Below are 57671 nucleotides of genomic sequence, written 5' to 3' on the forward strand. Positions count from 1 at the left end.
GGACAAATGCCCGAAAGCTGCAATTTGTCCGTTTCAAAAAGCCTGGCCGACCGACTTCACCACCGTGTCCGCCGACTGTCACAGGCGCGTCACAGGGCCCCGCCACCGAAGACCGTGGCGGATTGGTGCTCCGGGGCTCTCGGGATCATCCTGGTTAGGAGGGCCCGGCCGTGCAGGTTCCCCGGAGGATGAGCGGCGATGGAGCGAGTTCCCACCCCTCCCGGCAAGCAGGCGCAGACACACACCGTGCCCGACGACGCCTATACGGCCGCCGCCATCGTCGATGAGCAGGGCATCGTGACGGCGTGGAGCGAGGGTGCCCGTCGACTGCTGGGCTACATGGCCTCGACGGTCGTGGGACAGCACGCCGCCCGGCTGCTCGCCGAGGACGCCGGGCAGCGGGCGTGGCGGGATGCGGCAGCGCACCGGCGGTGGAGCGGCACGGTGGCGCTGCGGCACCGGGACGGTCAGCGGCTGGAGCGGAACCTGCTGGCCCACCGGCGCACCACGGACGGCCCGGGCGCGCAGTGGCTGGTGGTGTCCGCGGTGGCGGGGGCGGCGCGCATGCCCGGCGGTGAGGAGCTCGGCGAATGGGCCTTCAGCCAGTCGCCCCACGTCCTGGCCGTCTTCGACGCGGGTCTGCGGCTGGTGCGGGCCAGTGCCGGTATGGAGCGGCTGCTGTCGCTGAGCGAGGAAACGGTACGGGGGTTGCGTCTGCCGGAGATCGCGCCGGGCACGGCGAGCCGTGCGGCCGAGACGAGGATGCGCCTGGTTCTCGACCGGGGTGAGCCGCAGACCGCGGAGGTCGGCCTTCTCCCGGTCGACGTCTCCGGTGCCGGTGCCGAACGCGGCTGGCAGAGCTCTCTCACTCCGCTGGAAGACCCCTCCGGGCAGGTGTGCGGCGTGTGCCTGGCCGTCGATCTGCCCGAGCACGTCATGCGGCAGCGGATGCGGCTGCTCAACGACGCCGCAACGCAGATCGGTTCCACCTCCGACGTCCGGCGCACCGCGCAGGAACTGGCCGAGGTCGCCGTCCCCCGGTTCGCGGACGTGGTCGTCGTCGATCTGATCGAGGGCACCCGGCACGGCAGGCCGCCCGCCGCAGGGCAGGCCGGGCCGGTGACGATGGGCCGGGCCGCGGTGCGAGCCGTGTCCGGCGAGGGTTCCCGCTCCTTGGGGGCGGTGGGGGACCAGGCCCGGTATCCGCAGTGGTCGCCGGTGGCGCAGTGCCTGGCCGAGGAGCGCGGCGCCCGGTACGCGGGGGGTGAGGACGTCATCGCCCGCTGGGCGGACGGTGACGACCAGGCCGCCTGGATCCGTGAGACGGGCACCCACTCACTGCTCGTGCTGCCGATCCGGGCGGCCGGCACCACGCTCGGTGTGGCCCTCTTCGCCCGCCACCGGCGCACCGAGCCCTTCGACCCGGACGACCTGTGGCTGGCCGAGCAACTGGTAACCAGGACGGCCACCAGCATCCACGGCACGCACCGCCCCCGGCAGCACACCAGCACCATGACCCTGCAGCGCAGCCTGCTCCCCCAGACACTGCCCGAGCAGGGGGCCGTGGACATCGCCACCCGCTATCTGCCCGCCGTGAGCCGGGCCGGCGTCGGCGGCGACTGGTTCGACGTCATCCCCCTGTCCGGCACCCGCGTCGCCCTCGTGGTCGGCGACGTCGTCGGCCACGGCATCCGCGCCTCCGCCACCATGGGCCGGGTCCGTACCGCCGTACGCACCCTCGCCGACGTCGACCTGCCCCCCGACGAACTCCTCACCCACCTCGACGACCTGGTCATCCATCTCGCCGCCGACGAAGCCGGCCCGGACACCGACTCCGCCACCGCGGAAACCGCCGGCGGCGTCGGCACCACCTGCCTCTACGCGGTCTACGACCCCGTCACCCGCCGCATCAACCTGGCTCGCGCGGGCCATCCCCCGCCCGCCGTCGTCACCCCCACCGGCGCCGTCCGCTTCCTCGACGCACCCCCCGGCCCGCCCCTCGGCCTGGGCGGTCTGCCCTTCGAGGCGTTCGAGACCGAACTGCCCGAGGGCAGCATCATCGCCCTCTACACCAACGGCCTCCTCGAAGCCCGCGACCACGACATCGACGAATCCCTCGACAAGATGTTCGCCGCCCTCGCCCGCCCCGCCGGCAGTCTCGACACCGTCTGCGACCGCATCCTCACCTCCATGCTCACGCACCGCCCGGACGACGACATCGCCCTGCTCGTCGCCCGCACCCGTGCCCTGCACGCCGACCGCGTCGCCACCTGGAACGTGCCCTTCGACCCCGCCACCGTCGCCCACGCCCGCCAACAAGCCACCGACCAGCTCACCACCTGGCACCTCGACGACGCCGCCTTCATCACCGAACTCGTCGTGAGCGAACTCGTCACCAACGCCATCCGCTACGGCCGGCCCCCCATCCGCCTCCGCCTCATCCACAGCAACCACACCCTCACCTGCGAGGTCTTCGACTCCAGCAACACCGCCCCCCACATGCGGCGCGCCCACACCTACGACGAGGGAGGACGCGGCCTCCTCCTCATCGGCCAGCTCGCCCAGCGCTGGGGAACCCGCCACCACCCCACCGGCAAGACCGTGTGGACCGAACAGTTCCTCACCGGCGACTGAGCGCCCGGCCATGGGAAAGCGCCCGTCAACGGGTCACGGCCCGGGCGGGGAGAACCCGCCCGGGCCGTGAGGGGTGACAGGCCGAAGCCGTCAGAGGGCTTCGCCGCCCGCCCCGCCGTTGCCGCCCTGCACACCACCGGCACCGCCGTTGCCACCCGCGCCGCCGGTCTGGCCACCGGCACCGCCGTTGCCACCCGCGCCGCCGGTCTGGCCACCGGCACCGCCGTTGCCACCCGCACCGCCGGTCTGGCCACCGGCACCGCCGTTGCCACCGTTGCCGCCCTGCACACCACCGGTACCGCCGGCACCACCCGCACCGCCGGTGTCGGCGCCCTTGCCGCCCGCACCGCCGTCGCCACCCTTGACACCGCCGGCGCCGCCGTCGCCGCCCTTACCGCCGGTCTTCTTCGGCTCGTCCTTCTTCGGCTCGTTCTTCGGCTCTTCCTTCTTGGGGTCGTGCTTGGGGTCGTGCTTCTTGTGGTCCTTCTTCCAGTCGTTCTTGTGGTCCTTCTTCCAGTCGTGCTTGTTCTTCTTCTTCCAGTCGTCGTGGTGCTTGTCGTGCTTGTCGTGCTTGTCGTGCTGCACCTGGGCGGTCAGGCTCACCGCCGGCGAAGCGGGCATCGGCGCCGCCATCGCGGAGGTGGCCGGAATGATCGCGGCACCGGCCACGAAGGCACCCGAGGCGAAGAACGTCGCCAGACGCAGACGCCGACGCTTGGAACCGGCCTCGTTGTTGTTACGGCTGTCAAAGTTGCGGATCATGGTTTTCTCCTGCTTGTTAGGAAGTGTCTTGATCGGTGGCCCCGGTCGTTCCTTCCGGCGTGGCCGCTCTTCAAGTACGCCCCAGCAGGACGAACCGGTCATGTTCCTACAAGTCGTGTCTTGACACCGTCATGCGCCCCAGGTAAAAGCCCGGCGATCCGGCCTCCCGCCGTCCGTCACCCGTGGGCCGACGCCTTCTTGATGGCCTCGCGGATCCGGGAGTACGTACCGCAGCGGCACACGTTCTCGATCCGGTCGATGTCGGCGTCGGTCGGCCGGGCCGTCTTCTTCAGCAGGGCCGCCGCGGCCATGATCTGGCCCGGCTGGCAGAAGCCGCACTGCGCGACGTCGCAGTCGAGCCAGGCCTGCTGCACGGGGTGCAGCCTGTCGCCGTCGGCCAGGCCTTCGATCGTGGTGACCTCGCGGTCGGCGCAGTCCGCGACCGGGACGACACAGGGCTGGATCTCCCCGCCGTCCAGGTGGCTCGTACAGGCACGGCAGACGCCCACACCGCAGCCGTACTTCGGGCCGGTGACGTTCAGCAGGTCCCGGAGCACCCACAGCAGCGGCATGTCGGCCGGTGCCTCGACGGTGACCGGCTTCCCGTTGAGGACGAAGGAGTAGGACGGCATCGGCACCTTCTCAGAAGTCGAGGGGGAAGCGGCGGGGCCGGGACCCGGTTGCCCGGGCATAGGCGTTGGCGACGGCGCCGGCCGCGGCCGGAACGCCGAGTTCGCCGGCCCCGCCCGGTTCCCGCCGGGAGGGCATGATGTGCGCCTCGAAGCGCAGCGGGGCATGCCGCTGGCGGGCGTAGCGGAAGTCGGCGTAGCTGCTCTCGCGGACGGCGCCCCGGTCGATGTGCAGGCCGGCCTGGAGGACGGTGGAGATGCCGTCGATCGCGGTGCCCATGAGCTGGGCCTGGAGTCCGCGCGGGTTGACGGCCGTGCCGACGTCGGCCGCCATCACGACCCGCGTCACCCGGGGGTGTTTCGGGTCGCCGGCGTCGATCTCGACCAGGCAGGCGACACACGAGCCGTACTCCTCGTGGACGGCGACGCCCTGCGCCTGGCCGGCCGGCATGGCCCGGCCCCAGTCCCCGGCGGTCGCGACCTTGTCCAGCACGGCTTTGACGGTCTTGTTCCGCAGCGTGGTGCGCCGGAAGGCGACCGGGTCCTTGCCCAGACTCCTGGCGACCTCGTCGACGATGACCTCCTCCGCGGTGCGCATGGTCCCGGAGTCCACCGACCGCCAGGCACCGAGCGGGATCGCCAGTTCGACGGAGCCCGAATCCCCGGAGATCCGGCCGAAGTTGTACAGGCCGCTGTCACTGGGCAGCGGCCCGGCCGCCCGTGCGACGGCCGGGGTCACTCCGCCCTGGGAGGACAGGCCCTTCCCGTCGTACGACTCGCTCACCGAGGCCATCACGTGGGTGAACGCCACCACCCTGCCCCGTGCGTGGCTGGCCCGGATCCGGTGGTGGCTGGCCGGGCGCATCCTGCCGTGCCGGATGTCGTCGGCGCGGCTCCACATCAGCTTGACCGGTCGGCGCGCCGCCTTGGAGATGAGGGCCGCCTCGATCGCCGCGTCGTAGTTCAGGCGCCGGCCGAACGAGCCGCCGCCCCGGATGACATGGACCCGTACCTTGGACTTGGGCAGTCCGACCGCCGAGGCGATGCTCTCCCGCGCGTCCATGGGAGTCTGCGAGGAGAACCAGATCTCGGCACGGCCGGCGCGCACGTCCGCGACCGCGGTCAGCACCTCCATCGGCGCGTGGCTGACGAAGGCGAACTCGAACTCGCCCTCCGTCTGCGCCGATCCGCGCGGCGGGTTGCCCAGGCGGGGGACGGCGGCCTTCAGCCGCGAGCGGATCGCGGCGTCGGACAGCGAGGCGAGCGGCCCCGGTGCCCAGGTGATCCGCAGGGCGTCCCTGGCCTTGAAGGCGTGGTGGAAGGAGTCCGCCACGACGGCCACTCCTCCGGCGATCCGGACGACGGCGTGGACGCCGGGCATGGCGCGCGCGACCCGGTCGTCGACCGAGACGGGCTTTCCGCCGAGGGTCGGCGGCCGGGCCACCACGGTCGGCTTCGCTCCGGCCACCGCCAGGTCCCCGGTGTACCGGGCCTTGCCGGTGACGATGTCCCGGGCGTCGATCCGGGTCGTCGGCCGTCCGATCACCCGGTGCTCGGACGCGGGCTTGGGCTTGCTCGACACGGCCGGCCGCTGGATCCGGGCGGCGCTCGCGGTCAGGGAGCCGAAGGTGGCCGAACGGCCGTCCGGCGCGACCACCTTCGTGTCCCGGGTGCGCAGGGACCGGGCGGGGAGGTGCCAGCGCCTGGCCGCCGCGGTCACCAGCTTGGCGCGCGCCAGGGCCGCGAGCTCGCGGGCGGGACCGTACAGCGAACTCACCGAGCTCGAACCGCCGGTGTACTGGTTGCCCTTGGCGCGGGCCTCGGCGAGCGGGATGTCGACGTCGACGAGCCGGGCGTCCAGCTCCTCGGCGATCATCATGGCGACCGCGGTGGTGACCCCCTGGCCGACCTCGACGCGCGGCAGTCGTACGACGACCTTGTTGGCTTCGGTGACTTCGAGGACCAGCATCTCCTCGTCGGTGCCGGTCACCAGGACGCCGGAGGGTCCCCGGGCCGGCTCGGCGCCTTCGGCGGGCGACGCGTCGCAGCCGAGGGGGGCCGCGACGGTCAGGGTGGACGCCGCAAGCGAGTAGACCACGAACCTGCGGCGGGACAACTGACGGGCCAACAGACGCTCCTCTCCGGGTTCCCGGACCGGTTCGACTGGTATGAGGGGTCAGCGTCCTTCGGGGTTGCTTGTGTCGTTCCGCGATCGTGCGCGCTTCTGCCGTTCCTGGCTGTGCTCAATAATAGACCGAGCACTCGGTCTATTATTGAGCGAACAGCAGGAGCGAGGGGGAACTCGAACATGGACATGCGCAAGGCATCCGAACGACGCCCACGGGGCGACCGGCTCACCGTGGTCGGCGAGCCGCTCTGGAGCACCGTCTGCGTCTACGTCGTTCTCGTACTGGCGGGGGCCGGGGCCGGCCGGGTGGTCACCCTGCTGGCCGAGTGGCTGGTGGCCCTGCCCATGGCGTTGCTGCGGGGACCGGCCCGGCTCGTCGCGTCGCTCCCCTCCGTGGCGCTGCCCGTCGCGGGCTCGCTGGCCGGACTGGCCCTGGGACTCGTCGCCCAGCACGAGCAGTCGGTGATCCGCCTGTCGGACGGACGTGTCACGCTCACCCGCAAGGGGCACGCGCAGGAGTTCCCGCGGGAGGCCATCGCCATGGCGTTCCGCGACGGCGGGCAACTCGTCCTGCTCGGCCACGACGGAGGCGAACTCACCCGGCAGGAGTGCGGCCTGGACTTCGGCCGTGTCGCCGACGCCTTCACCGGGCACGGCTACCGGTGGGCGGACACCGATCCGCACAAGGACGAGTTCCGCCGCTGGGTCCCGGACACTCCCGGGCTCCCGGAAGGTGCGAACGCCATCCTCAAGGCCCGCCAGGAGTCTCTGGAGAAGAAGGACCCCTCCGACGACGACGTTCGCGAACTCCGCGAGGAACTGGCCCGGCTCGGCGTCGTGGTGCGGGACGAGAAGCGACGTCAGTACTGGAGGACCTTCCGGGAGCCGGGCCCGGCCGTGGAATGAACGGCGCGGAATGAACCCGCTACTCGTCGCTTTCCCGGCGGTGAGGAGCACCAGGGTGGCGACCGGGCCGAGGCCCACCCCCGTCGGCGCCGTCACGGGAGCCGGGGCGGGCGGCGGCTCACGCGGAGGCCGACTGCCGCGACGAGCAGGACCGCGCACCCCGTGAACACCAGACCGGCGTCGCGCACGCCCAGCGCCACCGTCAGGGCGCCCACCCCGACGACCGGCAACGAGATGCCCACGTACGCGACGACGAAGAACGCCGAGATGGTGGCGCCCCGGTGCGTCCGGGGCGCCGCGGAGCTCACCGCGGTCAGGCCCGCGCGGAAGGTCATGCCCTGTCCGACGCCGCCCGTCACCGCTCCTGCCAGCAGCACCGGAAGCGACGTCAGGAGCAGTGAGGCCGCGACGAGGAGGAGGCCGGCGACGAGGACCAGGCAGCCCCACGGCAGGGCTCTGCGCGCGCCGATGCGGCCCATGAGCAGCTGTCCGCAGGTCGAGGCGCAGAACACGCAGAAGACGACCGCGCCGATCGCCGCCAGGTTGCGCTCGCCCAGTGTCTGGGAGAGGAAGGCGGGGGCGACGGCCGTGAACAGGCCGAGCAGGGAGAAGCCCGCGAAGGCGGCGAGGGCGCAGGGCGCGAACACGCCGCGCACCTCGGGCGGCACCGTCATGCCCAGCGGACGCAGCGAGGGCCGGGGCCCGGTGCGGCGCACGGTCTCGGGCAGCAGGCAGGTGACCGCCACGGCGACCGCCAGGAGCGCCAGATGGACGAGGAAGGGCAGTTTGAGCGGCCAGGGCGCGTACTGGGCCAGGATCCCGGAGACGAGGGGGCCGAGCCCGAGGCCGCCCATGTTGGCCGCGGTCGCCGCCAGGCCGGCTCGTTCGCGTCGTCCCGGGGGTGCCAGGTCGAGGACGGCCGCGGTGCCGGTGCCGCTCAGCAGCCCCGCCGAGAAGCCGGACAGGATCCGGCCCGCGTACAGCAGCGGCAGACCGCCCTCGCACAGGAAGCAGACGGCGCTGAGCGCGGCCAGCCCGAGCGCGGACAGCAGCACCGGACGCCGTCCCAGCACGTCGGAGAAGTCGCCGGCCACCAGCAGCGCGGTGATGACGCCCACCGCGTAGACGGCGAACACCACCGTCACGATCAGTTCGGAGAACCCGATCTGCTGCCGGTACAGCCCGTACAGCGGTGTGGGCAGGGTGGTGCCGAGCATGCCGACGGCGAAGACGCCCGCCGCGGCCTTGTACCCCGGCCGGCGGGTCTGCCGGTGACGCTCGGCGTCACTGCTCATCACACACCGGCGCCGGCGTCATTTCCGGTAGCCGAGGACGGTCATCATGCCGGACTCGGAGTGGTACAGGTTGTGGCAGTGCAGCATCCACAGGCCCGGGTTGTCGGCGTTGAAGTCGACGACGAGTTTGCGGTGCGGCAGTACGACCGCGGTGTCCTTGCGGGCCCCGAGCGCGCTGTCGCCCCTGACGGCGAACGTGTGGCCGTGCAGGTGGACGGGATGCCACATGTCGGTGGCGTTGATGACGGTCAGCCGGACCCGTTCCCCCTCGCGCACCGGGTGGCGTTGCCCGGTGGAGTAGGGCCGGTGGTCGATGCCCCAGTCGAACATCCGCATGCCGCCGGTCAGCCTGATACGCATCTCGCGGTCCGGCTCGCGGTCGCACAGGGCGACGGATTCGTGCGGCACCAGCCGCCTGGCCGGCACGACCCGGCCGTCGAGTTCCCGCGGATGCGCGGAGGACCGGGGCAGCGCCCCGCTACTGGTACGCAGCACCGCCAGGGCCCGTGCCTGCTTGCCTTCGGCGAGCGCGACCAGCGGGAACACGCCGTCCTTGGCGGTGATCAGTACGTCGTAGCGCTCGGCCATGCCCAGCAGCAGCGCGTCCGTCCGGGTGTGCTCGACCGGGTAGCCGTCCGTGTGCGTCACCGTCATCTCATGGCCCGCCAGGGCCACCCGGAAGGCCGTGTCACCCCCGGCGTTGATGATCCGCAGCCGGACGCGGTCCCCGGGACGGGCCCGGAAGACCGAAGGTGCGTGTGCGAGGCGGCCGTTGACCAGGTAGTACGGGTAGGCGACATGGCCGCCCGCGCCGTGCAGCATGCGACTGTGGGAGTCGTGCAGGACACGGGAGGGGCCACCGGACGTGCCGGCGGCCCACGTGTGGCGACCGGCCCACACGCCATGGCCGACGGCGTCACGCCTCGTGCGCCCTCCCCTGTCCGAGGCCGGGTCCATGTCCATGCCCATCGGCGCGTTCCTGCCGTGGTGCAACTGCGTGAACACTCTGTCCGGAGTGGAGTGGTCCACGCCGTCCACCCAGTCGTCCAGGACGACGACCCACTCCTTGTCGTACGACAGCCGCTCCCTGGGATCCTCGACGATCAGCGGCGCGTACAGGCCGCGGTCGAGCTGGACTCCCGAGTGGGAGTGCAGCCAGTACGTGCCCGGGTGCGTCACGGCGAAGCGGTAGGTGTAGTCCGCGCCGGGCCTGATGGCGTGCTGGGTCAGCCCCGGCACGCCGTCCATGTCGCAGCGCATCCGCACCCCGTGCGAGTGCAGTGTCGTCGCCGCGGGCAGGTGGTTGGCCAGGGTGAGATGAAGGACGTCACCGGCGGTGATCCGCACCTCCCTGCCGGGCAGCGTGTCGCCGTACGCCCATGACCTGACCGTCCGTCCGCCCAGGTCGAGGAACGTCTCGGCGGCGGTGAGCCGGACCCTGCGCAGCGGCCCGGAACCGCGTCCCCGTTCGACGGCGAGGACCTCGGGATCGGACGGGTTCACATATCCCTCGGGCCCCTCGGGGACGAATGCGCCGCCGTGGCCGTCGCCGGCGGTCCCGGGCCCTGGGCGGGAGCCGGGCGCCGCGTGGGGTGCGGGGCGGGCGTGCGGGCCGGCCCCCGGGCGGGAGGCGGACCGCGCGTCGGGGCCGGACCCGGAACATGCGGCCAGGAATCCCGACCCAGCGGCCACGATCGAGGCACCGAGCAAAGTGCGCCGCGTATGTGTCTCCATGACTGAATAACACACGTTTTATGATGAAATATGCGAGAACTGGTGCGGCGCGTCTCATGAATGAGGCACACCAAGGTTTCGTAACGCCCTCGACTCGCCGCTCGGGTGAGGGATGCCCCGCATCGCGGCGGGGGCCAGTGTCGGAGCATGACTGACACCCCCCACCAAAACCCCTCGGCCAGCCGCAGATCCGTGATCACCGGTCTGGGCGGCGTCACCCTCGGACTGGCCACCCTGGGCCTCACCGGTACCGCCGACGCGCGGCCGAGGGCCCAGGCCCCCACCCCGCAGGCCGCCGCCTGCGTCCTGACTCCCGAACAGACGGAGGGCCCCTACTACCTGGACCTGGAGACCGTCCGCAAGGACATCACCGAGGGCAAACCCGGCGTCCCGCTGACCCTCCGCGTGACGGTGGTCGACGCCACGACCTGCGCTCCGCTGCCCGACACGGCGGTCGACATCTGGCAGTGCGACGCCCTCGGGATCTACTCCGGCTATGTGGCCGGCGGCTCCACGCCGGACACGACGTTCCTGCGCGGGGTGCAGCTGACCGACTCCACGGGCGCCGCCACGTTCACCACCGTCTACCCGGGCTGGTACGTGGGCCGCGCCCTGCACATCCACGTCAAGACGCACACCGGCGGCACCGTCTCCAACGGGCACTACCACGGTGGCCACGTCTCCCACACCGGCCAGCTGTACTTCCCGGAGACGTACAACACCCGGGTCGCCGCCCTGGCCCCCTACCGGACGAACACGACCACGCGCACGCTCAACGCCCGCGACGGCATCTACCAGCGGGGCGGATCCTCCACCCTCCTGACCCTCACCCAGGTGGGCGGGGACCTCGGCAAGGGAGTGACCGGGACGGTCGTCCTCGGCATACGCCCCACCGCCACACCCTGACAGCACGCGGACCGGTGCAGACGGCGGTTTCCGCGCTCAGCCTCGTGGCCAGGAAACGGGGATGAACCCGAGTCGAACCTGCGAGTCCTGCGGCACGGCCCTGGCCGGCGGAGCGGGCGGCCGACCGGCCCGCTACTGCTCCGGCGCGTGCCGGCAACGGGCGTTCCGGCGGCGAGCGGCCCGCCGGGACGCCCGCGCGGCGGAGCCTGTCACCTCGTCCGGGCCGGCCCCGGCAGCCGCGACCCGAGGTCCCGGCCTGCCCCCGGCCCTCGACTCCTTCGTGGGCCGCCGGCCGGAACTGGCCCGACTGCGCACCCTGCTGAGGTCGTCACGGCTGGTCACCCTGACGGGCACTGCCGGGGTCGGCAAGACGCGGCTGGCGCTGGAGTTCGCCCGGAGGCCACCGGGCGGCGTCGGCCGGGTCGACCTGGTCGAGCTCGACTCGCTGCACGAGGGTGCCGCGGTGGCGCGGTCCGTGGCCGCCGCGCTGACCGTGGGCGAGCGGGCGGGGCGGACCGGCACCGACGCCCTGGCCCACGCCATCGGCGACGCCACCCGGCTGCTGGTCCTGGACAACTGCGACCATCTGGCCGACCCGTGCGCCCATCTTGCGGCGGCCCTGCTCGGCCGCTGCCCCGGGCTGCGGATCCTGGCCACGAGCCGGGAGGCGCTGCGGGTGCCCGGGGAGGTCGTGTTCCGGGTGCCGGAGCTGTCGCTGGCTCCGCCGGGCGCCGAGGAGGATCCGGCGGCACTGTTACGGGCCGACGCCGTCAGGCTCTTCGTCGACCGGGCCTCGGCCCGCGCCCCCGGCTTCCGGCTCCACCGCGGCAACGGCCCGGCCGTCGCCGGGATCTGCCGCCGACTCGACGGGCTGACCCTCGCGGTCGAACTGGCGGCCCGCCGGGTCGGTACGCTTCCGCTGAGCGGCATCCTGGCGGGACTGGACGACCAGCTGACCCTCCTGGCCGACGGCAGCAGGACCGGACCCCACCGGCACCGTGAGCTGGCCGCCGCGATCGACTGGAGCCACCGGATGCTCGATCCGGTGGAACAGGCGGTGTTCCGGCGTCTGTCGGTCCTCGTCGGCGGGTTCGACACGGCCGCGGCCGAGGCCGTGTGCACCGGCGGCGACGTGGCGGCGCGGCAGGTCCTCCGCGTGCTGTGCGCCCTCGAGGCGAAGTCACTGATCGTACGGGTGCCGGGGGACGCCCCGTCCGTACGGTTCCGGCAGCTCACCGCCGTCCGCGTCTACGCCCTGGAGCGCCTGACGGAGTCCGGCGAGCTGCACGCCACCCGGCAGCGGGTCCTGCGGTGGCTGAACGCGCTGGCGGAGCGCGCCGGTGACGGGGTGTTCGCCGACCAGGCCGGCGGCGCGCTCGCCGGGGAACGGGACAACCTCGTCGCGGCCCTGGCCCACGGCACGAAGGACGACGGTGCCCTGCGGGCCGGGCCGGCGCTCGAACTCGCCCGGGTGCGCTATCAGCAGGAGCAGCCGTCGGCCGCCCGTGCGCTGCTGACGCGGCTTCTGGACGACCCCGCCGGCCGGGCGCTGGGCGGCGCGGTCCCGGCACTGGCCGCCCGCGTGGCCTGCCAGCAGGGGGACCAGGCTGAGGCCCTCCGGCTCGGTGAGCGGGCCGTGGCCGTCGAACGCACCCGCGACCGCCCCGCAGGACTGGCCAACGCCCTGGACGCGCGGGCGGCGGCACGGCTGTGCCGCGGCGAGTTCGCCGAAGCCGTGGCGGATCTGCGCGAGTGCCTGGACGTCGTCACCGGGCTCGGCGACGCGCACGACACCGCATGGTGCTCCCATCACCTGGCCTGGGCCCTGTACCAGGCCGGCGGCGAGCGGGAGGCCGACGCGCTGATGTCCCGCTGCCTGCCGGTGCTGCGGCGGCACGCTCCCTGGCGCCAGCTGGCGGCCGCGCTGCACACCGCGGGCGCCGTGCGGCTGGCACTCGGCGATCCGAGCGGCGCCGAGCGGCTGTTCGCCGAGGTGCTCGGCATCGTCCCCGCGACGGGCTTTCACGCGCTCTACCCCGTGGAGGGCCTGGCCATCGTGGCGGCCGAGCGCGGTGACCTGCGGCGGGCCCTGCGGCTGTGCGAGGCGAGCGCGCGGGCACGCCGTCGGCTGGACACCCGGTCCGAGCCCCCGTGGCGGCGCCGGGTGGAGCAGGCGGCGGCGCGGGCACGGACGCGGCTGCCGGTGTCCGCACGGGAAGCGGCCATCGGCGCAGGCCGTCGGCTGCACGGGGACCGGCTGGTCGCCTACGCCCTGCGGGAGACCGGCGTGCGGGGTGATCGCGCCGCCGGTCCGCTCACCGGCCGGGAGTCGACGGTGGCCGAGCTGGTCGCCGAAGGGCTGACCAACCGCCAGATCGGCGAGAAGCTGGACCTCTCACCCCACACGGTCGCCACCCACCTCGACAAGATCCGCGACAAGCTGGGCCTGCGCTCACGCACCCAGATCGCCCTGTGGGTGACCGGCCGACGGCCCGTCGGCTAGGCAGTGTCCGACCGGTCAGGTAACCGACGGGTGTTCAGATCGTTGCGACCTTCGTGGGGCGGGGTGATCTATCCGAGGCGGAGTGGACCCGGCTGAGGCCGCACCTGCCACGGAACATCGGGCGCGGCGGGCGGTGGAAGAGCCAGCCGGGCGCCCCAACACGCCGCCGGTGCCCGTCATCGCCTGCCAAGCGTTCCGGGTCGGCGTGGCCGGCCCGCTCGGCACCGCGACGATCCCCGAACGCAAGGATCAGGGGGCCAACCGCCAGTGCCGAGGCAGCGCAGGAGGCTGGCCCACCGGCTTCGCCCCGGCCATATACAAGCGCCGCGACGAAGTGGAACGAACGATCCGTGCCCTCAAGGGCTTCCGCGCCGTGGCCCGTCGATTCGACAAGCGGGCGTTTGCCGCCGTGCGCCTCTGGCTCCGTCCGTGGCTTGCCGGCAGTCCTCAGAGCTTGCCCGAGAGGCTGAAGGTCAGGAGAGCCCTCCGGCCTTGCGCAAGTGATCGGTGATCGCGTCCCGCGTCCTCATCAAACACCGGGCAGGCTCTACCAGAGCAGAGCCATCACCTGAGCGCGCTACCTCAGTGAGCAGCCGATAGACGGGGGCGACCTGATCCTCCAGCGACTTGACCAGGTCGAAGGCGCTGCGCGGGCCCACGAGGCGAACCACTGTGCCTTGCCGCCGCACGTGGCCGATGTGGCCATCAACCACCGCGGCAACCTCCTTCATATCGACCTGGCGACCCTCGTCAAGCTGTTCCGCCGTCTGCCGGAGTGTGCGGGCGACATCGGTGGCCGCTTGCAGAAGATCGGCGTACGACTGGATCGACCGGACTTCTTGCTCGGCATGCCGGGCTCGTCGCCACTTGCTGTGCTCCAAGTACATGTTGCCTGCAAGTGTTAGGGCGACTCCCGCAAGCGCTGAGGCCACCGGCACTACTTGAGTTGCTATGTCAGCCACAGAGCAGCAGTGTGCCAGTCATGAGCCGCACTCTGCTGAGCGACCCATCGGACACGGCCTAGCCCGTACGAGTGAGCGACGGAGCGACAATCACCTCGTAGGGTCATATCGCTGACATAGTGCCGCCATGAGGATCGCGACCGCCGGCGCCCGGGCCCTGAGGGGCCGCACCCGCCGCACGGTCCTCGTCCTGGCACTCACCGGTGCCGCCGGGATCACCGGTGCCGCCGTCCTTCTCGGCGTCCTCCCGCACACGGACCACCGCTCCCCCGCCCCCGGCCCCACCGCCGCCTCGTCCGGACCGGCCCCCTCCCCCGGCGCCCCCGGCATCGGCGACCCGCTCCTGCCGCTCGACGGCAACGGCGGCTACACGGTCCGCCATTACACCCTCGCCCTCGACTGGCGGGCACCGCGCACGCCCTTCGAGGCGGGCGCCACCATCAGGGCCACCGCCACGCAGGCCCTGTCCCGCTTCGACCTCGACTTCGCGGGCAACACACTGCACACGGTCACCGTCGACGGCGCCCGCGCGAAGGCCGTACGCGACGGCGACGAACTCGTCGTCACTCCCCCCAGGCCCATCCCCCGCGGCGGCGCCTTCACCGTGCGGGTGGCCTACACCGCCGACCCGACCCAGCGGCGGCATCGCGCCGACGCGATCCAGGACTACGGCTGGGTGCCCACGCCCGACGGCACCGTGGTCTACGCGCAGCCCAACGGCGCCAGAATGATCTTCCCGGCGAACGACCACCCGAGCCTGCGGGCACCGGTCACCTTCCGCATCACCACCCCACCGGGCATCAGCGCGGTGGCGGGCGGACGGCTCGTCGAGCGCGTGCGGCGGCCCGACGGACGCATCCGGTGGACGTACGACTCCGAGGAGCCGGTGGCGGCGCAGCTGGTGCAGGTGGCGATCGGACGGTTCGCGTTCGTCGACAGCACCGGCCCGCGCGGGCTGCCCGTCCGGGACGTGGTCCCTCAGGACCTGGTCACGGACACCGCGGCGTACCGCGCGCTCACCCCCGCGCACCTGGCCTGGCTGGAGGCGCGGCTCGGCCCGTACCCCTTCCGCCGCTACGGGGTGCTGGTCGGGGACACCGACCAGCCGGTGGCGCTGGAGACGCAGTCGCTGGCCGTTCTGCCCAGCGCCGATCTGCTGGGCGACCGGGTCGGCGCCGAACGCGACCTCGTGCACGAGCTGACCCACCACTGGACGGGCGACAGCGTCGCCATCCGGCGCTGGTCCGACCTGTGGCTGAGCGAGGGGCACGCCCAGTTCTACGAGCGTCTCTACTCCGACACGCACGGCGGCGACAGCATCGAGGCCGCGATGCGGGCCGCCTACGAGCGGCACGACCAGTGGCGGCACGACGACGGTGCACCCGCCGAACCGACCGAGCCGACCCTCTTCCGGCAGATCCGCTACGACGGCTCGGCGCTGGTGCTCTACGCCCTGCGGGAGGAGGTCGGCGAGGAGACCTTCGGCAGGATCGAGCGGTCCTGGGTGACGAAGTACCGGGGCCGGGCCGCCGGCACCCGTGACTTCGTCGCGCTCGCGTCCGAGGTCGCCGGCAGGGACCTGGAACCGTTCCTGACGCCGTGGCTGTACGGGGAGCACACCCCGCCCATGCCGGGCCGTCCGGACTGGCGGACGGATCCGGTCCAGGACTGAGCCGCCACGGCCGTCGTGTTGCCGCCGACCGGGTGGCCTGTGCCGGGCGGCTGGTCCACGCGGTGGACCCTTGGCGCGACGTGGCGCGCGGGGCACGGAAACGTACGAGGGGTGGCGTGAAGGGCAACTCCCTTGTCCTGGTTGCGCTTGTCCTGGTTGCGACGAGCCCCTTGGAGACACCAGCAATGAGACGACGTGTTGCCCCCCGTGTCCTCGTCGCCGTACGCGAGCACCGCCGGACGGCCTGCGTGGCGGCGTCGGCGGCGCTCCTGATCCCGGTGCTGGCCCTGCCGCCGACCGACGGCGACGAGGCGGCCGACCAGCGCCTGCAGAACGACTTCACGGCCGCCGCGGACGAGTTCCATGTGCCCCGGAGCGTGGTCATGGGCGTGTCCTACCTGCAGTCGCGCTGGGACTCCCATCCGGGAACCCCGAGTGTCAGCGGCGGCTACGGACCGATGCACCTGGTGGACTCCGCCGCCGCCCCGCCGCCCGCGGGACCCGGCGCGGCACAGTCGAACCGCCGCGCCCAGCAGCCGGCCGAACTGCGTGAGGCCGCCCGTCTGATCGGCGTCCCGGCGAAGCGGCTGCGGACGGACGCCGAAGCCAACGTACGCGGCGGCGCGGCCCTCCTGGCGGCGACGCAACGGCGGCTCGGCAAGCCGCTCAGCGACAACCCGGCGGACTGGTGGGAGGCGGTGGCGCGCTTCGCGGGCACCACCGACACCGCGTCGGCGGCGACCTACGCCGACGACGTCTTCGACGTGATCCGCCGGGGCGCCGAGCGCACCACGGACGCGGCGCAGCACGTCACGCTGCCCGCCGACCCGAAGGTGCGCCCGCACACCGCCGGCCCCTCGGCCGCACCGCGGCCGAAGGAGGTGGAGTGCCCGCCGGAGCTGGCCTGCTCCTGGCTCAGCGCGCCCTACGTCGAGATCGACGACGGCCAGTACGGCAATCACGACCTGGCCGACCGGCCCAGGGACCAGAAGATCGAGTACATCGTCATCCACGACACCGAGGCCTCCCTGAAGTCCATGTTCCAGACCGTGCAGGATCCGACGGAGTCGTCGTGGCACTACTCGGTCCGCTCCAGCGACGGCCACATCACCCAGCACGTCAGGACCAAGGACATGGCCTGGCACTCCGGCAGCCAGTTCGTCAACGCCCGCTCGATCGGCATCGAGCACGAGGGGTTCCTCACGCAGCCCGACGCCTGGTACTCGGAGCAGATGTACCGGTCCTCGGCCCGTCTGGTGCGCTACCTGGCGAAGAAGTACGGTGTCCCGCTCGACCGGCAGCACATCTTCGGCCACGACAACGTGCCCTCCCCGACCGCCTCGTCCATCCCGGACATGCACGAGGACCCCGGCCCCTACTGGGACTGGCGGCACTACTTCGACCTCCTCGGCGCACCCCTGCGCGCCACGGCCGGACCGGACAGCGCCATGGTGACCGTGCTGCCGGACTACTCCGCCCACAAGCCGCGGTTCACCGGGTGCAAGGGGGACGGTGTGCCGTGTGCGCCGCACGGTTCCAGCGCCGTCCGCCTGCACACCGAGCCGGACGACGACGCCCCGCTGATCCAGGACCCGGGGCGGCGCCCGGACGGCGACGACTCCACGGAGGACGTCAGCGACCTGGGGTCGCGGGTCTCCGCCGGACAGACCTACGCCGTGGCCGGACGCAGCGGCGACTGGACGGCGATCTGGTACCTGGGGAAGAAGGCCTGGTTCAGGAATCCCGGCAAACACCCCACGGCCGTCGGCGCGTCCGGCCGGATGGTGACCCCGAAGGACGGTCTGAGCGACATCCCGGTGTTCGGGCGCGCCCTCCCGGAGGACGACGCCTATCCGGACGGGGTGGAGGAGCAGTCCGAGTCGCCGCTTCCGTACAGCATCCTCGCGGGCCAGCGGTACGTGACGCAGTCCCGCCTCGCCGGTTCCTACGTGGACAGATCCACCTTCAGCGACACACCGATGCCGGTGATCAAAGGTCAGGAGCAGTACTACGAGATCCAGTTCGGGCACCGGCTCGCCTACGTCCGGGCCGACGACGTGGACGTGGTGACAGCACCGGCCGCCGCCGGACCGCGGTCGGGACACACGGCGCGCCCGCCCCGGCCATGACCGGCACGGAGACCGGCACCAGGCCGTCGCCGCCGTCGGACGGGGCACTCAGCACCCCACGGGCCGCCGGGCTCGCGGGGATCCTCTTCGGCCTGCTGCTGGGCACCGCCATCGTGCTGGTCAGACTGGCGGTCCCGGAGCATCCGGCGTCCGCCGGGCCCTGGCTGACCGACTCCTCGCGGCGCGGCGCCGTCCAGGTCGCGCTGGATCTGGTGCCGTTCGCGGGGATCTTCTTCCTCTGGTTCCTCGCCGCGGTACGGGACCGGATCGGTGAGCGCGAGGACAGGTTCTTCGCCACCGTCTTCCTCGGCAGCGGCTTGCTGTTCGTGGCCGTCCTGTTGTGCGCTGCGGCGGCCGCCGGGGGGATGCTGGCCACGGCCGCCGACGCGGACCGGCAGTTGTGGGGCTTCGGCCACAGTTTCGCCTCCACCCTGCTGACCGAGTACTCGATGCGTATGGCGGCGGTGTTCGCGTTCTGCACCTCCACCATCGGCCGGCGCCTGCGTCTGCTGCCGCGCGCCCTGGTGTGGTTCGGCTGGCTGGTCGGGCTGGCCCTGATGGTGGGGGCCGGCAACGTGGCCTGGCTGGAGCTGGCCTTCCCGCTGTGGGCGCTGGTCATCGGCGCGTTCGTCCTCGGCTCCGGTTTCGGCCGCGGCCCACGCCGCACGGCACGTCGTACCGCACCGCGCTCCGGCTGAGGACCCGCGAGCCGGGCCGCGGTTGCAGCCGCCAGGGGCGGCGCGCATGCTCAACCTGAGGGGGTTGGCTCGACGACAGGCCCGGCCCGCCAGGCAGCCTGGGCTGCGGCGTCGCGGGGACGGGCCGGAGGGACCGACATGACCGCGCCCACTCCCGCCCCGGAGATCCCCGGACCGCGCCCGTTGCCGTTGGTGGGCAACGCGCCGGCGCTGGTCCGGGGCAACCTCACCGAGAACCTGCTGCGGATGGCCCGCGAGTACGGCCCGATCTACCGTCTGCAGGCGCCGGGCGGAGAGCGGCTGATCGTCTCCGGCGCCGACCTGGTCGAGGAGATCTGCGACGACCACAGGTTCGACAAGCTGGTCTCCGGCGGGCTGTCCAACCTGCGCGGCTCCGGCATCAGCAACGGGCTGTTCAGCGCCGACACCGCCGACCCGCTGTGGCACCGCGCGCACAACATCCTGATGCCGCCGTTCGGCATGCGGTCGATGCGGGAGTACCTGCCGATGATGCTGGACCTGGCCGGGCAGCTGATGGACAAGTGGGCCAGGCTCAATCCGGACGACGAGGCCGACGTGGCGGCCGACATGACCCGGCTGACGCTGGACACCATCGCGCTGTGCGGCTTCGGCTACCGGTTCAACTCCTTCTACCGGGAGACCCCGCACCCGTTCGTCGAGGCGATGGTGCGCACCCTCGTGGAGGCCCAGACCCGGGCCCGGCTGCCCGCCTTCACGGCACCGCTGCGCAGACGCGCGGAGCGCCGGGCCCAACAGGACCTGGACTACATGAACTCGGTGGTGGACCGCATCATCCGGGAACGCCGGGACTCCGGCGACACCAGCACCCGCGACCTGCTCGGCTGCATGCTCACCGGCGTGGACCGGAAGTCCGGCGAGCGGCTGCCGGACGACAACATCCGGGCGCAGTGCATCACCTTCCTGATCGCCGGTCACGAGACCACCAGCGGTCTGCTTTCCTTCGCCGTGTACTACCTGCTGAAGAACCCCGAGGTGCTGCGAAGGGCGCGGGCCGAGGCGGACGCGGTGCTCGGCACCGACCCGGCCGCGGCGCCCACCTTCGAACAGGTGCAGCGGCTGGCGTACGCCGGCCAGATCCTGGACGAGACCCTGCGGCTGTGGCCCACGGCGCCGGCCTTCACCAGGACCCCGCTGGAGGAGACCGTCATCGGCGGCCGCTACCGCGTCGGCCCGGGCACCCCGCTGACCGTGCTCAGCCCCGCGCTGCACCGCGACCCGGCGGTCTGGGGCGACGACCCGGAGCGCTTCGACCCCGACCGCTTCTCCCTGGAGCGGCGGGCGGGGGTGCCGCCGAACGCGTACAAGCCGTTCGGTACCGGGCAACGCGCCTGCATCGGGCGGCAGTTCGCGCTCCAGGAGGCCCGGCTGGTGCTGGGTATGCTGCTCCAGCGGTTCGACCTGGTCGACCACCTCGACTACCGGCTGCACATCAAGCAGACCCTCACCATCAAGCCCCACGGCCTGCGGATCAAGGTGCGGCCACGCCCCGGCCGGACCGCCGCCGCCCCCGCCACGTCGGCCCCGGCCAGCGCATCCGCGCCCGCCGGGCTCGCCGACGCCGTGCCGGCCGCCGAGCCGGAGGCGCCCGGTGCCACCGCCCACGGCACCCCGCTGACCGTGCTGTTCGGCTCCAACCTCGGCACCGCGGAGGGACTGGCCACCCAGATCGCCCGCGAGGGCACCGAACGCGGCTTCGCCGTCACCCTCGCCGCGCTCGACGACCGCACCGCCGACCTGCCCACCGAGGGCGCGGTGGTCGCGGTCAGCGCCTCCTACAACGGCACCCCGCCCGACAACGCGGACCGCTTCTGCTCCTGGCTGCGTGATCCGGCGACCGCCGAGGACAGCCTGGCCGGGGTGAAGTACACCGTCTTCGGCTGCGGCAACCGCGACTGGGCGGCCACCTACCAGGCCGTGCCCAAACTGCTCGACACCGAACTGGAGGCGCACGGCGCCACCCGCGTCCACCCGCGCGGCGAGGGCGACGCCCGGGCGGACTTCGACAGCGAGTACCGGGCCTGGCACAACGGCCTGTGGGCCGATCTGACGGACGCCCTCGGTCTCGAGGCCGAGCCGGCCGGGGCCGCGGCCGGACCGCGACGCCCCCGGCCGGCCGTCTCCATGTTCAACAAGCGGGAGACCAACCCGGTCGTCGTCTCCTACAGCGCCCGTCCGGCCGTGGTGCGGGCCAACCGGGAACTGCAGCACTTCGACGGGCAGCGACCGCAACGGTCCACCCGGCACCTGGAGATCGCCCTGCCGCCCGGCACCGAGTACGGCACCGGCGACCACCTCGGCGTGCTGCCCCGCAACCGGCCCGAGCTGATCTGGCGGGTGCTGCGGCACTTCAAGCTCGACCCCGGCACCTACGTGACCATCCAGCCCGGCCCCGGCGTGCCCACCCACCTGCCCACGGGGGAGTCCGTGCCGCTGATCGGTGTCCTGTCCAGCTCGGTGGAACTGCAGGACGTGGCCTCCCGCCCCGGTCTGGAGGCGATGGCCGCCCACACCGACGACCCCAAGCAGCGTGCGGAGTTGCTCGGCCTGGCCGGGGACAGCCCCGACAGCCGCGCCCACTACCAGGAACGGATCCTCGCACCGCGCCTGTCGCTGCTCGACCTGCTGGACGAGTTCCCCGAGTGCGACCTGCCCTTCGAGACGTATCTGGACCTGCTGCCGCCGCTGCGGCCGCGCTACTACTCGATCTCCTCCTCCCCCGCCGTCTCCCCCGAGGTGTGCAGCATCACCACCGGCGTACTGGAGAGCCCCGCACGCTCCGGACACGGCCTCTACCACGGTGTCTGTTCCGGCCATCTGGCCGCCGCCGGCCCGGACAGCCTGCTGTTCGCCTTCGTCCGCAAGCCCACGATCCCCTTCCGGCCGCCGGAGAACCCGCACACTCCGATGATCATGGTGGGCTGCGGCACCGGCCTCGCCCCCTTCCGCGGCTTCCTTCAGGACCGCGACGCGCTCAGACGACAGGACGTGCCGGTGGGCGAGTCCCTGCTCTTCTTCGGCTGCCGCCGCGCCGACCAGGACTTCCTCTACGAGGACGAACTGCGCGGCTACGAGGCCGCCGGCATCGTCCGGCTCCACCCCGCCTTCTCCCGCACGCCGGGCCGGGCCAAGACCTATGTCCAGCAGGTCATCGCCGAGCAGCAGGACGAGGTGTGGCGGCTGCTGCGGGACGGCGCGGTCGTGTTCGTCTGCGGCGACGCCACCCGGATGGCTCCGGACGTCCGCCGCGCCCTCACCGACGTCTTCCGCGCCAAGACCGGCACCGCGTCCGCCGACGGCGAGGCCTGGCTCGCCGGTCTGCGGTCCGGCCGGCGCTATCTGGAGGACATCTGGGGCGGCTGAGGTCCGGCGTCGAGGGCGACGGAGCGTTCGATGCGGGCCAACTGCCGGTCGATGCCGGTCAGCCACACCTCGAGATCGGTGACCGTGGGCAGCGCCCGACGGTGCTCCGGCGGCGGGGCGTGCGGATCGCGGCCGGGAGCGGGGTGCCGGGCCCGGTCCAGGAGCGCGGCGATCCGGTCCGCGTCCGCCGCGAGCTCCACCGCCGTCCCACGGGCCCAGGCACTCGCGTCCCTCGGCACGTCGCGCACGGGGGCCTCGAAGCGCGGCAGCCGCTGTGCCCCCAGCACGGTCTGGTGCGCCACCACGAGGACCGCGTGCCAGTCGGCCCGAACGCCCTCCCGGGCGGTGGGCGGCTCGCTGCAGAACTGGGCGTAGGCGGACTCCGCCAGGCGCAGGCGGTGCAGGGCCGGCAATGTCTCGGGCGGTGCGGGGCGGTGGGCGGGTGCGGGCAGCAGCGAGTCGGCCGTGGCGGGGATCAGCGCACCGCACGAGCGCAGCAGGCTCGCCATGGTCCGGCGGACCTCCCGGCGGGCTCCCGCCGGCCAGGCCAGCAGCCCGCACAGCAGGCCGATGGCGCTGCCGGTGACGACGTCGACGATGCGCGCCTCGGACAACCGCCAGGTGGTCGGGGCGATCTGGGCGAAGACGAGGGAGACCACGAGGGTGAACAGGCCCTGCGCGTAGGCGATGCCGAGCAGTGGTCCCAGCGTGAAGGCGATGAGCATGCCCGGCACGAGCAGGGCGGCGTAGGCGTCCAGGTGCCGGCCGAGCGCGGTGAGCAGCGCGCCTGCCACGACGGCCCCGACCAGGGTGCCGGCCATGGCCTGGCGTACGGCCTGCCAGGTGGCGCCGGCCGTGGTGCGTCCCAGGGTGAGGACCGCCAGCAGGACCCAGAATCCGTGGGCGAGGTCGAGGGTTCCCGCGACCAGCCGTGCCGCCGCGAGACCGCAGGCGACCCGTACGGCGTTCTGGAACCACACCGAGCGGGGCGTCATGTTGCCGGCGATCCGGCGTGCCCACAGCTGGACCGTGGGCGGTTCCGCGTACCAGAAGAGGTCGCGGGGCGGGAGGGACGAGGTGCGGCGCCCGTCGGCGGTGACGCCCACGGCGGTCACCGCGATCCACGTCGACTCGGCCAGTGCCAGCACCGTGGCCTGCTGCCGCTGACCCCCCGTGTCGGGGCCTTGGCCCGTGGGATCGGTGGCACGCCGGATCCGCTCGGCCTGGAACCGCCGGATCGCCTCTTCCAGTGCCCCGGCGTCCGGTGGAGGTCCGCCGGTGCGCAGGGCCGCGCTCGTGGCGGCGCACGTCCGGGCGGCCCGGTCGAGCAGTGCCGCGCAGGACCGGTCCGGTACGGGGGGCGTGCCGGAGGGCGCGGATGCCGTGGTCCAGGACGCCAGTTGCTCCAGGGTCCGGCGGGCCGCGGCACCGGCGTGGGCCAGCGCCCGGTCCGCACGGCCCGGACCGGCCGGCCGCTCACCGGGTGCGACCCGGGACAGCCGCAGCTCCTGGCTCCGCTCGCGCAGTTCCGCGACCGGGACCCGCGCCGGTTCGGCCATGGCCGAGGCCGCCGTCTCCAGCGCGTCGGCGAGCCGGTCCCGGTAGCTCTCGACGGGCGGCCCGGGCAGGAGGAAGGCCTGGCAGAGCGCGAGGAGTACGACACCCACGGCCAGCCCCGTCAGCCGGGCGCCCAGGGTCTGCGGGGCGTAGGGCGGGAAGCACGCCAGGATGTAGAAGAGCTGGAGTCCGGGAGCGGCTCCCGCAGGGCGGGGGCCGGCCACCGCCGCGAAGCTCAGCAGGAAGCCGGTGACGAGCATGCCGGCCACGGCCGCCGCGGTGTTCGCCGCGAGCACCGTGCCCAGGGCGACCAGGGCCGCCCCGATGGGCAGGGCCTTCAGGGTGACCGCCGCCTGCTTCCGGCCGGTCCCGGGGACGGCGGACAGCACGCCGAGGGCGATGGGGGCGAACAGCGCGTACAGCGCCGAGGCGGACTGATCGAAGCCGTAGAGGAAGGTGTAGAAGCCGGCGCCCGCCGCGCAGGTGACCTGGACCGACCGTCGTACGATCGCGGCGCGGTCCGGCCTGCGGCTCATGACCGCTCGCCGCCCGTGGGGCGTCCGTCCCCGGTCGGCGAGGGGGGTTGTGCGCGCATGGCGACGTTCCTCTCGTCGGACGCCGCGCGTCCTCGGCGGCCCGGCCTGTGCCCATTGTCGGCCCGGCGGGGGCCCGGCGCGCGAGGGTCAGTGGGCCACCTGGCCGAGTGCCCGGACCCAGTCGCGGATCGCCGCCGCGGTCGTCGGGGCGTGTTCCTCGATCATGCTCAGGTGGCTGCCGGGGACGTCCACCGTGCGGTGGGCGCCCGGCCAGGCGGACCGCCACCGCCCGGGCATGTCCGGCAGCGGTCGCGTGGCGCGCACGAGGAGGGTGGGGACGCCCGTGGGCCGTGGACGCCAGCCGCGGAACATCCGGGTGTACGCGCCCAGCGACAGCAGCGTGAGGTCGTCCACCGCGCTGTCGAACCGCTCGCCCATGGTGATCGGGATCCGTGCGGGCAGGGCCAGCAGCCAGGGGTCCGCTTCCCGATCCGGGGTGATGTGGTACGAGTCCACCAGGACCAGCCCGGCCGGGGGATCGCCGTCGGCCGCCAGTCGCGCGGTCAGGGCGTGCGCGGCCGAACCGCCCATGGAGTGGCCCACGACGACGTAGGGGCGGTCGCCGAGGTGGCGCCGGACGGTCGTGGCGTGCAGCTCGGTCAGTGTCTCCAGGTCTTGGGCCACGGCGTCCCCGTGGTCGATGCCGGGGTGCCGCAGCTCGAGGACGTCCCGCTCGCCGTCGAAGCAGGCGGCGAGAGTCGCGTGCCAGGGCCGGCCGAGGGTGGTGGCGAAACCGGGGACGCAGACGAGCGCCGGGCCACCCGGGCCCGTGGCCGGCCGCAGCGGCTCCAGCGCGTGCCGGTCGCCGTCGTCGCCGCCGAAGGACGGCACGCCGAGGGAGGCGGTCACCAGCAGGTGCATCGCCGCGACCACGTCGCCTGTCGCGCAGACGCGCCGGTAGAGGGCGGGCAGGGACTGACCGGCGCGGGAGCCGCGGACACCTTGTCGATCCGGGGAGGTCGACGAGGAGGTCGGCGAGGAGGCCGACGGTGACGGTGACGGCCGGTCGGGGTCGTCCGGCCCGGGGGCCCGCCCTTCGGTCAGCGCCGCGTGCAACTCCCCGTACACGTGGGCCGCGAGCTCGTGCGCGTTCGGCCGGTCGTGGGCGACGCTCGCGGCGAGCGGCACTCCGGTCAGCAGGCTCAGCCGGTTGCGCAGCAGCACGCTCATCAGCGAGTCGAGGCCCAGGTCGGAGAAGTCACGGTCGACGGCGCTCGCGTCGGTGTACCCGAGCACCGCGGCGACCTCGGCGCGGACCAGCTCCAGTACGGCCGGTGCCCGTTCGGGCTCGGGCAGCGCCGCGAGCCGTTCCCGCCAGGCGCCCGCGACGGGCTCCGGCTCGTCGCCCTCGGCCGTACCGGAGGAGGCCGTCGGCCGGGCCGGGCGCAGCAGCCCGCGCAGCGGCGGCGGAACCGGCACCCCGGCGGTCTGGGCTCCCGGTGAGCGGTCCAGCGGCAGCGGTGCCAGGACCGGCTCGCCGCTGCCCAGCGCGGCGTCGAACAGTGCCAGGGCCTGTTCGGGGGTGACCGGGCGCACCGCTGCGCCGTGGACGCGGCCGGTGCGGGCCGCCATGCCGTCCGTGTCCGCCCACGGTCCCCAGAGCAGGGACAGGGCGGGCAGGCCCAGCGCGGCGCGGTGGTGGGCGAGCGCGTCCAGGAAGGAGTTCGCCGCCGCGTAGTTGGCCTGGCCGGGGTTGCCCAGCAGGCCGGCGGCCGAGGAGAACAGCACGAACCGCGCCAGGGGCAGGTCCTTGGTCAGCTCGTGCAGATGCCAGGCCGCGTCGGCCTTCGGCCGCAGCACCGCGGCCAGCCGTTCGGGGGTCAGTGCCTCCAGCACGCCGTCGTCGAGGACTCCGGCGGTGTGCACCACGGCGGTGAGGTCGGGCCCGAACTCCTTGATCAGGGCTTCCAGTCGGCCGCGCTCGGCGGTGTCGCAGGCGACCAGGTCCACCCGGGCGCCCGCCCGCTCCAGTTCGGCCCGCAGTGTCCGCGCACCCGGCGCCTGTGGTCCACGCCGGCTGACGAGCACCAGACGCCGGACTCCGTGCCGGGCGACGAGATGCCGGGCCAGCAGCGCGCCCAGGGATCCGGTGCCGCCGGTGACCAGGACGGTGCCCCCGCCGAGCGACCCGCCGGTCACCGGACCGGGGACGGCAGCCAATCGCGGGACCGTCAACTGGCGTTCATGGATGGCAAGTTGGGGTTCGCCGGTGGCGATGGCGGCGGGCAGCAGCCGCAGCGATTCGGGGCGGCCGTCCACGTCCACGAGGGTGAGCCGCCCGGGGTACTCGGCCTGTGCGGCCCGCAGCAGTCCCCAGACCGTGGCCGCGGGCAGATCCGGGGCCCCACCGGTCGCGCCACGCGTGACCACGACCAGTCGTCCGGCGCCGGCCGGCCGCGTCCGCACGAGATCAAGGGCCCGTACGGCCAGCGCGTGCGCCTCGGCAAGGGGGTCGGTGCCCTCGCGGAGGGGTGCGGCCAGGGATGCCACTTCGGTGCGGTCGGCGGTCTCGGAGGTGTCCGCGGGCGGGAGCACCATGGCCAGGCCCAGGTCGTCGGGGTCCGTCACCGTCACGGGGGTTGCCTCCGCGGCGGCCGGAAGGCCCGTCCAGCGCAGCCGGTACAGCTCTCCGGCCGGGGTGGCATCCGTCTGCGGTACCGGTCGCGTGGTCAGGGACTCCAGCCGGGCCACCGGTTCGCCGGAGGGGGTGGCGAGGTCCACGGCGACCGTGGCCGGGCCGGTCGTCCGGATCCGTACGCGCAGCCGCGTGGCCCCGGTGGCGTACAGCGCCATGCCCCGCCACGCGAACGGCATCCGGGCCGGTCCGGCGTCCGGCTCGGCGAGCAGCCCGGCGTGCAGGGCGGCGTCCAGCAGTGCCGGGTGGACGGCGTGGCGCCGGGCCTGGGCGCCCGGCACCGGTCCGGCCTCGGCGAAGAGTTCCTCGCCCCGCCGCCACAGGGCGGTGACGCCCTGGAAGGCGGGCCCGTACGTGTGACCGGCGGCGGCCAGTCGCTCGTAGGCACCGGTGAGATCCACGGCCGTGGCATCCGGCGGCGGCCAGGCGGTGAGCGCGGTCGCGTGCTCCCGGGCGGCCGGAACGGCCGGGCCCAGCCGCCCGGTCGCGTGGTGGGTCCAGGCGCCCAGCGCTCCGGAGTCCTCCGGGCGGCAGTACACATCGGCGGTGCGGCGCCCGCTGTCGTCCGGTTCTCCCAGGTCCACCTGGACCTGGATCCGCTCCCGGTCGTCGGCGGGGAGGACCAGCGGGGCCAGCAGGGCGAGGTCCTCCAGTACGTCGAGACCGCAGGCGTCGCCCGCGTGCAGCACCAGGTCGGCGAGGGCGGCGCCGGGCACGAGGGTGCGTCCGCCCACGGCGTGGTCGCGCAGCCAGGGCTGGGCCGCGCCGGACAGGTGACCGGTGCACAGCACGCGCTCCGCGCCCGGCACGGTGACCGTCTGCGTCAGCACCGGGTGGCCGGAAGCGGGGCCGGTGGCGGCGGTGTCGTCGGGGAGCCAGTAGCGCCGGCGCTGGAAGGGGTAGGTCGGCAGGGCGACCGGCCGGGCACCGCTGCCCTCGTACACCCGGCGCCAGTCCACCGGCAGGCCGTGGACATGGAGCCGGCCGAGCGCCGTGAGCAGTGTCCTGGGCTCGGGTTCCGTCGCGCCTCGGCGGGCGACGGCCGTGCACAGCGGGCCCTCGCCCGTACCGGCGAGATCGGTCATGGCCTGGGCCGTGAGCTGCGCGTCCGGGCCGATCTCGGCGAATGCCGTCACCCGTCCCTCGTCCGCCAGCCACCGCACGGCGTCCCCGAACCGCACGGTCTCCCGGGCGTGCCGCACCCAGTAGCCGGCCGACCGCAGCTCGACTCCGGTGGCCGGGCGTCCGGTCAGTCCCGACAGCACCGGGACGCGAGGCGCCCGGTAGGTCAACGTCCCCGCCACGCGGCCGAATTCGGCGAGCATCGGTTCCATCAGCGGGGAGTGGAAGGCATGGCTGACCCGCAGCCGGGCGGTACGGCGCCCGCGTGCCGCGAACCGCCCCGCGAGCGCGAGGACGGGCCCCTCCGCGCCGGCCACGACGACCGCGCGCGGGCCGTTCACGGCCGCGATCGAGACCCGGTCGGCGAGCTCGCGCCTCACCTCCGCCTCGGTGGCGTCCAGCGCCACCATGGCGCCGCCCTCCGGCAGTTCCCGCATCAACCGGCCCCGGGCCGCGACCAGTCGCACGGCGTCCGGCTCGGACAGGATGCCCGCGGCGTGGGCCGCGGCCAACTCGCCGACGGAGTGCCCGGCCAGGAAGTCCGGCCGCACGCCCCAGGACTCCAGCAGCCGGAAGGCGGCCACCTCGAAGACGAACAGGGCCGCTTGGGCGAAGTCCGTACGGTCCAGCAGCCCGCCCTCGTCGGCTCCCCAGAGCACCGAGCGCAGCGGACGCTCCAGATGGGCGTCGAAGCGCTCGCACAAGGCGTCGAAGGCGGCGGAGAAGACCGGGAAGGTTTCGCACAACTCCCTTCCCATGCCGGCGTGTTGGGCGCCCTGGCCGGTGAACAGCAGGGCCGTCCGGCCCGGGGAGCCCGCGGCCTGCGGGCCGGTGGACACCGCCAGGGCGTCCAGGGCGCTCAGCAGGCTGTCGCGGTCCTCGGCGGGCACGGCGGCCCGGTGGGTGAGCGCGGCCCGGGCGGTGGCGTGGGTGAACGCCACGTCCAGGAGGTCGAGTCCGGGCTGTGCGCGCAGGGCGGCGGCGGTCCGTTCGGCCTGGGCCCGCAGGGCGGCCGGGCTCGCGCCGGACAGCAGCAGCGGGGGTGCCGCCGCCGGTCGGCCGGGCGACGGTACGGCCGCCGTCGCCTCGGCCTCTTCCAGGATCACGTGCGCGTTGGTCCCGCCGATGCCGAACGCCGACACTGCCGCCCGTCGAGGACGCCCGGGCACCGGCCGCCACTCTTCCTCCCCGGTCAGCAGCCGTACGGTGCCGGACGACCAGTCCACCCGGGGCGAGGGCCGGTCGGTGTGCAGGGTGCGCGGAAGGCGGCCGTGCCGCATCGCCAGCACGGTCTTGATGACGCCGCCGACTCCCGCCGCGGCCTGGGTGTGTCCGAGGTTGGACTTCAACGAGCCCAGCCACAGGGGGCGTTCGGCGGGCCGGTCGGCTCCGTACGCGGCGAGCAGCGCCTGTGCCTCGATCGGGTCGCCGAGCGCGGTGCCCGTGCCGTGCGCCTCCACCGCGTCGACGTCCGCCGGGCGGAGGCCGGCGTCGGCGAGCGCGGCGCGGATGACGCGTTGCTGCGCGGGCCCGTTGGGCGCGGTCAGCCCGTTGGACGCGCCGTCGGAGTTGACGGCCGAGCCGCGCAGCACGGCCAGCACCGGGTGCCCGTTGCGCCGTGCGTCGGACAGCCGCTCCAGCAGGACCAGGCCGACGCCCTCGCCCCAGGCGGTGCCGTCGGCCGCCGCGGAGAACGGTTTGCACCGGCCGTCCGGGGCAAGCCCGCGCAGTCTGCTGAACGCGAGGAACGGCGCGGGGGTGGCCATGACGGTCACCCCGCCGGCGACGGCCAGCGAGCACTCTCCGTCGCGCAGGGAGCGCGCGGCGGAGTGGATCGCCACCAGGGAGGACGAACACGCGGTGTCCACGGTCACGGCGGGCCCGCGCAGGCCCAGGGTGTACGCGATCCGGCCGGAGGCCACGCTGCCCGCCGAGCCTAGGGCGAGATGGGCCTCCAGCTCGTGCCCGGCCCTGTGCAGCAGGCGGCCCGCGTAGTCGCTGTGCATGACGCCGACGAACACACCGGTGTCGCTGTCGCGCAACCCCGACGGGTCGAGGCCCGCCCGCTCCAGCAGCTCCCAGCCGGTCTCCAGCAGCAGCCGCTGCTGGGGGTCGGTGGCCAGCGCCTCGCGGGGCGACATGCCGAAGAAGGCGGCGTCGAAGTCGGCGGCCCGGTGCAGGAAGCCGCCCCGGCGGGTGACGGAGGTACCCGGCCGGTCCGGATCGGGGTCGTACAGCCCGGCCAGGTCCCAGCCGCGGTCGGCGGGGAAGTCCGAGGTGGCGTCGGTACCGGCCGCGAGCAGCCGCCACAGGTCCTCCGGGGACTCCACGCCGCCCGGATACCGGCAGGCCATGGCCACCACGGCGATCGGTTCCCCGGGCTCCGTACCCCGGCCGCCGCCGGACGTACCCGGGCGCCGGGGGCGGTCGTCGCCCCGCAGCGCGTCGTGCACGAAGGCCGCCACGGCCGCGGGGGTGGGGTGGTCGAACACGAGCGTCGCGGGCAGGTCGAGCCCGGTCACGGTGTTCAGCCGGTCGCGCAGCAGCACACCGCCGAGCGAGGTGAGCCCGAGCGCGGTGAAGGGCCGGTCGTGCTCGGCGGCGTCCAGGGGCAGCCCGGCCGCCCGGGCCGTCGCTTCGAGCACCAGGTCGCGGACGGCGTCGGGCACCGCCGCCAGCCGCTCGCGCAGCGCGGCCGAGGCCGCCGCCCGGTCCGCCGCGAGCCGCCGCGCCAGCTGCTCGGCGAGCGCCGCCCGGACGATCTTGCCGGACGGGGTACGGGGGACGGACGCGGTCTCGTAGAGCTCGTCGGGCACCTTGAACCCGGACAGCCGCTCCCGGCAGACACCGAGCACCCGCGTCGCGTCGATCCCGTCGGGGCCGGGGACGAGGAAGGCGACCGGCACCTCGCCCAGCACGTCGTGCGGTCTGCCGACGACGGCCGCGTCGGCGATGCCGGGGCAGGCGAGCAGCACCCGCTCCACCTCGGACGGGTTGATGTTCTGCCCGCCCCGGATGATCAGTTCCTTGACCCGGCCGGTGACCTGGAGACCGCCGTGCGCCAGGCGCCGGCCGAGGTCCCCGGTGCGGTACCAGCCGTCGGTGAACGCCTCCGCGGTGGCCTCCGGGCGGTTGTGATAGCCGGTCATCAGGCCCGGGCCGCGAACCCAGATCTCCCCCTCCTCCCCGTCGGCGGCCTCGGCACCGGTGTGCGGATCGGTCAGCCGCACCGTGAGCCCCGCCAGCGGGGGGCCGCTGGAGACGTCGTCCCGGGGGCCGTCGAGCCGGTTGACGGCGATCTTCCCGCAGGTCTCGGTGGAGCCGTACCCGTCGAGCAGGGGTGCGGCGAGCACGTCCTCGACCTCCGCCCGCAGCTCGGGCGGACAGGGCGCGCCCGCCGTGACGCACACCCGCACGGAGGAGGGCACGGCGGCCGGCGCCTGCCGGAGCGAGTCCAGCAGCAGGCGGTAGGTGGCTGGCACCCCGGCGACCATGGTGAACGGCTCGGCGGTGAGCGCTTCGGCGACGTTCGCGCCCCGGTCGAGGAGATACGCGCTCGCACCGACCGAGACCACCCCCAGCAGGCACAGCGAGTGGGCGTAGCAGTGGAACATCGGCAGGGGCCACAGCAGCCGGTCCCGCTCCCCCAGCCCGTACGCCGGTACGTAGGCCGCCGCCACCGACCACAGGGCGGAGCGCTGTGTGGAGACGACGCCCTTGCTCTCCCCGGTGGTGCCCGAGGTGTAGAGGATCCAGGCCGGATCGTCGAGCCCCAGGTCGTCGCGGGGCGGGCGGCCGGGATCCGTCCCGGCCAGCTCCTCGAATCCGAGCACGGCCGGCGGGGCGCCCGGGCCCACGACCGCCACCCGCACCCCGGGCCGGTCGGCCGCGAGCCGGGCGACCCGCGGCAGCAGCTCCTCCTCGGTGATCACCAGGACGGCGCCGCTGTCGTCGAGGAAGTACGCCAACTCGTCGTCGGACGCCCCGGTGTTGAGCAGCACGCCGACCGCCGCCGCCCGCAGCACCCCGAGACAGCCCTCCACCAGCTCCACCCGATTGCCCAGATGGACGGCGACCCGGTCCCCACGCCGCACCCCGAGCCGCGCCAGATGCCCGGCCAGCCGGCCGGTGCGCTCCTCCAACTCCCGGTAGGTGAGTTCGCGTCGGGCGTCCCGGTAGGCGATCTTGTCTCCGAGCCGGGCCGAGTGCTCTCTCAGGGTGCCGGGCAGCGCACGCACCAACTCGCCCTGGAAGTCCGGCATCCCCACCCCGTTCGATCTCCTGCAGGTGCGGCAACAGTACGTCGGCCGAGCGCACGCTCGACGCCACGCGCCCCGGGGTGTGCGGAAGTTGTGACGTATCCACGCGGAGCCGGGCTCGGCGCGTCAGTGGTCCGCGGCGGTGCCTCTCGCCGGTGAGAGCGCACGTCGTTGCCCCGCGGTGAGTCCGCCCCACACGCCCTCGTACTCCCGGTTGCGCAGCGCCCAGACCCGGCATTCGTGCAGCACGGGACAGCGGCGGCAGATACGTCTGGCCTGCTCGATCTGCAGCAGGGACGCACCCTCTTCACTGACCGGAAAGAAGAGCTCGGGATCCTCGAATCGGCAGGCCGCCCAGTTTCGCCAGTTCATGGTGCCTCCACCTGGTCAGACCCGGCAGAAGTGAGCCCAAAATATACCGTTCCTATTTATTTATCCAGAGCTGCCATCCGCACATCCCGGAGGAAGTTCGCAGATCGCCGCCGGTAAGGTTTACCTCGCCCGGAAGCGGTCAGGCGGCTGGGATGCCGCCCCGCCCCGCCCCCGCCGTGACCCCCGCCGAACGTGTGATCACGCGCGAGGCAGCGCCCGCACCGCAGGCCGCACCCGCCCGCGCGACAGAGCGCGACGCCTTCTTCGACAACGCCAAGTACCTGGCGATCGTGCTGGTGGCGATGGGACACGCCTGGGAGCCGCTGCGCTCGGACAGCCGTACCGTCACCGCGCTCTACATGACCGTGTACGCCTTCCACATGCCGGCCTTCATCATCATCTCCGGCTTCTTCTCCCGCGGCTTCGACGCGAGCCCGGCGAAGATCAAGCGCCTCGTCACCGGGGTGGTCGTGCCGTACGTCGTCTTCGAGACGGCGTACACCCTCTTCACCAGGTGGAGCGACGGTGTCCCGGACCGTCCGATCAGCCTGCTCGATCCGCTGTACCTGACATGGTTCCTGGCCGCGCTGTTCATCTGGAGGCTGACCACACCGCTGTGGCGGAGCGTGCGCCATCCGCTGCCGCTCGCACTCGCCCTCGCGATGCTGGTGACACTCTCGCCGTCGATCGGGCGCGACCTCGACCTGCAGCGCACCGTGCAGTTCCTGCCCTACTTCGTGCTGGGTCTGTGTCTGCGGCCGGAGCACTTCCGGCTGGTGCGCCGCCGTGAGGCGCGGACGCTGGCGGTCTTTGTCTTCGCGGGCGCGCTGGCCGTGGCGTACTGGGCGGCGCCGCGGATGGACTACGCCTGGTTCTTCCACCGTGACAGCGCCGCCGAGCTGGGGGTGCCCGCCTGGTACGGGCCCGTCATGACGCTGGCCGTGTTCGGCTGCTCGCTGACGCTGGTCGCCTGCTTCCTCGCCTGGGTGCCCGGCCGGCGCACATGGTTCACGTCGCTGGGCGCGGGCACGCTCTACGGCTATCTGCTGCACGGCTTCGTGATCCAGGCCGCGAACCACTGGAACTGGTCCCGGTTCGGCTGGGCCCGTGAGCCGCTCGGCGAGATCGCCGCCACCCTCACCGCCGGCCTGGTGGTGACCGTGCTGTGCTCCGCTCCGGTACGGCGGGTCTTCCGCCCGGCGCTGGAACCGAGGCTGGAACGGTTGTTCCGGCGGGAGGTACCGGAAGGATCTCGCGGTCGGGACGGCGTCAATGCCGGAAGGACGGGTACCTGCGGGGACACGGCCACAGCAGGGAGGCATACGTGAGCGAATCATCGCTGAGGGCGGTGGGCTGGGCCCGTTCGCTACCGTTGAACAGCAGTGTCAAGACGGCGCGGGACTGGGCACGCGACCATCTCGCCTCACTGGGCTGGACCGACTCCGCGCCCGACACCGTGGACGACGTCCTGCTGGCCATCTCGGAACTGGTCACCAACGCCCATGTGCACGCGCACAGCGCCGCCCATCTCGTACTGACGTGGGACAGCCGCTGTCTGCACGTGACCGTCCACGACTCCTCCCCCAGCCTGCCCGCCCCCCGTCCGCCCGACGCCGAGCGCACGGGCGGACGGGGCATGCTCCTCGTGGACGCGCTGGCCGAGACCTGGCAGGCCCGGCCCTGCCCCGACGGGAAGATCGTGCACGCCTGCTTCCGGCCGCCCGCCTCCGTCCACCACTCCTAGGGGGCTGTCCGGCGGATCACCAGGTGTGGGCCACGTCCACCACCAGGCGGTCCGCCACCCGCAGTACCCGGAAGGGCAGTCGCGCGCGCACTCCGAGGCCGACCTGTGTGACGCCCTCGAAGCTGGAGCCGAACTTCGTGTCCCGGAAGGTGCGGTAGCCCGTCAGGTCGACGCCGGGCAGCGCCTTGCCGGGGCGGCCGGAGTAGGTCGGCCGGCCGGTCTCCGGGTCGTACGCGGGGGCGCCCACCCGGATGTCGAGGATGGCGCCGCCGGCGACCGGGATCCGCATGCCGGAGGGGTCCTGGCGGAAGACGTCGACGTACTCGACGGAGTAGGCCAGCGGCTGGGTGCCCGCACCGACGTCGAAGACCATGCGGTCGTAGCAGTCGTGCCGCCCGGTCCGGATGCCGGTGAGGGTGTGCGGTGCCGTCGACGCGTCGGTCCCGCGCTTCGGCAGGCTGCCCCAGCCCGTCGGGCACGTGGTCGCGGCCGCTGCGGCGGTCCGACCCCCGACGGCGGACGCCGTCGGGGCCGCCAGGCCCAGTGATCCCACTGCCACCAGCACGGCCGCCGCGGCAGTCGTCCATCGTCCCTTGCGCATGTTGTCCCCCTTGGGGTGGCGGTGTCCCGCTTATGTCACCCTTATGACGTCCGGCACAGCCGATTGGTTGTGCCGCTGCCGAATCGTGATATTCCCGACGGGTCGGTCACCGCCGGGGGCCGCGCACGGACCATGCGCTGCCAATACCCGCCAGGTGCAGGGCCAGCACGGTGAGGCCGAGGAGCATGACGTTGACCGAGGTGAACGTGTCGTTGGTCGAGATGTCGGCCGCGTTGATCAGGAAGGCGATGAAGAACAGGACCGCCGAGACAATGGCGAGCACGATGTCCGTCCCTTCGGAGGGGTGAAGTCGGATGTGTTCGGATGTGTGAAGTCATCGGAAGTGCGTGCAGTCCGAATGCCCGCAACTCGCCCGCACACACGGCCGTCACGCGACGACGACACCGCCCACGCACCGTTCACCCCGCCTTCACCCAGGAGGTCCGGACTGACCGGGAGCCGCCGCGGCACGTCAGTCGGACAAGTGCCGTACCAGCTCTCGCGCGACGGCCTGCGCGGCCGGTGCCGTCCAGCGTCTGCGGTGCCTGGCCAGCAGGACCGGGACATCGGTGAACCGCGGTCCGCGGACCCGCGTCAATCGCCCCTCGCGCAAGGGCTCTTCCACCGTCGTCAGCGGCAGCAGGGTCACTCCCAGTCCGGCGGCGACGCACGAGCGAGCCGCGTCCACACTGCCGAACCGGGTCAGCCGCGGCGCTGCGCCGGGCACGGCGAGCAGCTTCTGTTCCAGCTCGTCGCTGTAGGAACAGCCCTGTTCGAGCAGGAAGTAGCTCTCCGCCGCCAGGTCCGCCCAGGTCGCCGGCCGGGCACGCGCGGCGAGCGGGTGGTGGGGAGCGCAGACGAGGGCGAGCGGCTCGCGGGCGACCCGCTCGGCCGTCACGTCGGGGAAGTCGGCTTCCGTTTCCAACAGCAGCGCCAGGTCCAGCCGTCCGGACCGCAGCCCTTCGACGCACTCGGCGGTGCCGGCCGCGTGCAATTCCACGTCCACCTCGGGATGGGTGCCGCGCAGGGCGGCGATCACGCCGGGCAGCCTGGTGGAGCACAGCGACTCGGGGGTGCCCACCGTCACCTGCCCCCGCACGCCGCCCTCGCTGTCGCACTGGGCTCTCAAGCGGGCCACGGCGTCCAGGACGTCCTCGGCCGCCTCCAGCAGTCGCCGGCCGGACTCGGTGGGCAGCGTGCCGGTGGGCAGGCGGTCGAAGAGCCGGGTGCCCAGGTCCCGTTCGAGGGTGCGGATGTGGACGGTGACCGTGGACTGGGCGAGGTGCAGTTCGGCCGCGGCGGCGGTGAAACTGCCCGTACGCGCGAGGGTGAGGAAGGTGTGCAGCAGGCGGGTGTCCACGCCCCCATGTTATGCGCATCGCCGATGGGGATTATCGAAATCAATCGTTGGCGTCGATGGGGTGAGTCATGGGAACGTGAAGCCATGACCACCGAGACTCTGCGCTACACGGCCTTCACCCACGACCCCCGCGGCGGCAACCCTGCCGGGGTGGTGCTCGACGCCTCCGGGCTCGACGACGCGGCGATGCTCGCGATCGCCGCCGAGGTCGGCTACAGCGAGACGGCCTTCGTCACCGAAGGCGACGAAGCGGCGCGCCGGTTCCGGGTCCGCTACTTCAGCCCGCTCGCCGAGGTGGCCTTCTGCGGTCACGCGACCGTCGCCCTGGCGGTCGCCCTCGCCGAGCGGCTCGGCCCGGGCGACGTCGTCCTCGACACGCCGGCGGGCGAGATCCCGGTGGCCACCACGAGGGGCGAGGACGGCACCGTACGGGCCACGCTCACCAGCGTCGCGACCCGTTCCCGGCCCGCCACGGACGCCGAACTGGAGGCGGCGCTGAAGACCCTGGGCTGGGCTCCCGGCGACCTCGACCCGGCGCTGCCGCCGCATGTGGCGTTCGGCGGCAACGACCACCTGGTGCTGGCCGCCGCCTCCCGGGAGCGTCTGGCCGACCTGGACTACGACTTCGACGGCCTCGCCGAGGTGATGCGCCGTCATGGATGGACGACCGTGCACCTGGTGTGGCGCGAGTCCCCCGAGCGCTTCCACGCCAGGGACCCGTTCCCCGTCGGCGGTGTGGTGGAGGATCCGGCGACGGGAGCGGCGGCTGCGGCCTTCGGCGGATATCTGCGCGAACTGGGCCTGGTCGGCGGCCCGGCCACGATCGCCATCCGCCAGGGCGAGGACATGGGACGTCCCAGCGACCTGCTGATCGACGTGACCCCGCGGGACGCCCGCACCCGGGTCTCGGGACAGGCCGTGCCGATCACCGAATAGCCGTCCGGGCGGCCGATTTCGTACCGTGGCTCAGGTACGGCTTGCGGGGCACGTGGGAACGTATGATCAAATCTACCGATGCGTACCCCCCACCGCATACAGACGCATCTTCCCCTGCGCCGCAATCCGTACGACGAACTCGCTGCCCTCGCGGACGATCCGCTGGACGACTTCGTCACCGAGCGGGACCGGCCGGACCCGCAGGGCCCCGACCCGGAGGAGCCCTGGAGCCCTCCCAACCACCGGCGCGGCAGCCGCCGCCGCAACCGCGCCACCGGCCTGCCCACCCTGTTCAAGTTCGCCGTGTGGGTGCTGACCCTCGCCTGTCTCGTCACCCTCGCCGACCGCTGGGCGGTCCTGTACGCCGAGCACAAGGCTTCGGACCGGCTCAAGGACCAGCTGGGCCTGGCCGCCGCGCCCGAGGTACGGATCGGCGGCTTCCCGTTCCTGACCCAACTCGCCACACGGCGGCTGGACTCGGTCAGCGTCACCGTCCCGGACGTCGAAGCCCAGCGGGTCACCCTCAAGCGGGTCACGGCCACCGCGCACGACGTGAGCATCAACGGCGACGGGCCCACCTCGGTGCGCGGCGCACTCGTCCCCCGCATGCGCGGACAGGTCCTGCTGTCCTTCGCCGACATGAACCGTGAACTCGGCGCCTCCCAGGTGGCCTTCTCCGCGCACGGCCCCGGCCGCGTCCTCGCCCACGGCACGCTCCGCGTGGCGGGCCGCGACCTGCGCCTGCGGGCCGACGCCCGGATCCGCCGCGAGGGGACTCACGGCATCGCGACGGCCGTGGACGGCATCCGGCTGGACATCGGCGACCTCGCCACGTACCGGCCGGGCAACGCGCCCTCGGAGGGCCTCCATCTGACCCGCGCCTCGGCGCGCCGCCTCACCCGGGAAGCGGCGAAGATCAAGGCCTTCCTCGCCGTTCCGCAGCTCGTCCACCGCCTCGGCGTCCCCGACGCCGCCGTGGACGCCGCGCTGCGCGACGACGACAAACTGAACCGGCTGACCGGCACGCCGCGCTTCCTGCACGGCCTGACGCGCGTGAACCTGGTGGACGTGGCCCTCGCCCACCCGTGGCTGCTGGAGCGGCTGGGCCTCGACCCGGCCCTGTTCACCGCCCTGACCAAGCTCACCCGCCCGCAGATCGCCGACCGTTTCTCCTTCTCCGTACGGCTGCCGGAGCCACCCGCGGGCGACATACGCCTGCTGGGCGTGGCGGTGCGCAAGGACGGCATCCACGCGGACGTCGCGGGGAAGGGGCTGCTCCTCGGCCACTGAACGCGCCGAAACGCCCCGACCTCCTGACCCGCCGGAGGGGCCCTAGTCGAAGAGTCCCTTGACCACCCGTGCCGCGGCCTCGCTCTCGGCCGCGGGCGGCGACAGCTCGCTCAGGGTGTCGAGGTCGGTGTCTTCCCGCAGCTCCGTCTCCCAGTCCTCGGCGAGTCTCTCCTGCTCCTCGCGCGGACGCTGTCGGACACGTTCCCGGTCGTGCGGGCTCAGGGCGGCCAAGAATCGCTCGACGGTATCGATCGGCATCCTGTTCTCCTTGGTGGGGGAACCCGAACCACAGCCGATGGTCGCACGCTCCACGTGGCGGGGCATGTGCGTCCCACCGTCACACGGCCGACCGGGCGAGGAGCGCGGCGCGGAAGTCCGCCGCCGTCCGCGGATCGGAGAGGGAGCGGCCGGTCAGCTCCTCGATGCGGCGGAGCCGGTAGCGGACGGTGTTGGGGTGGACGAAGAGACGGTGAGCGGTGCCGGCGGCGGAGCCGGCCGCGGCGAACCAGTGCTCCAGCGTCTCCAGCAGCCGGGCGCGCTCCGGGGCGGGAAGGTCCAGCACAGGCCCCAGAGCGACCGTCAGCAGGTGAGCCGCTTCCGCCGGAGCGGCGGTGACCAGCATGGCGAAGGGATCGTCGTCGAACCGCGCGACCCCCGGCCCGGTGCCCGGGAGGCCGGCCAGGGCCAGCCGGGCGAAGCGCAGGGCCTGTGGTGTGTCGCGCAGCGAGTGGAAACAGGGGCTGATGCCCACGCGGGCGTGCGCGCGGCGCAGGATGCGCACAGCGGTGTGCTCGGCTTCGGGCGTGGCCAGGGCGACCAGGCCGATCTGCTGGTCGGGCAGCAACCGCCAGGCGGACGGAAGGCGGGCCTGGCGCAGCGCCGCCTCGGTTCCGGCCAGGGGTTCCGTGCCGGGTTTCGCGGATTCGGCGGCGACGACCGCGTACGGTCCGCGCTCGGGCATGCCCAGCTCGCGGGCGGCCTCCCGCAGGGTGGTGCGGTCGGCGATGGCGCCGGTGAGGAGCGCTTCCACCAGCGCCGAGCGCCGGGCCTCGCGTTGCAGGGTCAGTTCGGCGGCGGTCTCCCGGTGGGCCTCCGCCACCGCCTCGGCGTAGCGCCCGAACAGCGCCCAGAGGTCGGCGGACCGGGCCACCAACTCGGCGTCCGAGACCTCCGGGTGGGCGCGTGCCTCCTGGAGGATCTCCGACCACAGGAACTCGAAGCCGATCCGGTAGGCGTGCAGGGTGTCGGCGAGCGGCATGCCGTGCTCGGCGCGGATGCGGCCGGTCTCCCGGGCCGGTCCGGGGTCCGGGGCGTCGGCGGGGTGAAAGTGCCTGAGCACGAGGTCGGCGTTGGCGGTGCACGAGCGGCGCAGCGAATCGAAGGGGATGAGCGTCTCGTCCTGGTAGGCCTCGACGTCCGAGCGGATGCGCTCGGCGAGCCGCTCGCCGAGTTCCGGAAGCCGGGCGTGGATCGCCGCGGCCACCCCCGAGAAGTCCATTCCCGCAGTTTAGCGCCGTACTTTTGTTCCCCGGAACAACCAGGGAACGGGGACGCTGTCGTCCCTCCCATAGGTCGTCGGCGTCGGCGGCAGCACGATGTCGTCCACGTGAACGGCGTATTTCGACGGTGACATGCGTGGAGGCGGGTCATGCCCAATCTGGCGGAGTTCCTGGTACGGACGGCGGCACGGCAGCCGGAGCGGCCCGCGTTGCGGCTGGGCACGCAGGTCACCACCTACGCCGAGCTGGACGAGCGCAGCGCCCGCGCCGCCGCGCTGCTGCGCGCCGAGGGCGTGCGGCCGGGCGACCGGGTGGCCCTGATGCTGCCGAACGTCCCCGAGTTCGTCGTGCTGTACTACGGCGCGCTGCGTGCCGGGGCGATCGTGGTGCCGATGAACCCGCTGCTGAAGACCCGGGAGACCGAGTACCACCTCAGGGACTCCGGGGCGGTGCTGCTGCTCGAATGGCACCAGGCCCCCGGCGAGGGCGCTCTCGGGGCCGCCGCCGCCGGAGTGCGGCACATCCCGGTCGAGCCCTCCTCCTTCGCCGGGCTGCTGGCCGGACACGAGCCGCTGGCCGGGGTGACGGACACGGCCGGTGACGACGTGGCCGTGCTGCTCTACACCTCGGGCACCACGGGACGGCCCAAGGGTGCCGCGCTCACCCATGCCGGGCTGCGGCACAACACCGAGGTCAACACCGTCAATGTGCAGCGCATGACGTCCGAGGACGTGGTGGTGGGCTGTCTGCCGCTGTTCCACATATTCGGCCAGGTCTGCACCATGAGCGTGACCGTCCACAGCGGCGCCTCGCTCACCCTGATCCCGCGCTTCGACCCGCAGACCGTCCTGGAGGCCATCGCCCGGGACCGGGCCACGGTGTTCGAGGGGGTGCCGACGATGTACGCGGCGCTGCTGCAGCATCCCGGGGAGGCGGACGTGTCGACCCTGCGGACGTGCGTCTCCGGGGGTGCCTCGCTGCCCGTGGAGGTGCTGCACGGTTTCGAGCGGCGCTTCGGCTGCATGGTGCTGGAGGGCTTCGGCATGTCCGAGACGAGCCCGGTGGTCTCCTTCAACCACCCCGACCGGCCGCGCAAGCCGGGGTCCGTCGGCACCCCGATCCGCGATGTGGAGGTCCGGCTGCTGGACCAGGCGGGCAAGGACGTGGCCCGGGGCGAGATCGGCGAACTGGCCGTGCGCGGGCCGAACCTGATGAAGGGGTACTGGAACCTGCCCGAGGAGACCGCGGCCGCCATTCCCGACGGCTGGCTGCGCAGCGGCGACCTCGCCCGGCAGGACGAGGACGGCTACCTGTACATCGTGGACCGCAAGAAGGACATGATCATCCGCGGTGGCTACAACGTCTACCCCCGCGAGATCGAGGAGGTGCTGCACGAGCACCCGGCCGTCGCGCTGGCGGCCGTGGTGGGTGTGCCGCACGAGCGGCTCGGCGAGGAGATCGCGGCCGCTGTGGTGCTGCGGCCCACGGCCCGGGCCACTCCCGAGGAGCTTCAGCGGTTCGTCCAGGACCGGGTGGCGGCGTACAAGTATCCGCGCGCCGTGTGGCTCGTGGACACCCTGCCGACCGGGCCGAGCGGGAAGATCCTCAAGCGGGAGATCAGCGCGCCGGCGGGTTAGTACGGCGGTTGGTACGGCGGCCTCGCAGGCGAGGCCGCCGCGTTCCGCGTCACGGACCGGCGGTGGGCCGGTGCCGCTCAGGTGCGGTAGGCGTAGTAGAACGAGTTCGGGTTGGACGCCACGATGCTGGGCAGCGACCGCCGGTAGGTGTCCAGGGAGTGGTAGGTGAGGTACGGGACGCCGGTGGAACCCCGGTAGGTGGTCATCAGGGAGTGGTCCTTCTCCCCGTCCCGGTTGAAGTCCATCTGCAGGACGTCGCCCTTGTCCATCTGGTACGCGTACTTCAGCGCGGTCGTCCGCTTGGCGGTCTGGGCGAACCAGGACCACTCGTTGACGCCCACCCAGGTGTCGGACTGGTCCCTGGAGCCGTACCACCAGGTGCCGTAGGACTTGCCGGAGCTGTTGATCTTCTTCCAGCCGCCCGCCTTCAGGGACTGGCTCAGGAAGTTGGTGCAGTCGCCGCCGCCCCGGGACCGGGCGAAGTTCCGGTAGGACGGGTTGTAGTTCTTCCAGTACTTCTCGGCGTACTTGGCCATCGCCTTGTAGTCGTACGTGCGGCCGGTGAGCTTCTTGGGCTTGGCCGGGGCGGGGTAGGCGGTGGACGCACGGGGAGCGTCGATGACGGCGCCCGGCCGTACCGTCGCCGAAGTGGCGGCCGGGACGGGCTCGTTGACGGGGCGGGGCCCGCTGTCCGTCAGCCGGATGCCCGACAACTGCCAGGTGCCGTCCGGCCGCGCGGTGAAGGTGAGGTCGTGGTGCGCCGTGAAGCCCGTGGTCGGCGGCTCGTCACCTCGGATCCTCTTGTACGTCAGTACGGTGGTCTCCGTGACGGAGACCGTCGCCTTCCGCCCCCGTATCCGGGTCTCGTCGACCGTCACCCGGGAGTCGGCGGCGGTGTAGGCCTCGTCCAGCGCGGCGAGGCGGGAGCGGGTGCCGTGCACGGCGGCCAGGGCCGAGTTCTCCGTGCGGGCCAGGCCCGCGGTCAGGCTCACCCCGCCCACGGACTTCACCGCCGTGCGCACCGTCCGGCTCTGGTCCAGCAGGGCGTTCGTACGGCCGGTGAACACGGCGTCGGCGACGCGGCCGAAGGCGTCGGCGGTCGCCCGGTTCACGGCGGGTGCCGGTGCGGCGGCGTGCGCGGCCGACAGGGGCAGCAACGCGGTGGAAACGGCCACCGCCACCGCGGCCGGACAGCCGCGGCGCAGCATTCTTGATCTCACTGGGATTCTCCTCGCCCGGGTTGGTCGGACACCGGGCGAGGGCATCTTTACATGTCCTCCTCAACCTTCGCGAACACCCCACCCGAGCAGGTCGGTTGGCGAGCGCCGTGCACCGAGGGCCGGGGTGTCGAGGTTGCCGGACAGGCCCTAATGAGGGCGGCGGCCGGCGACCGCGCCGCCGGGGTCGTCGGGCAGGGCGATCCGGGCGGTGATGCGCTTGCCGACCGGCTCGCGCTGCACCTCGAAGCCCTGGGCGACGGCCATGACGATCTCCAGCCCGTGCTGGCCGACCCGGCCCGGGTCGGCGGCCCGCGCCACCGGCAGGACCGGGTCGCTGTCCCACACCATCACTTCCACCGTCGCCCCGGCGATGCGCAGCTCCATCAGCACCGGGCCGGGAGCGTATTTACGGGCGTTGGTGACCAGCTCGCTGACCACCAGCTGGGTCAGGTCCATGGCCCGGTCGGACACCGGCAGCCCGTACACCGCCTGGACACGGATGAGGAAGTCGGCCGCACGGTGCCGGGCCTCGGCGATGCAGTTGCCGTCGCCGTCCAGAGCGATGATGTCCTGTATCAGGTCGGCACCTCTCACGGCCTCACCGCCAGGCGCCGAGTCCACTGGGTCCATGTACATTCCCCCGTCCACGCGCGTGCGTCTACCCGGAAGAGAACGTCATATGCCTCGCGTCGCCGGAGAGGGCTGGACGGGTGTATGTCCTCGTAGCATCGGGGCAGGCTACTGACGCAGTTCTGGCCCTTGTCGATATATCAGCGCGCAGGTTGGTGAGAAGACGGTGACAGACACCCGGAAAGCAGCACGGTCCGGCCAACTGGTGATCGGCCACTCGACCGTCGACGGCATCCGCGTCGTCACCCTCCAGGGCCAGATCGACCACACCGTCCGCGACCACCTGGGTCAGGCCCTGCTGCCGCCCGGCGACGCCGCGCGGCCGCGTACGGTGATCGATCTCAGTGGCGTGACCTTCATGGACTCCAGCGGCATCAACACCCTCATCACCGCCCATCAGGCCACCGAGGACGCCGACGGCTGGCTGCGTCTGGCCGGGCCGCGGGACGCCGTCGTACGGGTCATGCAACTGGTGGGCATCGACGCCCTCATCCCCTGCTACGCCACCCTGCGGCAGGCACTGGAGAATTGAGCCCGGCGCCCAGGTGGGGCGGGCCGGTACTGTACCGGGAGTACCGACCAGGGAAGGACGAACAGCGTGATCATCTTCGGGACCAGGGGATACCTGTACCAGCTCGCGATACTGACGCTGGTGTGCGGGCATTGCGGCAATCCCTCCGCGCACACGCTTCGGAAGCGCGTCACCAAGTTCACGCTGTTCTTCGTGCCGTTGTTCCCGATCTCGACGAAGTACACCACCCAGTGCACCTTCTGCGGTGCGGAGCAGAAGGTGACCAAGGAGCAGGCGGAGCAGCTGCAGGCACAGGCCGCGAGCGGTCAGGGCGGCCAGACCTACGGCCAGCCGCAGCAGCAGCCGTACCAGTCCTGAGGCGCGAGTCCTTCGCCATGATGATCTATCTGTTGTGGCACGTCGGACACCAGAACGAAGCCGGTGACGGCGGTACGACCCTGCACGTCGATGGCGAGACCGTGCACATCGATGAGCAGGACGGCGACGACGCCAAGCTGCTCGGGGTCTACTCCACCCGCGACAAGGCCGAGGGGCGCCTGCGCCGGGCGCGGCTACTGCCGGGTTTCGCCGACGAGCCCGAGTGCTTCGTCATCGAGGAGCACACGCTCGACGAGGACGCGTGGACCGAGGGTTTCGTGCGTGTGCTCGCCGGTGACTGAGAGCGCCCCGGCCCGGAGGTCCGGACCGGGGTGGCAGGGCGCGACCGCGGGTGTCACATGGCGGGTCCGGTCCGCGACCGCTGCTTCGTACCGGCGGCGGCGCCGGCGGCCAGGGCCAGCAGGAGGCCGATGACACCGACGATGACGTTGTTCACGATCGTCCTGGTGGTGCTGACGTCACCCGCGACGACCCACGGCGCGATGATCGTCCACGCGCCCAGGGCGCAGGAGGCCCACGCCATGCTGTGCGTGCGCTCGTAGGCGCGGCCGAAGCCACCGCTCATCAGCAGTGCGTAGGAGATGCCGACGATCAGGTTGTTGACCGCCAGCGTGGACAGGTTGCTGAACCCCGCGATCCACGGGGAGGCCGCCAGGTACACGCCGGTGAGAAGGGCCATGGCCTCGACGGCCTGTGCCCTGGGAGTGCTGGCAGCGCGCTCCGCCATCTCGTGACGGTTGCGCATGGCGATGATGTCGGGATGGGTCTCCATCGCCGATCCGGGAGAGGTTGTCACTCCCATCACCTCCGGGAATCTCCGGCTCGGTGTCTGGCCACCCACGGGTACCCCTGCCTCCCGGAGGTCGAACCATCCGGATGTGCCGTCCTCGCTGGGGAGGCCGGCACGTCCGGATGGCCGCTTCGCCGCCTGGCTCAGAAGACGCCCTTGTACCCGCCCCAGCCGGTGGAGATCTTCGTGCGGCCGCCGAAGGAGCCCTTGCCGTCGCCGTTGTTGCGCCACAGGGTGCCGGATGTGTCACGGGAGACCAGGTCGGCCTTGCCGTCGCCGGTGATGTCACCGACGCCGACCACGAGGTTGTAGGACGAGCCCCAGTCGTCGAAGACCTTCACGCGGGCCTTGAAGGTGCCCGACGCGGTGCCGTTGTAGCGCCACAGTTCGTTGGACTTGTCCTGGGCGAGCAGATCGCCGTAGCCGTCGCCGTTGAGGTCGCCGACGCCGACGATCTTCTTGTAGCCCCTCCAGTCGGCGTACAGCTTCACCCGCGACGACAGCTTCCCGGCGCTGGTCGCCTTGTACAGGTAGACCGTGCCCGTCGATGTGTTCCGGGCGATCAGGTCCGCCCGTCCGTCCCCGGTGACGTCACCCGGCGAGGTCAGCACGTCGTACTGGTCGAAGCCGGTGCCCAGCGAGGTGTACGCGGTCGAGGTGGTCACGGCCTTGCCGCAGCCGGGGCGGTACGCGCGCAGGGTGCCGCTGCTGAAGCGCACCAGTACGTCGTTGCAGCGGTCGCCGTTCAGGTCGCCGAACGGGACGGCCTTGACGGAGGTCGCCCAGCCGGACGCGGAGACCTTGCCCGAGAAGCCGCCCGCGCGGTCGCCCTTCTGGATGGTGAGGCTGCCGGAGGAGTTGAGGGTCAGCAGGTCACCGATGCCGTCGGAGCCGGCGTGGTCGCGCCGGACGGCCGCGGCACCGGTCACGTCGACGGTGCCGGTGGTGGACAGCGAGGCGCCGGCGCCGTCGGCCGGGACGGCGGTGAGGGTCCAGGTGTACGAGCCGTTCGGCACCAGAGTGCCGTCCGCCTGGCTTCTGCCGTCCCAGGAGACCCGCACGGTGCTGCGGGTCTCGCCGCCCTTCCAGGTGCGCAGCACGGCGCCGGTGGTGTTGCTCTTGAGGGTGACCTGCCAGGAGGCGGCGGGCTTGGACAGCCACCACCGCCCCTCCCACCGTGCCGCGCCGCCGCCGGCCGCGAAGGACGACGGGGCCGTGGAGTCGGGCGCGGCGAGCCTGGACGACTGGTCGATGCCGTTCTGGGCGCTGACGACGTGGACGGTGCTGTCCGCGTCCAGGTAGGCGATCTTGTTGGAACGGCGGTCGACCGTCCAGGTGACGCCCCGGGTGTCGTCGGCCGTCGTGGCCGCGACGCCGGTGATGTCCCGGATGGGGTAGTTGACGTCGTTGATGACCTCCCTCAGCCGGATCGACCGCGTGGCGGGGTCGTAGTAGCCGTAGAAGTTGTCGCCGAGGAGCACGTCACCGACGGGGGCGGTGTACGTCTGCCCCACGCCCGTGGCGAGGTTCTTGATCCCGGCCTTGTTCTGGGCGGTGCAGCTCCAGTAGAGCAGCGTGCCGTTGGTGCGCAGGTCGTCGGGGACGCAGCCGGAGCCGACGTCGACGGTGCGCAGGGTCTTGCCGGTGCGCAGGCTGGTCGCGGTGACCGTGCCGGCGGTGGACGGGGTCCACAGGGTGGCGTAGTCGAGGGCGCTCGCCTGCGCCGGCAGTTCGCGCACGACGGTGCCGGAGGTGATGTCCACGACGTACCGCTTGCCGGTGCCGCTCGCGCTCGCGTACAGCACGTACTGCGGGGAGACGTCGAGGATCCGGCCGTCGGCGGCCGGCAGCGGCACGTCGCCGTCCGGGGCGTCGGCGGTGGTGAGGACGTCCTTGCCGTTGCCGGGGTCGGTGGTCAGCTGGGCGAGGCCTTCGTCGCCGCCGTCGGCGAAACGGCCCGCGCCGGTGGTGGCGGAGGTGGCGGTGGGGGTCAGGGAGCCCCCGGTGGCGGGGCTCAGTCCGAGGCCGATGTCCTGGCCGTGGAGCGTACGCGTGTCATGGACGGAGTTGAGGAGGCGTACGGTGCCCCGGTCCAGGCTCAGCGCGCCGACCGCGCCGTCGTAGTGGACCGGCGGCACCGTGTGCAGCGTCCCGGCGGAGACCGCGCCGTTGCCGTCCTGGCTGAGCCGGTGGACGGCACGCGAGCCGCCGGCGGTGGCCCGTCCGACCGCGGTCACCGACTCCCCGGTCTGGGCGGCCCACTCCAGGTCGGCCAGGGCCACGCCCGGCTCCCCGCTCAGCGACTGCGTGTGCAGCGGGCCGCCGGAGCCCTCGTACCACAGCAGGTTGTCGCCCACCACGAACGAGGTGACCTCGCTGTCCGGGGACTGCGTCGCCACGGTCCGGACACCGGGGGCGCCGCCCGCGCTGGCGCGTGCCCTGATCCGTATCCCGTCCCCGCCCTCCCGGGAGAACCACGACACCCACTTGTCGGTCAGCCGGAAGCTGCTCGCCTCGCCGGTCACCTGGAGCGGCGTGACACCGCCCGAGACGCCGTCGACGATCCCGTAGGCGGCCTGGCCGTCCTTCTGGTACCGGACGATGAAGTAGCGGTTGTCACTCGCGAGGATCTCCGGTTCGGCTTCCGCCGTGGCGCCCGCGGGCAGTTGCACCTGGGTGTCGTACATACCGCCCGTGCTGTCGGGCCGGACGACCCTCATCTCGTGGGAGTCGTCCTGGAGTTGGTGCGACACCAGCACGAAGCCGCCGCTCAGCCGCGGGTGTTCGTAACCGCTCGGCACCGTGAAGGTGCTCGTGGTGTTGTCGGTCAGCCGCACCCAGACGAACGTGGTGTCGCCGTCGTCGTCGGTGGTGCGGTAGGCGACCCGGCTGTAGTCGTCGTACATGGGGACGATGGACTCCGCCGGTACACCGCCCAGCGCCGTCACGGCCTTCCCGGTCTCGCTCCACACATAGCCGTCGGTGCCCTCCTCCTGGTAGAGCACGCCGTTGAGGGTGCTCGCCAGCACCTTGACCTCACGGTCGGCACTGGCGTCGGGCGCCGGTATCGCGACATCGGCGGCGGTGGCGTACGCGGGCGCGGACAGCGACACCGCCATACCCGTGGTGAGAGCGAGAGCGGTGGCGACGGCGCTCCCCACGCGCGTCGCCCGATGGTGCCCTTGAGGCACGGTTCCCCCTGAGATGGGTGTACAGAATCCCTTAGTCGTACGCGTGTCGCAGCCGTTAGCGTCGATTCACGCGTCGGCGTACCACCAGGACGGCGCCCGTGCCCACGACGACCGCCGCGGCCGCCGCGCCCGCCACGGGCAGAGTGGAACCGGAGCCGGTGCTCGCCAGGCCGCCCCCGGTGGAAGAGGAGCCCGACGATCCGGTGGTCGAGGAACCGGCCGTCGACGAACCGCCCCCGGTGGAGGAGCCGCCCGTGGAGCCGGAGCCGCCGGTGGACGCGGTGGCGGAAGCGGAGGGGGAAGCCGTCGCGCCGCCGTTCCCGCCGCCCGTCGACCCACCGCCCGTCGACCCGCCACCGGCGACGTCGAGTTCGATGGCGGCCGTGTCGTTCGCCTTGACGGTGTCGAACGGCCGGGGCTCTCCCGCGAGCGCCACGGAGCCCTTGGCCCCCGCCACCTTCTTGGCGATCTTCAGCTTGAAGCTGTAGGTCATCCCATCGCCCTCGTCGAGCCAGGACTGGTAGGTGCCGCAGTCGTAGCTCCCGGACCCCACGCTCTTGCAGGCGCCACCGGCCTTGGCCACCGTCGTACCGGCCGGCATCTTGATCTGCACCTTCGTCGCCGGGACGCCGAGGTCCCTCAGCACCCACCCCGGACCGGCGTTGGTCAGCTTCACGTCCATGGCGACCGTGTCCCCCACCCGGCCCTTCAGCCGTGCTCCCGTCACCTGGAAGTCGGCCGTGTTCGCCGCGGTGACGGGCACCGTCGCCCCGTCCCAGTCGGGGCGTTCGGCGCTGCCCGGCGCGGCCGGGGTGTCCTGGGGCCGCTCGACCAGCTTCACGGCGGGACCGGTTCCGCGGACGGGTTCGTCGGCGCCGTCACCGGGGGCGGCGTCGTAATTGGCGACCGTCACCCGGAGCCGGTCGTACAGGGCATGGTCGAGGACCTTCAGCGTCAGGGACTTCTCGGGCGCGTAGACGACGCCGGGCTTCACCGTCTGGTCGAACTCGCAGACCACGTCGGAGTAGCTCGGTGCCTCGTCGAAGGAGGAGATCTCGTAGCGCAGGCAGTTGGAGGGCACTTCGGTGTGGCTCAGCCCGCGCGTGACGGAGTACGCCATCCAGACCTTGCCGAGCGCCTCGGTCCCGGTGTTCGTGAAGGTGGCCGGCACCTGGAGGTCGCTGCCCGGCTTCACGCCGTCGAACGCGGCGATCTTTCCCAGGACCAGGCCGGGCTTCGCGTCGTCGGCTGCGGCGGGCGCGGCACCCAGCGCGACCAGGGCGACGGCGCCGAGCGCGCCGGCGGTCTGTCGGAGTGAACGGAGGCCGGAAGCGGTGGGGAACATGGATCCTCTGAGTGAATCGGCGGCTACGAACGGTCGAACGAGGCGGGAACGCGAGTTCCCGCACAGGAGACCATTACCGGGACCGGAGGGTTGTATGTGACGACGGATCAGTTCCATGCGGCCAGGGTTGACAGGTAGGCGCTCAAGTTCTCTTCGTGTTATGAGGCAACTCGGGCTCGAAACCCCAGGTCGCGCGGGTTGCGGAGATGGCGGGAGAATGGAGGCACCCACAGGCGGCGGGTGGAGGGAGTACGCGGATGGCGCGCTCGGTCGGCATCGACCTCGGTACGACGAACTCGGTGGTCGCGGTCCTCGAGGGCGGCGAGCCCACCGTCATCACCAACACGGAAGGCGCGCGGACCACCCCGTCGGTCGTGGCCTTCGCCAAGAACGGCGAGGTGCTGGTCGGCGAGGTCGCGAAGCGGCAGGCCGTGACGAACGTCGAGCGCACCGCGCGCTCCGTCAAGCGGCACATGGGCGACCACGGCTGGCGGTTCCCCGATCAGGGCGACATCGACGGCAAGCGGTACACCGCCCAGGAAGTCTCCGCGCGCGTGCTGCAGAAGCTGAAGCGGGACGCGGAGGCGTACCTCGGCGAGGACGTCGCCGACGCCGTGATCACCGTCCCCGCCTACTTCGACGACGCGCAGCGGCAGGCGACCAAGGAGGCGGGCGAGATCGCCGGCCTGAACGTCCTGCGGATCGTCAACGAGCCGACGGCCGCGGCGCTGGCGTACGGGCTGGACAAGGAGAACGACCAGACCGTGCTCGTCTTCGACCTCGGCGGCGGCACCTTCGACGTCTCCCTGCTGGAGATGGGCGAGGGCGTCATCGAGGTGAAGGCCACCAACGGCGACACGCATCTCGGCGGCGACGACTGGGACCAGCGGATCGTCGACCATCTGGTCCAGCAGTTCAAGAACAACTACGGCGTGGACCTGAGCAGGGACAAGATGGCCGTGCAGCGGCTGCGGGAGGCCGCCGAGAAGGCCAAGATCGAGCTGTCCAGCTCGTCGGAGACCACGATCAACCTGCCGTACGTCACGGCCTCCGCCGAGGGCCCGCTGCACCTGGAGGAGAAGCTCACCCGCGCCCAGTTCCAGCAGCTCACGAGCGGGCTGCTCGACCGCTGCAAGGGGCCGTTCCACAACGCGATCAAGGACGCCGGGATCAAGCTGTCGGACATCGACCATGTGGTCCTGGTCGGCGGCTCGACGCGTATGCCCGCCGTGACGGAGCTGGTCAGGGAGCTGACCGGCAAGGACCCGCACAAGGGCGTCAACCCGGACGAGGTCGTGGCCGTGGGCGCGTCCCTGCAGGCCGGTGTGCTCAAGGGCGAGGTCAAGGACGTCCTGCTGCTCGACGTCACCCCGCTGTCCCTGGGCATCGAGACCAAGGGCGGCATCATGACCAGGCTCATCGAGCGGAACACGACCATCCCGACCCGGCGTTCGGAGATCTTCACCACCGCCGAGGACAACCAGCCGTCGGTGACCATCCAGGTCTACCAGGGCGAGCGGGAGATCGCCGCGTACAACAAGAAGCTCGGCATGTTCGAGCTGACCGGCCTCGCGCCCGCCCCGCGCGGGGTGCCGCAGATCGAGGTCGCCTTCGACATCGACGCCAACGGGATCATGCACGTGTCCGCGAAGGACCTCGGCACGGGCAAGGAGCAGCGGATGACGGTGACCGGCGGCTCGGCCCTGCCGCGGGACGACATCGACCAGATGGTCCGCGAGGCCGAGCAGCACGCCCAGGAGGACCGCGAGCGGCGCGAGGCGGCCGAGACGCGGAACCAGGCGGAACAGCTCGTGTACCAGACCGAGAAGCTGCTCAGGGAGAACCCGGAGAACGTGCCGGGCGAGGTGAGAAGCGAGGTGGAGGCCGCGCTCGCCGACCTGAAGGAGAAGCTGAAGGGCGAGGACACGACGGCGATCCGGCAGGCCCTGGACCGTGCCGCGCAGGCCGCGCAGAAGATCGGCACGGCACTGTACGAGCGGGCGGCCGCCGGGCAGGCGGCACAGGGGGCCGGGGCGTCCGGAGCGTCCGGGGCCACCGGAACCCCCGGGCCGTCCGAGCCGGACGAAGACGTGGTGGACGCCGAGATCGTCGACGACGACCGGGACCGCAGGGACCACAAGGACGACAAGGACGACAGGGCGGGCTGACGATGGACCTGAGCCGGCCGCGGAGTGCCGAGGAACTGGAGCGCCTGCTGCAGGAGCGCACCGCGGACCTGCAGCGGGTCAAGGCCGAGTACGACAACTACCGCAAACGGGTACGGCGCGACCGTCTGGCCGTGCGCGAGATCGCGGCGGCCAACGTGCTCGCCGCCCTGCTGCCCGCGCTGGACGCCGTGGACCGCGCCCGCACGCACGAACCGATGACACCGGGACTGAAGGACATCGCCGACACACTGGAGAGCCAGGCCGGCGCCCTGGGGCTGGTGGCGTTCGGGGAGGTGGGCGACGAGTTCGACCCGACCCGCCACGAGGCCCTCACCCACCATGTCTCCCAGGACGCCGACCGGCTGGTCTGCACGGCGGTCCTCCGCCCCGGCTACCGCCTCGGCGACCAGCTGCTGCGCCCGGCCCACGTGGAGGTCACCGGACCGCCCCCGGCACCGCGAAACCGACCGGTGCGGCCCTCCCGGCTCCGGCCGGCGCAGGAGAACGGCGAGCTCGTGGAGCACTCCGCCCGCCCCACCCGCACGTGCCGGCCGGCCTGGCCCGCGTCACCGCATCGCTGACGCCGGTCGCAGGAGACCCGGCTCCCGCGCCGGCGTCACGAGGGTGTGAGCGGGAGGTCGTCCGTGTAGGCGTTGACGGGCTGGGGGACGCGCTGGACGCGGTGTGCGTCGAGGGCCGCGGGCGCGGATCGGGTGCCGAGCGTGCCCCGGGGGTGCCAGGTTCCGGTGACGGACACCCAGGTGTTGGCGGGCGGGGCGGGAGTCCCGTACACCCGCACCTTGACCGACTGGGAGTCCGCCGCGCAGCAGGTGAAGATGATCCGGGTCAGATACCAGCCGCCGCCCGGCCCGGCCGGGGTGACGAAGCCGGTCATGCGGATGTCACGGCCCCTGATGCCCTGCTCGCGGTCCTGCTGTACCCGGGCGGTGAAGTCCGTGAGGGTCAGGGACACGGGGGAGCTGCCGGGCAGCGGCTCGAACCGCTTCGCCTCCGTCACGGCCTTGTCGTTCGCCCGCGCCGCCGTGTACGCGCCCAGGGCGGGAGGCGCGTGGAAGAGCAGGCTGAGGGCGGGGAGGAAGAGCAGCCAGGCGATCCGGGGCGTGGCTGAGTGGTCGTGGCCGTGCGCGTGCCCGTCGTCCCCGGTGTGTTCGCGGACCGCCGCGCCCGCCAGTCCCAGCAGCAGGAGCAGGACACCGGAGGCGATCAGCGGGGGGCGCAGGCCCTCCTTGACGTAGCGCAGGTAGAGGTCGGTGAAGAGGGCCGCGTGCAGCAGGCCGAGGCCGGTCAGGACGAGCAGGAGTGCCCCCACGGTGCGCTTCACAGCAGTGCGCCTCCGATCAGGACGCTCGCGGCGACGGCCACCAGCGCCGTCGCCGTGGAGAAGCGGAGCGCGAAGGCTCTGCCGAAGGTACCGATCTGGAGGGCGATCAGCTTCAGGTCGACCATCGGCCCGACGACCAGGAAGGCCAGCCGGGCGGTCGGCGAGAACCCGCTGAGCGAGGCGGCGACGAAGGCGTCGGCCTCCGAGCAGACCGCCAGCAGCACGGCGAGCGCGGCCAGGAACAGCACCGACAGCCAGGGCGAGCCGGTGAAGGCGTCGAGGACGGAACGCGGCACCGCGACGTTGAAGGTGGCGGCGGCCATGGCGCCGAGGACGAGGTAGCCGCCCGCGTGCAGGAAGTCGTGCTGGACACCGAGGCGGAACTCCCGCCATCGGCTGTGGCCCGGGTGGTGGCCGGTGTGCCGGACGGTGGGCCGCAGCCATTCCTCGCGCCCCAGCCAGAGCCACAGCCAGCCCATCACGGCGGCGGTGGCGAGCGAGGCGAGCAGCCGGGCCACGACCATGGCGGGGTTGCCGGGGAAGGCGACCGCGGTGGCCGTCAGCACGATCGGGTTGATCGCGGGCGCCGAGAGGAGGAAGGCGAAGGCGGCGGCCGGGGTGACACCACGCCGGATCAGGCTGTTCGCGACCGGTACGGAGGCGCACTCGCAGCCCGGCAGGACGGCCCCGGCGGCACCGGCCACCGGGACGGCGAGCGCGGGACGCCTGGGCAGCACCTTGGTGAACAGGTCGGCCGGCACGAAGGCGTTGATCGCCCCGGACAGGGCCGTACCGAGGAGGAGGAAGGGCAGCGCCTGGACGGTGATGGCCAGGCAGACCGTACGCCAGGCCGCCACGGCCGGGTGGTTCAGCCACTGGAGGCCGGTGAGCGCCAGGACCGCCGCGAGGCCGGCGGCGCTCACGACGCCGACGGTGTACGCCCGCGGGAGCGTGACTCGGCGCGCCGGGGCGGCGGTCGGCGGGGCCGGTACCTCGCCTCTCACATCAACCAGTTCATCCGTTTTATGCATTTTTACTCCGGATGTCGGATGTTCTGGCGAAGATAAGCCAGCGCCCCGGCCCACGCCGGACGCACACGCCGCCGCACACGAATGGCCGCCTCGCACGCCCCACGGACTGAGCGCCGTGAGCGGGGAGCAGCGCGGGGAGGACGGCCGGGGGACGCCGTTCGGAAAGGGGCCGCTTCCCTACGGAACCCCCGCTTCGAAGAGCACGTAGCCCGCGTACGACCCCGAAGCCATCGCGGCGATGCCGAGCAGCGTGCACAGCAGGCGCCGGCGCAGGCCGCGCATCGCGACGGCGAGCGGGATGAAGAGCGGGAAGCACGGGAGCAGATAGCGGGAGACGTTGCCGAATATCTGCTGGCTGCCCAGGACCAGGGCGAAGGTGAGGAGGGTGTAGACGGTCAGGACGGCCGGGGGGCGCAGGTGGATGAGGAGGGGGATCAGGAGCAGGCCCAGCAGGACGACGCCCACGCCGATGGTGTCCTCGAACGGGAACGCGAAGAGGTAGTCGTAGTGGCCCACCGCGACGGAGGTGAAGACGTCCAGGGTCTGTTCGCCGTAGTCGAAGGTGTGGGCCCAGGCGCCCTTCTGGAGTGCGAAGTAGCCGCCGTATTCGCCCATCCGGTGACCGACCCAGAGCAGGTAGCCGGCCAGGCCGAGCGGGGCGATCAGTGTCGCGGTCAGCGGGCGCGCGAAGTGGTCCTGGCGGCGGACCACGGCGAGCAGCGCGGCCACGGCCAGGGCCGCGATGAGCGCGGCGGCGGTCGGGCGGTTGAGGCCGGCGGTGAAGGTGAGGACCCCGGCGGTGAGCCATCGATGGCTGATGACGGCGTGACAGGCCCAGACGGCGAGGGCGACGTAGAGGGACTCCGAGTAGGCCGACCACTCCATGCCGGAGCCGGGCCAGACGGCCCACAGCCCGGCCGCGGCGAGCCCGGCCCGTCTGCCGCCGAACCGGGCGGTGACGGCGTAGATGCCGAGGGCGGCGACGAACGAGGCGACGACCGAGACCAGCATGCCGGCGCCGTACAGGCCGAGTCCCGTGCATTCGGAGACGAGCCGCATCGTCGCGGGGTAGAGCGGGAAGAACGCCGCCGAGTTGCCTTCGAGGGTGATCAGCCCGGTGGCTCCGGGAACCTCGACCAGCGCGGGGTGGTAGCCGTGTTCGGCGACCTGCTGGTACCACCAGCCGTCCCAGCTGGCCAGTACGTCCCAGGTGTGGGCGCCGCCGCCGAAGCGCGGGTTTTTCTTCCGGAAGTCCCCGGAGGAGTCCAGCAGGTACATGAAGACCAGGAAGCCGATGAGCTTCAGCACGCCGTAGAGCGCGAGCACGGGGACGTACTGCCGGGCCGTACGGCGCAGGGGCGAACCCTGGTCCCGGCCGGGGCCGGTGATGTGGGGCTGGGACTCGGGCGAGCCGGTGCCGGGGCCGGCGGCCGGCGTCATCGTGGGGTTCATATGGCCCGGGCTCCCGTCCCGCGGCGGCGGGCGGGGAACACCCAGGCCCGGAAGAGCAGGAAGCGCAGGAGGGTGGCGGCCAGGTTGGCGGCGACGAGCACCCCGACCTCCGTGGGGCGCGCCGCCCCGGGTGCCACGTGGTGCAGGGCGGCGAGTGATCCGCTGGTGAGGGCCAGGCCGATCACGAAGACCAGCAGCCCCTTGGCCTGGTGGCGCATCGCGCCGGCGCGACCGCGCAGTCCGAAGGTGAGCCGCCGGTTGGCGGCCGTGTTGGCGATCGCGCAGGCCAGCAGGGCCAGCGCGTTGGCGGCCTGCGGCCCCGCAGCCGGGCGCAACCCCGCGTACAGCAGGACGTAGGCGACGGTGCTCACGGCTCCCACGGCGGCGAAACGCAGCAGTTGGCCCACCAGTCCCGGTGCGCCCGGCGGGTCGGCGTCGGCGCTCCGGCGCAGCCCGGCCATCGGCAGCGTGCCCCGGGCCAGGGCCCCGCCGATCCTGGCGATGCCGCGCAGGTCGGACAGTGCGGTGGAGAGGATGTCGACCCGGCTGTCGGGGTCGTCCACCCAGTCGACCGGCACCTCGTGTATCCGCAGCCCGGCCCGCTCGGCGATCACCAGCAGCTCGGTGTCGAAGAACCACCCCGAGTCCTTCACCAGGGGCAGCAGTCGCTCGGCGACATCGCGCCGGACCGCCTTGAAGCCGCACTGCGCGTCGGAGAAGCCCACGGCGAGGGTGGAGCGCAGCAGGACGTTGTAGCAGCGGGAGATGATCTCCCGCTTGGGGCCGCGCACCACCCGGGAACCGCGTGCCAGGCGGGTGCCGATGGCGATGTCGGAGTGCCCGGAGATCAACGGCGCGACCAGGGGCAGCAGTGCCGTCAGGTCGGTCGACAGGTCCACGTCCAGGTACGCGAGCACCGGTGCCGGCGAAGCCGACCACGCGGCGTGCAGCGCCCGGCCCCGCCCCTTCTCGGCCAGCCGCAGCCACTGCGCCTCGGGCAGTTCGGCGGCCAGCCGGGCCGCGATCCGCGGGGTCTCGTCGGTGCTGGCGTTGTCCGCGACGGTGATCCGGAACGGGTACGGGAAGGTCTCGCGCAGATGCGCGTGGAGCCGCCGCACGCTCGGTTCCAGGTCCCTCTCCTCGTTGAACACCGGGACGACCACGTCCAGGACGGGCTCCCGCTGGTGCGCCGACACCGGGGTGCGGAGCGGGAGTCGGTCCATCCAGTCGTCCGGCGAGGAGAGGGGGTCCGTCACGGCGCTTGGGCCTGCTTTTGTCACGTTGATTCCCGTTTTATGGTCTACGGCAGGGTGCGGCGAGGTCGGGCACGCCAGTGCTGCGGTCAGGGGTCACGAGGGCGGTCGGGACAGCGGTGCCGCTCCGGCTATCCGGAGTCCGCCGACACCGACGGCTCCACCGTCGTGGGCGTGCTCGACGGCGTCGCGGGCGCCCTGGACGTCTGTGCCGTCCGGGAGGGCGGTGGCGCGCTGGGCGAGGACGGGTGCGAGGACGGCGTGGACGAACTCCCGGTCGACGGCGGTGCCGTGACGGGAGGAGAGGTCGTCCCGGCGGTCCCGGCCGGGGTGCCGGCCGGGGTCTCGGTGGCGGTCGCGCCCGGTGACGC

The 57671-nt window shown here is 72.7% G+C and carries 42 protein-coding genes and 1 pseudogene (1 of these 43 running past the window's edge); 19 read left to right on the plus strand and 24 right to left on the minus strand.

Annotated elements, in window-relative coordinates; all coding sequences use genetic code 11:
* Positions 1 to 198: 198 nt before the first annotated feature.
* The gene (locus tag ACZ7L0_RS36380) at positions 199 to 2634 is read left to right on the plus strand and encodes a SpoIIE family protein phosphatase (RefSeq protein ID WP_471246845.1); all 2436 of its coding nucleotides are present in this window, start codon (positions 199 to 201) and stop codon (positions 2632 to 2634) included.
* 90 nt (positions 2635 to 2724) lie between these two features.
* On the opposite strand, the gene ACZ7L0_RS36385 is transcribed toward ACZ7L0_RS36380, so the two are convergent.
* The 3 genes from ACZ7L0_RS36385 to ACZ7L0_RS36395 all read right to left on the minus strand — a co-directional run bounded on the left by ACZ7L0_RS36385 (position 2725) and on the right by ACZ7L0_RS36395 (position 6123).
* Entirely contained in the window at positions 2725 to 3498 is a 774-nt protein-coding gene (locus ACZ7L0_RS36385) for a hypothetical protein (RefSeq protein WP_471246846.1), read from the minus strand.
* Positions 3499 to 3572: 74 nt separating this feature from the next.
* Entirely contained in the window at positions 3573 to 4028 is a 456-nt protein-coding gene (locus ACZ7L0_RS36390) for a (2Fe-2S)-binding protein (protein WP_471246847.1), read from the minus strand.
* 10 nt (positions 4029 to 4038) lie between these two features.
* Positions 4039 to 6123 (minus strand): xanthine dehydrogenase family protein molybdopterin-binding subunit, encoded by a 2085-nt coding sequence (locus ACZ7L0_RS36395; RefSeq protein WP_471246959.1) that lies wholly within the window; start codon positions 6121 to 6123, stop codon positions 4039 to 4041.
* 210 nt (positions 6124 to 6333) lie between these two features.
* Between ACZ7L0_RS36395 and ACZ7L0_RS36400 the strand changes: the two genes are divergently transcribed.
* Entirely contained in the window at positions 6334 to 7059 is a 726-nt protein-coding gene (locus tag ACZ7L0_RS36400; RefSeq protein ID WP_471246848.1) for a YqeB family protein, read from the plus strand.
* A 92-nt stretch (positions 7060 to 7151) separates the two neighbouring features.
* On the opposite strand, the gene ACZ7L0_RS36405 is transcribed toward ACZ7L0_RS36400, so the two are convergent.
* Positions 7152 to 8354, minus strand: coding sequence for an MFS transporter (locus tag ACZ7L0_RS36405; protein WP_471246849.1), 1203 nt, complete (start codon positions 8352 to 8354; stop codon positions 7152 to 7154).
* 18 nt (positions 8355 to 8372) lie between these two features.
* Positions 8373 to 10088 carry a multicopper oxidase family protein gene (locus ACZ7L0_RS36410; protein WP_471246850.1) on the minus strand — a complete coding sequence of 572 codons (1716 nt, stop codon included), beginning with the start codon at positions 10086 to 10088 and terminating at the stop codon, positions 8373 to 8375.
* 147 nt (positions 10089 to 10235) lie between these two features.
* Between ACZ7L0_RS36410 and ACZ7L0_RS36415 the strand changes: the two genes are divergently transcribed.
* The 3 genes and pseudogenes from ACZ7L0_RS36415 to ACZ7L0_RS36425 form a co-directional block, all read left to right on the plus strand.
* Positions 10236 to 10994 carry an intradiol ring-cleavage dioxygenase gene (locus ACZ7L0_RS36415; RefSeq protein ID WP_471246851.1) on the plus strand — a complete coding sequence of 253 codons (759 nt, stop codon included), beginning with the start codon at positions 10236 to 10238 and terminating at the stop codon, positions 10992 to 10994.
* 61 nt (positions 10995 to 11055) lie between these two features.
* The gene (locus ACZ7L0_RS36420) at positions 11056 to 13497 is read left to right on the plus strand and encodes a helix-turn-helix transcriptional regulator (RefSeq protein WP_471246852.1); all 2442 of its coding nucleotides are present in this window, start codon (positions 11056 to 11058) and stop codon (positions 13495 to 13497) included.
* A 226-nt stretch (positions 13498 to 13723) separates the two neighbouring features.
* Positions 13724 to 13927 (plus strand): annotated as a pseudogene (locus tag ACZ7L0_RS36425) (IS5/IS1182 family transposase); the annotation flags it as partial.
* Positions 13928 to 13970: 43 nt separating this feature from the next.
* Here the strand turns inward: ACZ7L0_RS36425 and ACZ7L0_RS36430 are convergent.
* Positions 13971 to 14384, minus strand: coding sequence for a hypothetical protein (locus ACZ7L0_RS36430; protein WP_471246853.1), 414 nt, complete (start codon positions 14382 to 14384; stop codon positions 13971 to 13973).
* A 202-nt stretch (positions 14385 to 14586) separates the two neighbouring features.
* On the opposite strand from ACZ7L0_RS36430, the gene ACZ7L0_RS36435 reads away from it, so the two are divergent.
* The 4 genes from ACZ7L0_RS36435 (at position 14587) to ACZ7L0_RS36450 (ending at position 22360) form a co-directional block, all read left to right on the plus strand.
* Positions 14587 to 16131 carry a M1 family metallopeptidase gene (locus ACZ7L0_RS36435; RefSeq protein WP_471246854.1) on the plus strand — a complete coding sequence of 515 codons (1545 nt, stop codon included), beginning with the start codon at positions 14587 to 14589 and terminating at the stop codon, positions 16129 to 16131.
* Between the two features lie 185 nt (positions 16132 to 16316).
* Positions 16317 to 18260, plus strand: a complete 1944-nt coding sequence (locus ACZ7L0_RS36440) for an N-acetylmuramoyl-L-alanine amidase (RefSeq protein ID WP_471246855.1) — start codon at positions 16317 to 16319, stop codon at positions 18258 to 18260.
* Positions 18257 to 18958 (plus strand): hypothetical protein, encoded by a 702-nt coding sequence (locus tag ACZ7L0_RS36445; RefSeq protein ID WP_471246856.1) that lies wholly within the window; start codon positions 18257 to 18259, stop codon positions 18956 to 18958. Before ACZ7L0_RS36440 ends, ACZ7L0_RS36445 begins: the two co-directional genes overlap by 4 nt.
* A gap of 138 nt (positions 18959 to 19096) precedes the next feature.
* Positions 19097 to 22360 carry a bifunctional cytochrome P450/NADPH--P450 reductase gene (locus tag ACZ7L0_RS36450; protein WP_471246857.1) on the plus strand — a complete coding sequence of 1088 codons (3264 nt, stop codon included), beginning with the start codon at positions 19097 to 19099 and terminating at the stop codon, positions 22358 to 22360.
* Here ACZ7L0_RS36450 and ACZ7L0_RS36455 read toward each other — a convergent pair.
* The 3 genes from ACZ7L0_RS36455 to ACZ7L0_RS36465 all read right to left on the minus strand — a co-directional run bounded on the left by ACZ7L0_RS36455 (position 22333) and on the right by ACZ7L0_RS36465 (position 32901).
* Positions 22333 to 24453 (minus strand): FUSC family protein, encoded by a 2121-nt coding sequence (locus ACZ7L0_RS36455; RefSeq protein WP_471246858.1) that lies wholly within the window; start codon positions 24451 to 24453, stop codon positions 22333 to 22335. The two genes, ACZ7L0_RS36450 and ACZ7L0_RS36455, sit on opposite strands and share 28 nt — an antisense overlap.
* A 147-nt stretch (positions 24454 to 24600) precedes the next feature.
* Positions 24601 to 32532 carry an alpha/beta fold hydrolase gene (locus tag ACZ7L0_RS36460; protein WP_471246960.1) on the minus strand — a complete coding sequence of 2644 codons (7932 nt, stop codon included), beginning with the start codon at positions 32530 to 32532 and terminating at the stop codon, positions 24601 to 24603.
* A 123-nt stretch (positions 32533 to 32655) separates the two neighbouring features.
* Entirely contained in the window at positions 32656 to 32901 is a 246-nt protein-coding gene (locus ACZ7L0_RS36465) for a WhiB family transcriptional regulator (RefSeq protein WP_471246859.1), read from the minus strand.
* Positions 32902 to 33053: 152 nt separating this feature from the next.
* On the opposite strand from ACZ7L0_RS36465, the gene ACZ7L0_RS36470 reads away from it, so the two are divergent.
* Together ACZ7L0_RS36470 and ACZ7L0_RS36475 are read left to right on the plus strand one after the other, a co-directional pair.
* Positions 33054 to 34229: an acyltransferase family protein gene (locus tag ACZ7L0_RS36470; protein ID WP_471246860.1), complete on the plus strand. Its 1176-nt coding sequence runs from the start codon at positions 33054 to 33056 to the stop codon at positions 34227 to 34229.
* On the plus strand, positions 34226 to 34645 hold the full coding sequence (locus tag ACZ7L0_RS36475) for an ATP-binding protein (RefSeq protein ID WP_471246861.1): 420 nt from the start codon (positions 34226 to 34228) through the stop codon (positions 34643 to 34645). The genes ACZ7L0_RS36470 and ACZ7L0_RS36475 overlap by 4 nt, the downstream gene beginning before the upstream one ends.
* Before the next feature lie 16 nt (positions 34646 to 34661).
* On the opposite strand, the gene ACZ7L0_RS36480 is transcribed toward ACZ7L0_RS36475, so the two are convergent.
* The 3 genes from ACZ7L0_RS36480 to ACZ7L0_RS36490 form a co-directional block, all read right to left on the minus strand.
* A complete protein-coding gene (locus tag ACZ7L0_RS36480; RefSeq protein ID WP_471246862.1) occupies positions 34662 to 35246 on the minus strand; it encodes an AMIN-like domain-containing (lipo)protein in 585 nt (194 codons plus the stop codon).
* A 106-nt stretch (positions 35247 to 35352) separates the two neighbouring features.
* The gene (locus ACZ7L0_RS36485; RefSeq protein ID WP_471246863.1) at positions 35353 to 35529 is read right to left on the minus strand and encodes a hypothetical protein; all 177 of its coding nucleotides are present in this window, start codon (positions 35527 to 35529) and stop codon (positions 35353 to 35355) included.
* A gap of 189 nt (positions 35530 to 35718) precedes the next feature.
* A complete protein-coding gene (locus ACZ7L0_RS36490) occupies positions 35719 to 36606 on the minus strand; it encodes a LysR family transcriptional regulator (protein ID WP_471246864.1) in 888 nt (295 codons plus the stop codon).
* A gap of 84 nt (positions 36607 to 36690) precedes the next feature.
* Between ACZ7L0_RS36490 and ACZ7L0_RS36495 the strand changes: the two genes are divergently transcribed.
* Positions 36691 to 37542 carry a PhzF family phenazine biosynthesis isomerase gene (locus tag ACZ7L0_RS36495; protein ID WP_471246865.1) on the plus strand — a complete coding sequence of 284 codons (852 nt, stop codon included), beginning with the start codon at positions 36691 to 36693 and terminating at the stop codon, positions 37540 to 37542.
* Between the two features lie 78 nt (positions 37543 to 37620).
* Positions 37621 to 38832: an LmeA family phospholipid-binding protein gene (locus ACZ7L0_RS36500; protein ID WP_471246866.1), complete on the plus strand. Its 1212-nt coding sequence runs from the start codon at positions 37621 to 37623 to the stop codon at positions 38830 to 38832.
* Positions 38833 to 38874: 42 nt separating this feature from the next.
* Here ACZ7L0_RS36500 and ACZ7L0_RS36505 read toward each other — a convergent pair whose 3' ends face one another.
* Both ACZ7L0_RS36505 and ACZ7L0_RS36510 read right to left on the minus strand, forming a co-directional pair.
* Positions 38875 to 39090 (minus strand): hypothetical protein, encoded by a 216-nt coding sequence (locus ACZ7L0_RS36505; RefSeq protein ID WP_471246867.1) that lies wholly within the window; start codon positions 39088 to 39090, stop codon positions 38875 to 38877.
* A gap of 79 nt (positions 39091 to 39169) precedes the next feature.
* Positions 39170 to 40330, minus strand: a complete 1161-nt coding sequence (locus tag ACZ7L0_RS36510) for a PucR family transcriptional regulator (RefSeq protein ID WP_471246868.1) — start codon at positions 40328 to 40330, stop codon at positions 39170 to 39172.
* A 150-nt stretch (positions 40331 to 40480) separates the two neighbouring features.
* On the opposite strand from ACZ7L0_RS36510, the gene ACZ7L0_RS36515 reads away from it, so the two are divergent.
* The gene (locus ACZ7L0_RS36515; protein ID WP_471246869.1) at positions 40481 to 41968 is read left to right on the plus strand and encodes a long-chain-fatty-acid--CoA ligase; all 1488 of its coding nucleotides are present in this window, start codon (positions 40481 to 40483) and stop codon (positions 41966 to 41968) included.
* Positions 41969 to 42045: 77 nt separating this feature from the next.
* Here ACZ7L0_RS36515 and ACZ7L0_RS36520 read toward each other — a convergent pair whose 3' ends face one another.
* Entirely contained in the window at positions 42046 to 43176 is a 1131-nt protein-coding gene (locus ACZ7L0_RS36520) for an amidase domain-containing protein (RefSeq protein ID WP_471246961.1), read from the minus strand.
* A gap of 159 nt (positions 43177 to 43335) precedes the next feature.
* Positions 43336 to 43818 (minus strand): ATP-binding protein, encoded by a 483-nt coding sequence (locus ACZ7L0_RS36525; protein ID WP_471246870.1) that lies wholly within the window; start codon positions 43816 to 43818, stop codon positions 43336 to 43338.
* Between the two features lie 166 nt (positions 43819 to 43984).
* On the opposite strand from ACZ7L0_RS36525, the gene ACZ7L0_RS36530 reads away from it, so the two are divergent.
* The 3 genes from ACZ7L0_RS36530 (at position 43985) to ACZ7L0_RS36540 (ending at position 45009) form a co-directional block, all read left to right on the plus strand.
* Complete coding sequence (locus tag ACZ7L0_RS36530) at positions 43985 to 44350, plus strand: STAS domain-containing protein (RefSeq protein ID WP_471246871.1); 366 nt, start codon at positions 43985 to 43987, stop codon at positions 44348 to 44350.
* 66 nt (positions 44351 to 44416) lie between these two features.
* Positions 44417 to 44707, plus strand: coding sequence for a zinc-ribbon domain-containing protein (locus ACZ7L0_RS36535; RefSeq protein WP_471246872.1), 291 nt, complete (start codon positions 44417 to 44419; stop codon positions 44705 to 44707).
* A gap of 17 nt (positions 44708 to 44724) precedes the next feature.
* Positions 44725 to 45009 carry a DUF7336 domain-containing protein gene (locus tag ACZ7L0_RS36540; RefSeq protein WP_471246873.1) on the plus strand — a complete coding sequence of 95 codons (285 nt, stop codon included), beginning with the start codon at positions 44725 to 44727 and terminating at the stop codon, positions 45007 to 45009.
* A 53-nt stretch (positions 45010 to 45062) separates the two neighbouring features.
* Here ACZ7L0_RS36540 and ACZ7L0_RS36545 read toward each other — a convergent pair whose 3' ends face one another.
* The 3 genes from ACZ7L0_RS36545 to ACZ7L0_RS36555 all read right to left on the minus strand — a co-directional run bounded on the left by ACZ7L0_RS36545 (position 45063) and on the right by ACZ7L0_RS36555 (position 50054).
* Positions 45063 to 45500, minus strand: a complete 438-nt coding sequence (locus tag ACZ7L0_RS36545) for an SPW repeat protein (protein WP_471246962.1) — start codon at positions 45498 to 45500, stop codon at positions 45063 to 45065.
* A 161-nt stretch (positions 45501 to 45661) separates the two neighbouring features.
* Positions 45662 to 48679 (minus strand): FG-GAP-like repeat-containing protein, encoded by a 3018-nt coding sequence (locus ACZ7L0_RS36550; protein ID WP_471246874.1) that lies wholly within the window; start codon positions 48677 to 48679, stop codon positions 45662 to 45664.
* 85 nt (positions 48680 to 48764) lie between these two features.
* Positions 48765 to 50054, minus strand: a complete 1290-nt coding sequence (locus ACZ7L0_RS36555; protein ID WP_471246875.1) for a hypothetical protein — start codon at positions 50052 to 50054, stop codon at positions 48765 to 48767.
* 257 nt (positions 50055 to 50311) lie between these two features.
* Here ACZ7L0_RS36555 and dnaK point away from each other — a divergent pair, with 257 nt between their 5' ends.
* Positions 50312 to 52222, plus strand: a complete 1911-nt coding sequence (gene dnaK, locus ACZ7L0_RS36560) for a molecular chaperone DnaK (protein ID WP_471246876.1) — start codon at positions 50312 to 50314, stop codon at positions 52220 to 52222.
* A 2-nt stretch (positions 52223 to 52224) separates the two neighbouring features.
* The gene (gene grpE, locus ACZ7L0_RS36565) at positions 52225 to 52803 is read left to right on the plus strand and encodes a nucleotide exchange factor GrpE (RefSeq protein WP_471246877.1); all 579 of its coding nucleotides are present in this window, start codon (positions 52225 to 52227) and stop codon (positions 52801 to 52803) included.
* A 35-nt stretch (positions 52804 to 52838) separates the two neighbouring features.
* On the opposite strand, the gene ACZ7L0_RS36570 is transcribed toward grpE, so the two are convergent.
* From ACZ7L0_RS36570 to ACZ7L0_RS36590, 5 genes are all read right to left on the minus strand, one after another.
* A complete protein-coding gene (locus tag ACZ7L0_RS36570; RefSeq protein WP_471246878.1) occupies positions 52839 to 53564 on the minus strand; it encodes a TIGR03943 family putative permease subunit in 726 nt (241 codons plus the stop codon).
* The gene (locus tag ACZ7L0_RS36575) at positions 53561 to 54595 is read right to left on the minus strand and encodes a permease (RefSeq protein WP_471246879.1); all 1035 of its coding nucleotides are present in this window, start codon (positions 54593 to 54595) and stop codon (positions 53561 to 53563) included. Before ACZ7L0_RS36575 ends, ACZ7L0_RS36570 begins: the two co-directional genes overlap by 4 nt.
* 177 nt (positions 54596 to 54772) lie before the next feature.
* A complete protein-coding gene (locus ACZ7L0_RS36580) occupies positions 54773 to 56035 on the minus strand; it encodes a hypothetical protein (RefSeq protein ID WP_471246880.1) in 1263 nt (420 codons plus the stop codon).
* Positions 56036 to 56043: 8 nt separating this feature from the next.
* Positions 56044 to 57270 carry a bifunctional glycosyltransferase family 2/GtrA family protein gene (locus ACZ7L0_RS36585; protein ID WP_471246963.1) on the minus strand — a complete coding sequence of 409 codons (1227 nt, stop codon included), beginning with the start codon at positions 57268 to 57270 and terminating at the stop codon, positions 56044 to 56046.
* Between the two features lie 161 nt (positions 57271 to 57431).
* Positions 57432 to 57671, minus strand: partial view of a hypothetical protein gene (locus tag ACZ7L0_RS36590; protein WP_471246881.1) — the 3' end only. 282 nt of this gene lie beyond the right edge of the window; 240 of the gene's 522 nt are visible here — the last part of the coding sequence; its start codon lies off the right edge, out of view — the gene reads right to left on this strand; its stop codon occupies positions 57432 to 57434.

It is taken from the genome of Streptomyces sp. NPDC039424 (assembly GCF_055639495.1).

Coding starts and splice junctions, on each gene's coding strand:
- ACZ7L0_RS36380 (WP_471246845.1), top strand. CDS start 199: ATGGAGCGAGTTCCCACCCCTCCCGGCAAGCAGGCGCAGACACACACC.
- ACZ7L0_RS36385 (WP_471246846.1), bottom strand. CDS start 3,498: ATGACCGGTTCGTCCTGCTGGGGCGTACTTGAAGAGCGGCCACGCCGG.
- ACZ7L0_RS36390 (WP_471246847.1), bottom strand. CDS start 4,028: ATGCCGTCCTACTCCTTCGTCCTCAACGGGAAGCCGGTCACCGTCGAG.
- ACZ7L0_RS36400 (WP_471246848.1), top strand. CDS start 6,334: ATGGACATGCGCAAGGCATCCGAACGACGCCCACGGGGCGACCGGCTC.
- ACZ7L0_RS36405 (WP_471246849.1), bottom strand. CDS start 8,354: ATGAGCAGTGACGCCGAGCGTCACCGGCAGACCCGCCGGCCGGGGTAC.
- ACZ7L0_RS36410 (WP_471246850.1), bottom strand. CDS start 10,088: ATGGAGACACATACGCGGCGCACTTTGCTCGGTGCCTCGATCGTGGCC.
- ACZ7L0_RS36415 (WP_471246851.1), top strand. CDS start 10,236: ATGACTGACACCCCCCACCAAAACCCCTCGGCCAGCCGCAGATCCGTG.
- ACZ7L0_RS36420 (WP_471246852.1), top strand. CDS start 11,056: ATGAACCCGAGTCGAACCTGCGAGTCCTGCGGCACGGCCCTGGCCGGC.
- ACZ7L0_RS36430 (WP_471246853.1), bottom strand. CDS start 14,384: ATGTACTTGGAGCACAGCAAGTGGCGACGAGCCCGGCATGCCGAGCAA.
- ACZ7L0_RS36435 (WP_471246854.1), top strand. CDS start 14,587: ATGAGGATCGCGACCGCCGGCGCCCGGGCCCTGAGGGGCCGCACCCGC.
- ACZ7L0_RS36440 (WP_471246855.1), top strand. CDS start 16,317: ATGAGACGACGTGTTGCCCCCCGTGTCCTCGTCGCCGTACGCGAGCAC.
- ACZ7L0_RS36445 (WP_471246856.1), top strand. CDS start 18,257: ATGACCGGCACGGAGACCGGCACCAGGCCGTCGCCGCCGTCGGACGGG.
- ACZ7L0_RS36450 (WP_471246857.1), top strand. CDS start 19,097: ATGACCGCGCCCACTCCCGCCCCGGAGATCCCCGGACCGCGCCCGTTG.
- ACZ7L0_RS36455 (WP_471246858.1), bottom strand. CDS start 24,453: ATGAGCCGCAGGCCGGACCGCGCCGCGATCGTACGACGGTCGGTCCAG.
- ACZ7L0_RS36460 (WP_471246960.1), bottom strand. CDS start 32,532: ATGCCGGACTTCCAGGGCGAGTTGGTGCGTGCGCTGCCCGGCACCCTG.
- ACZ7L0_RS36465 (WP_471246859.1), bottom strand. CDS start 32,901: ATGAACTGGCGAAACTGGGCGGCCTGCCGATTCGAGGATCCCGAGCTC.
- ACZ7L0_RS36470 (WP_471246860.1), top strand. CDS start 33,054: ATGCCGCCCCGCCCCGCCCCCGCCGTGACCCCCGCCGAACGTGTGATC.
- ACZ7L0_RS36480 (WP_471246862.1), bottom strand. CDS start 35,246: ATGCGCAAGGGACGATGGACGACTGCCGCGGCGGCCGTGCTGGTGGCA.
- ACZ7L0_RS36495 (WP_471246865.1), top strand. CDS start 36,691: ATGACCACCGAGACTCTGCGCTACACGGCCTTCACCCACGACCCCCGC.
- ACZ7L0_RS36500 (WP_471246866.1), top strand. CDS start 37,621: ATGCGTACCCCCCACCGCATACAGACGCATCTTCCCCTGCGCCGCAAT.
- ACZ7L0_RS36505 (WP_471246867.1), bottom strand. CDS start 39,090: ATGCCGATCGATACCGTCGAGCGATTCTTGGCCGCCCTGAGCCCGCAC.
- ACZ7L0_RS36510 (WP_471246868.1), bottom strand. CDS start 40,330: ATGGACTTCTCGGGGGTGGCCGCGGCGATCCACGCCCGGCTTCCGGAA.
- ACZ7L0_RS36515 (WP_471246869.1), top strand. CDS start 40,481: ATGCCCAATCTGGCGGAGTTCCTGGTACGGACGGCGGCACGGCAGCCG.
- ACZ7L0_RS36520 (WP_471246961.1), bottom strand. CDS start 43,176: ATGCTGCGCCGCGGCTGTCCGGCCGCGGTGGCGGTGGCCGTTTCCACC.
- ACZ7L0_RS36525 (WP_471246870.1), bottom strand. CDS start 43,818: ATGGACCCAGTGGACTCGGCGCCTGGCGGTGAGGCCGTGAGAGGTGCC.
- ACZ7L0_RS36540 (WP_471246873.1), top strand. CDS start 44,725: ATGATGATCTATCTGTTGTGGCACGTCGGACACCAGAACGAAGCCGGT.
- ACZ7L0_RS36545 (WP_471246962.1), bottom strand. CDS start 45,500: ATGGAGACCCATCCCGACATCATCGCCATGCGCAACCGTCACGAGATG.
- ACZ7L0_RS36555 (WP_471246875.1), bottom strand. CDS start 50,054: ATGTTCCCCACCGCTTCCGGCCTCCGTTCACTCCGACAGACCGCCGGC.
- dnaK (WP_471246876.1), top strand. CDS start 50,312: ATGGCGCGCTCGGTCGGCATCGACCTCGGTACGACGAACTCGGTGGTC.
- grpE (WP_471246877.1), top strand. CDS start 52,225: ATGGACCTGAGCCGGCCGCGGAGTGCCGAGGAACTGGAGCGCCTGCTG.
- ACZ7L0_RS36575 (WP_471246879.1), bottom strand. CDS start 54,595: ATGCATAAAACGGATGAACTGGTTGATGTGAGAGGCGAGGTACCGGCC.
- ACZ7L0_RS36580 (WP_471246880.1), bottom strand. CDS start 56,035: ATGACGCCGGCCGCCGGCCCCGGCACCGGCTCGCCCGAGTCCCAGCCC.
- ACZ7L0_RS36585 (WP_471246963.1), bottom strand. CDS start 57,270: ATGGACCGACTCCCGCTCCGCACCCCGGTGTCGGCGCACCAGCGGGAG.